We start from the raw sequence: 55,791 nt of genomic DNA on the forward strand, positions 1-55,791 counted from the left end.
AAACCGCAGTTCCGTAGGATTTAGGAGATCGCGTGGCACTCATTACAGGTCTCAAAACGGGTCGCAACAATGTGAGCCGTTTGCGTTACCTTGGCCGCGCGATCAACCCCTAAAAACACTTTCCTATTTCCGAATGCATTGAAATTCAATGCATTACGATCACATCGGGCACAACGCCCAGTAGTCCAGATCCAACAGGACATCGGGCAGATATTTGCCATCCTCGCCGCGCAGGGCAAAGGGGGAGGCTGTCGCCTTTACTGCCACCAGACGCAACCGCAACGCCCCCACTCCGGGTGCGGAAGTTTCAGCCTTATCAATCACTTCCGACCATGCTTTGACAGTATCCCCCGAGAAGCACGGATTGGCATGCGCGCCGCCATTGAGCGCCACGATCATCTGCGCATTGGCCAGCCCGTTAAAAGACAAGGCCCGCGCCATAGAGATGATATGGCCGCCATAGATCAACCTCTGGCCGTCAGGGCGGAAGGTCGCATCGAAATGCACTTTGGCGGTATTTTGCCAAAGGCGGGTCGCCAGCATATGTTCGGCTTCCTCAATCGTGACGCCATCCACATGGTCGATCTTCTCGCCGATCTCGTAATCGCCCCAGCGATGCGGCTCGCCCGCAAGGTCGAAATCATAGCCCGTGAAGTCCAGCCCCTCGGGCAGCACCAGATCTGCCGGATCCACCACCGTCTTCAGATCGGGCAGCACGGTCTCGGGCGCGGGCGCATCGGGATTGCCTTTGCGCACCATCACCCAGCGCACATAGTCCATAACCGTCTCGTCACGCTGGTTCAGACCACGGGTGCGGACATAGACCACACCGGATTTGCCGTTGGAATTCTGCTTGAGCCCGATCACCTCGGATTCAGCGCGCAGCGTATCACCCGGATAGACCGGAAGATGCCAGCGCCCCTCGGCATAGCCCAGATTGGCCACGGCATTCAGCGACACATCCGGCACCGTCTTGCCAAAGACCACATGGAACGTCGCCAGATCATCGATGGGCGAGGCAGGCAGGCCACAGGACCGCGCGAACGCATCGGAGGAATACAGCGCCCCACGCGCCGGATAAAGCGCATGATACAGCGCCCTCTCCCCCCCCGATACGGTGCGGGGCACGGCATGTTTCAGCACCTGCCCCACTGTGTAATCCTCGAAGAACCGGCCCGAATTCGTCTTGGCCATGCCCGCACTCCTCCCGTTTCAGGGGCGCGTTACAGCTGCCCCAGTTTCAGATCGGGCGAATAGTCGCCCTCGACAATTTTCGTCACCGCCTGCCCGCAGCGCATCACGCCCTTGGCCGCATCAAACGCATATTGCGGATCGCCCTGCAGCACCCATCCCTTGGACAGCGCCTCGGTGACCTTGTGGCAGAATTCGCTCGTATCATCTGCCGTGAGAAAACGATAAGCCTTCATGTCCCGCTCCTTTAGCCGAAAACCGGATAGCCAAAGGCATAGTGCACAAGCGCGATTGCGCCATATACAATAACAGTGCCAAGGATCGCGAAGATCTCCATCTTGACACCTTTGCCTTTGGGCCGGACCCACGCCGTGCGGCTGATCAGCACCATCTCGACAAGCGCCCAGATGCCGATGCCGCCAAAGAGCACGAAGCTGGGCGTGTCGCCATTGACCAGCAGGTGGGCCACAGCCCACAGGACCACGCCCAGCAGCATCGGATGGCGGTAGACCTGCGCGATCTTGGTCTTCATCCCCGCCGCCGCAAAGAGATAGACGGCAACCAGCATCAACAGGTTGTTGATCCCCGTCACGGCAGGACTGCGCCCCCAGAAAAATGCCCCGTCGGCGCTGCGATAGCCGATGACCATCAGCACAAGCGACAGGACCAGTAGCCCCGAAACCATCGCCCGCCCCTGCGGACCCATCTTCGCGCGCGCTTCGGGCGCCAGCCGTTTGAACAAATGCGCCAGTGCCCAGATAACGACACCGAGGATAAGAAGGATCATTGGCTTACTCCGCTTGGCTTAAATCCGTGCGGAGATCGCCTCTGCTTTTGCAAGGATCTGCCGCGCTGTCACGATATGCAGATTTTCAACGATCTTACCATCGACAACCGCAACGCCCTGCCCGTTGGCCTGCGCCTCGTCAAAGGCCGCAATCTGGCGTCGGGCGAGATCGATCTCGGCCTCGGAGGGCGCGAAGGCGGCATTGGCAACCGCAAGCTGCGCGGGGTGGATCAGGGTCTTGCCGTCAAAGCCCATATCACGGCCCTGATCACATTCAGCCCGCAGCCCCTCTTCGTCCTTGAAGGCATTATACACCCCGTCGACGATAATCTTGCCATAGGCCTTGGCGGCCAGCAGGCACAGGCCAAGCCCCGGCAGCATCGGCAGACGGTCGGCACGGAAACGCGAACCAAGCTCTTTGGCCAGATCATTGGTGCCCATGACCATGCCCTGCAAGCGCGGATGGGCGGCAATGGCCTGCGCGTTCAGCATCCCAAGCGAGGTTTCCATCATCGCCCAAAGCGGCACTTCCGCCACCAGATCGGCAACCGCGTCCAGATCGGCAGGTGTATTCACTTTGGGGATCAGGATCGCATCGATCTTCGCGCCCTCGCGCAGGGCCCGCGCCATGCTCAGCACGTCTTCACGGCCCCAATCAGTGTCCAGCCCGTTCACCCGGACGATCCGCGCACGATTGCCATAATCGGCTGTTTTCAAAGCCGAAACCAGAATATCCCGCGCATTGACCTTTTCATCAATCGCCACGGCATCCTCGAGATCGAAGATGATCGCGTCACATTCAAGACCCGTCGCTTTTTCAAGCGCCCGCTCTTTCGACCCCGGAATATAAAGCACCGAGCGATAAGGCTGTGCCGACATGATTCTCCTCCCATCCTTCGATGCGGAATAAAAGATCACAAAAAGAAAACAAATTGCAACATAATTTCTGCCGCGACGCAGAATATTCCTTTTATGCGCGGCAGCCCGGTTTCTTTCTGCGCCGTTAACCTTCTTTTCGCGAGTTGAGCGCAGTTTAGTGCACAGGACATATCACAACCAATGGGCGATTCATGCAAAAGAAGCTTTTTGCCCTCTCTCTGGGCTTCCTCGCGCTTATCCTTGCCGCGCAAAACCTGCGGGCCGAGACAAATGCCTGTGGCAAACGGGCCGATATCGTTGTCGAACTTGCCAACCGCTATCAGGAAACACGCCGCAGTACCGGCATTGCCGCCAATAATACATTGATGGAACTCTTCGCGGCAGAGAGCGGATCATGGACGCTGCTTGCGACCACCCCCAATGGAACAAGTTGCCTGATCGCTTCGGGGCTGAACTATAAGTCCGCGCCCCAAAAGGTTGAAACCTCCGACACATACAGACCCAAAAAAGAGATCTAGTGGCCCAGAAAAACGGGTTTTTTGCGCCAAGGGCTACGGCGGCTGTCACGGATAAGTGATTGTAGTCACTCAGGTTCCCTGCTGGCGGGGCCGTACACCACGGCATACATAACACGCTTAAGCTGCAGGAAACCGTGCGCTGCTCTTGCCTAAAGCTTAAAAACCCCCTACCCATCACCCGTCACTTATATCCATCCCACGACGGAGGAATTCATGGCCCGACCCAAGATTGCGCTTATCGGCGCAGGTCAGATCGGTGGTACTCTCGCCCATCTTGCAGCCCTCAAAGAACTTGGCGACGTCGTCCTGTTCGACATTTCCGAAGGCACCCCGCAGGGGAAAGCCTTGGACATCGCCGAATCCGGCCCGTCCGAAGGCTTTGACGCCACGCTGAAAGGCACCACGGACTATGCCGATATCGCAGATGCAGATGTCTGCATCGTGACGGCCGGCGTGCCGCGCAAACCCGGCATGAGCCGCGATGACCTTCTGGGCATCAACCTCAAAGTCATGAAATCGGTCGGCGAAGGCATCAAGCAATATGCCCCGAACGCATTCGTGATCTGCATCACCAACCCGCTCGACGCGATGGTCTGGGCGCTTCAGAAATTCTCCGGCCTGCCCGCCGAGAAAGTCTGCGGCATGGCAGGCGTGCTGGATTCGGCCCGCTTCCGCCACTTCCTCGCGACCGAGTTCAACGTCTCCATGAAAGACGTCACCGCTTTCGTTCTGGGCGGCCACGGCGACACTATGGTGCCGCTGGCACGTTACTCGACCGTTGCCGGCATCCCGCTGCCCGACCTCGTCGAGATGGGCTGGACCACGCAAGAGAAGCTTGACGCGATCATCCAGCGCACCCGTGACGGTGGCGCCGAGATCGTTGGCCTGCTGAAAACCGGTTCGGCCTTCTATGCTCCGGCGACTTCGGCGATCGAGATGGCGGAAGCCTATCTCAAGGACCAGAAGCGCGTTCTGCCCTGTGCGGCCTATGTCAAAGGCGCGCTTGGCCTTGACGGCATGTATGTCGGCGTGCCGACCGTGATCGGTGCTGGCGGCATCGAGCGTGTTGTCGACATCAAGATGAACAAAGACGAGCAAGCCATGTTCGACAAATCGGTTGACGCGGTGAACGGTCTGGTCGAGGCCTGCAAAGGTATCGACAGCTCGCTGGCCTGAGCCATAGCGATGTTTCACGTGAAAGGCGCGGCTTCGGCTGCGCCTTTTGCATTCTGTCTTCGCCCCGACCTTTGCGCTAACCGGTAAAGGCTTCGGCCAGAAAAGCCTGCGCATCAAAGCCCAGCCTCTCTTTTGCCTTGGCCACCAATGCCTCTTCATGCTCCAGCAGCAAACGGTCAAAGCCCGCAGGCGAGAAATCAAGCTCGGGAAACAGGGCCTGCGCATGCGACAGGACAGGGCAGGCAATGCGCTCGGCCAGATCGCGCTGCACCAAAGCCACCTCTTCCGCCTCGGTCATCCCTTGCACCGCAAACCAGTGATCCCACAATGCCTGCGGATCCCGCGCCAGACGCGCCGCCTCCTCGAATTGCGCCACCCTCGGCGCCGCATAGGGCACCGGCGCGCCAGAAACCTGCGTCAGCGCGCGGCGCATCATTTTAAGGATATAATGCAAAGGGGTGAGCCCGTCGAAATGCGTCAGGCGCGCGTTATAGGAAGGCCGGTAAGGCAGGGTGACCGTCCCGCCCGGTGCGTCCCAATGCTCGGTCGGATGGTGCACCCCCAGCACATAGCCCTGCCCCGTGCGCATACAGGCCTTACCCGCGATATGCCCCGAGACGCCACGGTTGAGAAACCGCGCGCGCGGACCGTAGAACGCCGCCCCCTCTTCGGCAAACGCATCCCAGCGCTTGCGGAAGACCCCCTGAAAGATATCGCCCCCCGTGACGCCCGGAACAAAGGTCCGCTCCAGCACTTCCAGCCGTAGCCACGCCTTCTCGCGGGTCTTTTCCAGTTCCCATGACAAGGGGCGTTCAAGATGGACGAATTCATCGGCATCACAATGGATTATCCAGTCCATCGCAGTTTCATTCGCGATCCGTGTCGCATGATATTTCTGCCGCGCCTGATGGCGGTTCGGGCGCCGCGCCTTCCAGTGCAGCGCCCAGCCGTCCTCGCCTGAACGATGGACGAAACACCCCGAGACGCCGCGCAAAAGCGCCTCGGTCGGCGGGTCGGGACGATCGAAGACCACATGCACCTCCCCTGCCCCGATGGCCACGTGATGGGCGACCCAAGCCGCCATCAGGGGGGCGGGCTCGTCCATCAAGCCGACCACAGCCCATTGCGGATGATCCGGCGCGCGGTTCGACATTGTCATTGGCACATCACTTTCCCCTGTTACGATCAGGCTTCGAAGATTCGACCCATTTTGCCCAAGCGAAAGTTGAATCGCTAACAGAATCTTGCTTGTGATCACACCCGATAAGGCTGTGATCACAAAAGACGGATTTCCGCTCACATCTGAGCGCGCAGGGCAATTTGAGCTTGTCAGCCTGCGACAATCTGTACCAGTCTGCCGCAAATCGCACCAGCATGGGACGGAGATCATGAACATTCATGAATATCAGGCGAAGCAGCTCCTCAAGAGCTACGGCTGCCCGGTTTCGGAGGGTCGCGCGGTTCTGAAGGCAGAGGAGGCCAAGACCGCAGCAAGCGAACTCGACGGACCGCTTTGGGTTGTGAAGGCACAAATCCACGCCGGTGGCCGTGGTAAAGGCCATTTCAAAGAGCCGGAAGCCGGCGAAAAGGGCGGCGTGCGCCTGGCCAAATCGGTGGAAGAAGCCGAAGCGATGGCCAAGCAAATGCTGGGCAAGACGCTGGTGACACACCAGACCGGCCCCGCAGGCAAGCAGGTCAACCGCATCTATATCGAAGACGGTTCGGACATTGACCGCGAACTGTATCTGGCGCTTCTGGTAGACCGCCAGTCGAGCCGCGTGTCGATCGTATGCTCGACCGAAGGCGGTATGGATATCGAGGAAGTCGCCGCAGCGACCCCCGAAAAAATCCTGTCGTTCTCGATCGATCCGGCGGCGGGCTACCAAGCCTATCACGGGCGCCGTGTGGCCTTCGCGCTGGGTCTCGAAGGGGGTCAGGTCAAACAGATGGTCGGTCTTCTGGCCAAGCTCTACCAAGCCTTCATCGAGAAGGACATGGAGCAGCTCGAGATCAACCCGCTGATCGTCATGCCCGATGGCAACCTCAAGGTGCTGGACGCCAAAGTCGGCTTTGACGGCAACGCGCTTTACCGTCACCACGACATCCAGGCCCTGCGCGACGAGACCGAGGAAGATTCCAAGGAACTCGAAGCGTCGAAATACGACCTGAACTACATCGCGCTCGACGGCGAAATCGGCTGCATGGTGAATGGCGCGGGTCTGGCGATGGCCACGATGGACATCATCAAGCTCTATGGCGCAGAGCCTGCGAACTTCCTTGATGTGGGCGGCGGCGCGACCAAAGAAAAGGTCACCGAGGCCTTCAAGATCATCACCTCCGACAAGAACGTCAAAGGCATTCTGGTCAACATCTTCGGCGGCATCATGCGCTGCGACATCATCGCGGAAGGCGTTCTGGCCGCCGTGAAAGAAGTCGGCCTGCAGGTTCCGCTGGTTGTCCGCCTTGAAGGCACCAATGTCGAAAAAGGCAAGGAAATCATTGCGACTTCCGGCCTGAACGTGATTGCCGCAGACAACCTGTCGGACGGCGCAGAGAAAATCGTGAAAGCGGTGAAAGGCTAAGATCATGGCAGTTCTCGTCAACGAAAACACCAAAGTCATCTGTCAGGGCTTCACCGGCTCGCAGGGGACCTTCCACTCGGAACAGGCCATCGCTTACGGCACCAAGATGGTTGGCGGCGTGACCCCCGGCAAAGGCGGCCAGAAGCATCTGGACCTGCCGGTGTTCAACTCGGTCCATGAAGCCAAGCATGTCACCGAAGCGAATGCGACCGTGATCTATGTTCCCCCGCCCTTCGCGGCCGACTCGATCCTTGAAGCGATCGACGCGGAAATGGAACTGATCGTCTGCATCACCGAGGGCATTCCGGTGCTCGACATGATGAAGGTCAAGCGCGCGCTGATCGACAGCAAATCGCGCCTGATCGGACCGAACTGCCCGGGCGTCATCACCCCCGACGCCTGCAAAATCGGCATCATGCCCGGCCATATCCACAAGCGTGGCTCGGTCGGCGTTGTGTCGCGTTCGGGCACCCTGACCTACGAGGCCGTCAAACAGACGACCGATATGGGTCTGGGCCAGTCCTCGGCTGTGGGCATCGGCGGCGACCCGATCAAAGGCACCGAGCATATCGATGTGCTCGACATGTTCCTTGACGATCCGGAAACCCAGTCGATCATCATGATCGGGGAAATCGGTGGTTCGGCGGAAGAAGAAGCCGCAGAATTCCTCGCCGAGCAGAAGAAAAAAGGCCGTTGGAAACCGGTTGCGGGCTTCATCGCAGGCCGCACGGCCCCTCCGGGCCGCCGCATGGGCCACGCAGGCGCAATCGTCGCTGGCGGCAAAGGCGATGCGGAATCGAAGATCGAAGCCATGAAATCGGCAGGGATCGTCGTGGCAGACAGCCCCGCAACGCTGGGCGAAGCCGTGATGAAAGCCATCAAAGGCTAAGGACTTGACTACCGGTGCCCGCGCAGGTGATTTGCGCGGGCCCTCGGCGCCGATTGGGTGCCGCTCGGCAGAGCTGAGCAGAGATGGCTTCTCTGTTTTGCCCTTCCGAGGTCGCTTTCGAAAACGTCAGCCCGATAAAAGGTCGGGTAGAGGACGGAATGATGAAAAGACGGATTGCAGACTTGCTTAAAAACACCCGGACCGCGCCTGGTCAGGGTGGCCTTTCTGCTTTGGGCCACGCGATCATTCCGCATGCTTCGGTATCAGGGAGTTTTTCTCTTAACTCTATGCAGTTTTCCGCGCGCGGAGCGACAGCTCTTGATAATGCGGAAACTTTCTCTCCGACTTACTCTGCAAATGGCGTCCGCATGGCACGCGCAAACATGCCGCGAAGAAGGGCTTTCAACATGAACACCACGAAGACAACCAGTTTCTTCCGTCTGGGCAAAGCCGCTTTGCTGGGGGCTTGCGCGGTCGGGCTGACGGCCTGTGGTCCGGGTAACTATTGGGGGAGCGGAAAAATTCACGAGCAGGCCGACACCGCCGGTTCGGAAATTCAAGATCAGATGGTGAAAGCCGCCCCCGGCCCAATCACCACAGGGCCTATTGTCGGTCGCAGCAAGGTTCCGGCGGGCACCACCCCGACCGGTGACACAGGCTATGCGGTGGCCAACAGCGCCCGCACCAACGGGACAATCGTCAACGGACAGGCAGCTCGGTGCACGAGCGCCAATGACTGGTCCAAATACTCTGACGGCTGTGCACATGCCGCGGGCTTGTCTGCGGCGAGCCAGCCCTACATCTCGCCTTACAGCAAGTAAGGCCCAACTTCGTATCACGGTCCGCGACACGCGCGGGCCGCTCCAAACCCATCCACCTGAACAGGTGACCATATGAACGACGAATCTCCAAACAGCCAATTCCAGGCATCCAGCTTCCTTCAGGGGGGCAATGCCGAATATGTCGAGCAGCTCTATGCCCGTTTTGCCAATGATCCGACCTCGGTCGACGCGGCATGGGCAGAGTTCTTCCGCACCCTGCATGACGATGAAACCAGCGTCAAGAAATCGGCCTCCGGTCCCAGCTGGGAACGCCGTGACTGGCCGGCTTCGGCGCCGAGCGAGATCATGGGGGCCCTGACTGGCGAATGGCCCGTGGCCGAAGCCAAGGATGCAGGCAAGAAAATCGGCAAGAAAGCCGAAGAAAAAGGTGTCAAGCTGGACGAGGGCGCGATCCAGCGCGCCGTTCTGGATTCCGTGCGCGCGCTGATGCTGATCCGCGCCTACCGGATCCGTGGCCACCTTGCCGCAGATCTCGACCCGCTGAAAATGCATGACGATGTTCCGCATCCGGAACTCGACCCCAAATCCTACGGCTTCACCGATGCCGATATGGACCGCCCGATCTTCCTTGATAAGGTGCTGGGGCTGGAAATCGCCTCGATGCGCCAGATCATGGAGATCGTGAAGCGCACCTATTGCGGCACCTTCGCGCTGCAATACATGCATATCTCGGACCCCGAGCAATCGGCATGGCTGAAAGAACGTATCGAAGGCTATGACAAAGAGATCACCTTCACCCGTGAAGGCCGCCGCGCGATCCTGAACAAGCTGGTCGAGGCCGAGGGCTTCGAGAAGTTCCTGCATGTGAAATACATGGGGACCAAGCGCTTCGGTCTGGACGGTGGCGAGGCTCTGATCCCCGCGATGGAACAGATCATCAAGCGCGGTGGCAATCTCGGTCTGAAAGAGATCGTCATCGGCATGCCGCACCGCGGCCGCCTGTCGGTGCTGTCGAACGTGATGATGAAGCCCTATCGCGCGATCTTCAACGAATTCCAGGGCGGCTCGTTCAAGCCGGAAGACGTCGATGGCTCGGGCGATGTGAAATATCACCTTGGGGCGTCTTCGGACCGCGAGTTCGATGGCAATAAGGTCCACCTTTCGCTGACCGCGAACCCCTCGCACCTTGAAGCCGTGAACCCCGTTGTTCTGGGCAAGGTCCGTGCGAAACAGGACCAGCTGAACGATAGCGAGCGCCGCGAGGTTCTGTCGATCCTGCTGCACGGCGATGCGGCCTTTGCGGGCCAGGGCGTTGTGGCGGAATGTCTGCAGCTGTCGGGCATCCGTGGTCACCGCACCGGCGGCACGATCCATATCGTGGTGAACAACCAGATCGGCTTCACCACCGCGCCGCATTTCTCGCGCACCTCGCCCTACCCGACCGATATCGCCCTGATGGTGGAAGCGCCGATCTTCCACGTGAATGGCGATGATCCGGAAGCCGTTGTGCATGCCGCGAAAGTGGCGACAGAGTTCCGCCAGAAGTTCCTCAAGGACGTCGTTCTGGACATCTTCTGCTACCGCCGCTTCGGTCACAACGAAGGCGACGAGCCGATGTTCACCAACCCCGCGATGTATACCAACATCAAGGGTCACAAGACGACGCTGCAGCTTTACACCGAGCGTCTGGTGAAAGACGGCCTGATCCCCGAGGGCGAGATCGAGGATATGAAAGCCGCCTTCCAGGCGCATCTGAACGAAGAGTTCGAATCGGGCAAGACCTTCAAGCCGAACAAGGCTGACTGGCTTGATGGCCGCTGGAAGAACATGGAGCGCGAGGGTCAGGTCTATGACGCGGGTTCCACCGCGATCTCGGAAGAGACCTATAACGAAGTCGGCAAGGCGCTGGTAAGCGCGCCCGACGATTTCAACATGCACAAGACCGTGGCGCGTCTGCTGGACAACAAGACCCAGATGTTCGAGACCGGCAAGGGCTTTGACTGGGCAACCGGCGAGGCACTGGCGTTCGGCTCGCTGCTGTCGGAAGGCTATCCGGTGCGTCTGGCCGGTCAGGATTCGACCCGCGGCACCTTCAGCCAACGTCACTCGGCCTTCATCGACCAGAAAACCGAAGAGCGTTACTACCCGCTCAATCACATCAAGGCAGGCCAGTCCCGCTACGAGGTGATCGACTCGGCGCTGTCCGAATATGCGGTTCTGGGCTTTGAATATGGCTACTCGCTGGCAGAGCCGAATGCGCTGACCCTTTGGGAAGCCCAATTCGGTGACTTCGCCAACGGCGCGCAGATCATGTTCGACCAGTTCATCTCCTCGGGCGAACGCAAATGGCTGCGGATGTCCGGTCTGGTGATGCTCTTGCCGCATGGCTTCGAAGGCCAAGGCCCCGAGCACTCCTCGGCGCGTCTGGAACGCTTCCTGCAGATGTGCGCGGAAGACAACTGGATCGTCGCGAACTGCTCCACGCCCGCAAACTACTTCCACATCCTGCGCCGCCAGATCCACCGGAATTTCCGTAAACCGCTGGTTCTGATGACGCCGAAATCGCTGCTTCGCCATCCGAAAGCGATCTCGACCAAGGAAGATTTCATCACCGGTTCCTTCTTCCACCGCGTCCTGTGGGACGATGCGGAAAAAGGCAATTCCGATATGAAGCTCAAACCCGATGCCGATATCAAACGCGTCGTGATGTGTTCGGGCAAGGTCTATTACGACCTGCTGGCCGAACGCGATGCGCGCGGTCTTGATGATGTCTATCTGCTGCGTGTCGAGCAGTTCTACCCGTTCCCCGCGAATTCGCTGACGAACGAGCTGAGCCGCTTCAAAGGCGCAGAGATGGTCTGGTGTCAGGAAGAACCGAAGAACCAGGGCGCCTGGTCCTTCATCGAACCGAACCTGGAATGGGTCTTGTCGAAACTCGACGCCAAACATTCCCGCGCCCGCTATGCAGGCCGTGCCGCTTCCGCTTCGCCCGCAACGGGTCTGGCGAAATCGCACAAGGCCGAGCAGGACGCGCTCGTCAATGATGCACTGGAGGGATAATCCATGAGTACCGAAGTTCGCGTCCCCACGCTGGGCGAATCTGTGACCGAGGCCACTGTCGCCACTTGGTTCAAGAAGCCGGGTGACGCGGTTGCCCAAGACGAAATGCTGTGTGAGCTGGAAACCGACAAAGTGACCGTCGAAGTTCCGGCCCCCGCGGCAGGCACGCTGGGCGAGATCGTGGCCGCAGAAGGCACCACCGTGGGTGTGGATGCGCTTCTGGCCATGATCACCGAGGGCGGCGCAGCCGCAGCCACCGCTCCCAAAGCCGAGGCCCCTGCGGCAGCGGCTCCGGCAGCGGGTGGCTCCGAAGGCAAAGCCGTGGATGTGATGGTTCCGTCGCTGGGCGAGTCGGTATCCGAAGCCACTGTTTCGACCTGGTTCAAGAAACCCGGCGATGTGGTCGCACAGGACGAAATGCTGTGCGAGCTGGAAACCGATAAGGTTTCGGTCGAGGTTCCGGCCCCCGCTGCGGGTGTTCTGTCGGAAATCGTGGCCGCAGAAGGCACCACGGTGGACGCATCGGCCAAGCTGGCCGTGATCATGGCAGGCGCATCGGCAGGCTCCGTTGCAGCGGCTCCGGCCCCCGCAGCCGCACCGGCAGAAGCGGCCTCGGGCGCAGGCGTGAAAAACGCGCCTTCGGCGGAAAAAGCGATGGCGGAAAAGGGCATCAACCCCGCTTCGGTCACCGGCACCGGCCGCGATGGTCGCATCATGAAAGAAGATGTGGCCAAAGCGGGTTCGGCCCCTGCTCCGGCAGTGGCGGCAGCCCCCGTGCAGATGCCGCGCGGCACCGCAAATGCCGATGACGCAGCCCGCGAAGAGCGCGTGAAGATGACCCGTCTGCGGGCCACCATCGCCAAGCGCCTGAAAGACAGCCAGAACACCGCCGCCATGCTGACCACCTATAACGAGGTGGACATGACGGAAGTGATGGCGCTGCGTAACCAGTACAAAGACATGTTCGAGAAGAAACATGGCGTACGTCTGGGCTTCATGTCCTTCTTTACCAAAGCGTGCTGCCACGCTCTGAAAGAAGTGCCGGAAGTGAACGCAGAGATCGACGGCAACGAGATCGTCTACAAGAACTACGTCCATATGGGCGTGGCCGCTGGCACCCCGCAGGGTCTGGTCGTTCCGGTGATCCGTGACGCCGACAGCATGTCCTTTGCCGATATCGAGAAAGCGATCTCGGAAAAAGGCAAGCGCGCGCGTGACGGCAAGCTGTCGATGGCAGAGATGCAGGGCGGTACCTTCACCATCTCGAACGGTGGTGTCTATGGCTCGCTGATGTCCTCGCCGATCCTGAACCCGCCGCAATCGGGTATCCTCGGGATGCACAAGATCCAGGACCGTCCGATGGTCATCAATGGCAAGATCGAGATCCGTCCGATGATGTATCTCGCGCTGTCCTATGACCACCGTATCGTTGACGGCAAAGGGGCTGTGACCTTCCTCGTGCGCGTGAAAGAAGCGCTGGAAGATCCGCGCCGCCTGCTGATGGATCTGTAATCCGATATGTGGCGCCCTGTCACGGGGCGCCACACCCCTGCACCCCCTACAGGTGCGTTTCGAGGCAAGACTGATGCAACTGGCACGATGGATGATCTGGGCGGAGATTGCGCTTCGGGCGTTCTATTTCCCGGCTCTCACCGCGTTCCTTGCGATGGGGCGGGCCGAGGCAACCGATATGATCATTCTGGTTGTCGACCTTGCTCTGCTGCTCTGTCTCCAGTTTTCTCTGCGCGCGCCGCAACGTCCGGTCTGGCTGTTTGCCCTTGCCCTCTGCGCGCTGCATTACCTGCATGCCATTTCGGGCGGGCTGAGCCTTGGAAATTTCTGGCCGCTGCTGGACGGCATTCTGGCCGCAATCGCAGGATTTTCGCTTGCGCTGCGTAAACCGGAAAGGGTTCTGGCATGACCCCCGAACTCTACGCCCTTGCCGCAACCGTGCTGATACATCTGGCGGCCGTGCTGTGGTCACAAAGATCTCTCGAGGCCGATATCGGCAAGGAGGGGAATCTGGGCACCCGTGAGAATCTCGAGGCGCGGCTGTCGGAAAAAACCCTGCGCCTGCGCCGTGCATTGTCGAACCATACCGAGAATATCGGGCCGTTTGTCATTGCGGTGGTCATGGTGCAGTTCACCGGCACGAATGGCTGGCTGAGCGCGCTTTGCGCCTGGGTCTATGTGGCTGCGCGGGCGCTCTATCTTCCGGCCTATGCTTTCGGCTGGGTGCCGTGGCGCTCTGTGATTTTCTTGGCGGGTCTTGCGGCCACGCTTGTTATGATCCTGTCGGCAATCCTCTGAGGCTCCCATGATCGAATTCACCACCCCCGAACTTAGCGCGCTCGGTCTGGCCGTACTGCTGCATATCGCCCTGATGGTGCTGTTTGCGGTGCGCGCCAATCTGGAACTGCCGCGCGGCTATGCGCTCAGCCCGCGTGACACCCCTCCGGCCAAGCCGCTTTCGGTGGTGACCGCCCGCCTCCAGCGCGCGATGAACAACTCCTTTGAAAGCCTCATCCTGTTCACGCCTGCGGTGCTTCTGGTGGTACTGACACGGCAGACGGGCCCCCTGACAACCACGCTTTGCGGCATCTTTCTTGTCGCAAGGTTCGCCTTTATCCCCGCCTATGCACTGGGCTGGACGCCGTGGCGTTCGCTGTTCTGGGGGATCGGGCTTCTTGCAACTCTGGCCGTGCTTTTGATCGGCCTGATCTGAAACGAGGGCGGGGCTATCCCTGCCCGACTGATATAATCCGCACCTGACAGATAGGAGCAAAAAATGGCTGAATTTGATGTGATCGTGATTGGCGGCGGCCCGGGTGGCTATGTCTGCGCTATCCGCTGTGCCCAACTGGGGCTGAAAACCGCCTGTGTCGAAGGCCGCGAGACGCTGGGCGGCACCTGCCTCAATGTGGGCTGCATCCCCTCCAAGGCGCTCTTGCATGCGACCCACGAGCTGCATGAAGCCGAACATAACTTCGCCAAGATGGGGCTGAAGGGCAAAACGCCTTCGGTCGATTGGGACCAGATGAAGGCCTATAAGCAAGAGGTCGTCGACGGCAATACCAAGGGTATCGAGTTCCTGTTCAAGAAGAACAAGGTCACTTGGCTCAAAGGCTGGGGCTCGATCCCTGCCGCCGGTCAGGTCAAGGTCGGTGATGAGGTTCACACCGCCAAAAACATCGTGATCGCTTCGGGGTCGGTGCCGTCCTCGCTGCCGGGGATCGAGATCGACGAAGAGACCGTTGTGTCCTCCACCGGCGCGCTGTCGCTGAAAAAAATCCCGAAATCGCTCGTTGTGATCGGCGCAGGCGTTATCGGTCTGGAAATGGGCTCGGTCTATGCGCGTCTGGGCGCCAAGGTGACCGTGGTCGAATTCCTCGACGTGATCACCCCCACGATGGATGGCGAGGTGTCCAAGCAGTTCCAGAAGATCCTTGCCAAGCAGGGCATGGAGTTCGTCCTCGGCGCGGCTGTGCAATCGGTCGAGACCAAGGGCGGCAAGGCCAAGGTCACCTACAAGCTGCGCAAGGATGACAGCGAGGTCACCATCGACGCGGATACCGTTCTCGTGGCCACCGGCCGCAAGCCCTATACCGATGGTCTGGGTCTGGCGGAAATCGGCGTCGAGATGGAACAGCGCGGCCAGATCAAGACCGATGCCCATTGGCAGACCACTGTCAAAGGCGTCTATGCGATCGGCGATGCGATCATCGGCCCGATGCTGGCCCACAAGGCCGAAGACGAGGGCATGGCCGTTGCCGAGGTCATCGCGGGCAAGCATGGCCATGTCAATTATGGCGTCATCCCCGGTGTGATCTACACCACCCCCGAGGTCGCCTCGGTCGGCAAAACCGAGGAAGAGCTGAAGAAAGACGGCGTGAAATACAAGGTTGGCAAATTCCCCTTCATGGGCAATGCGCGCGCCAAGGCCGTCTTCCAGGCGGATGGTTTCGCCAAGCTGATCGTGGATGAGAACGACCGCATTCTCGGGGCGCATATCATCGGCCCGGGCGCAGGCGACCTGATCCACGAAGTCTGTGTGGCGATGGAATTCGGCGCCTCTGCCGAAGATCTGGCCCTGACCTGCCACGCGCACCCGACCTTCTCGGAAGCGGTCCGTGAGGCGGCTCTGGCCTGTGGTGACGGCGCAATCCACGCCTGATCGGGCTTCGAGCGCAACAGGAAGGGCAGCTTTCGGGCTGCCCTTTTTCATGCCGGACGGGCATGTGAACCGCGCCGGAACACAGGCCGCAGACACAATAAAAAGGGCGCAGCCAATAGCCGCGCCCTTTTATCAGAACAGTCTGGTTACAGACTTAGTTGTCGTCGTCATCCGAGCTGACATCCGCAATATCGTCGAGCGAGACATTATCGTCATCATCCTCGTCGAGCAGATCATCATCCAGATCGACATCACCTGCATCATCATCCAGATCATCATCGCCGAGATCATCGACATCCAGATCGGCTTGTTTGTTACCGGTTTTGTCCGCCACCAGAACGTGACCTCGCCCGCTCGAAACGCTTTCCAGCGTGAAACTGTTCGAGCAGACCGGGCAGATCATCGGGTCGCGGTTCAGATCGTAAAACCGGCTCTGACAATGCGGACAGAGGCGCTTGACGCCCCATTCCTCTTTGGGCATGGAATTCTCCTGGCTACGCTCTGAGAGAAAGAGTCGACGCCAACTGCCACAATGACCGGGGCGTGTCAAAGCTTTTTCGAGTTTTTCGCCGAATGAGATGAAGAGGTTGCATCACAATCATGGCCTTATCGTCGAAAATGCGCTTTGCAGGGAAAGCACCTGCCAAGGCCGAACAGCGCTTCGTCACGCTGCGCGACCTGCCTGATGTGCAGATCAAGCTTCACAACAATGCCCGCGCACGGCGTTACGGGCTGCGCGTGTCGCGCAGCGGTGGTGCCGTGACCCTGACCATTCCCGCGCGTGGCACCGAGAAAGACGCGCTGGAATTCGCGCTCGCCCATCAGGACTGGCTGCGCGAAGCCGTGGCCCGTCTGCCGCCCGTGACGCGCATCCGCTACGGTGCCTCGATCCTTTATGAAGGCACAGAGGTGCAGCTTGTCCCCGGTCAGGGCCGCCTGCCCGTCCAAGAGGGCCAGATGCTGTTTGTTCCCGGCCCCGAAGATCGCATGGCCCGCAAACTTGAGAGCTTCCTCAAGCACCATGCGCGGCGCAGGCTACAGGTGGCCACCGAGCAATATGCCGCACAGATCGGGCAGAGCTTCAGCGCCATCACCCTGCGCGATACCCGCTCGCGCTGGGGGTCGTGCAGTTCCAAAGGCGCACTCAGCTATAGCTGGCGCTTGATCATGGCGCCTCCCGAGGTGCTGGACTATGTCGCCGCGCATGAAGTGGCCCATCTGGTCGAAATGAACCATTCGTCGGCATTCTGGGCCATCGTCGAAAAGCTGCGCCCTGACTGGCGGGCGGAACGGCGCTGGCTCCGCGATGAGGGTGGGCGCCTGCATGCGACCCATTTCCGCGATTGACCTTGCCCGCATTCGTGATCACATAGAGACCATGACAACCATCTCCACACGCCAGATCGACACCGCCGTCCACGATAAACTGTATCGTCGGTTGCGGATGCAGATCATGCATGGGGAAATCCCCCCCGGAACACCGCTGACATTGCGTGGCCTGGCCAAGGAGAACGGCGTGTCGATGACCCCCGTGCGCGAGGCCCTGCGGCGGCTGGTGGCCGAGGGCGCGCTGTTCCTTTCGGCGTCGGGGCGCGTGATTACCCCCTTGCTGTCGAATGACCGGATCGAGGAGCTGGCCGCCTTGCGCGCGCTGATCGAGCCTGAGCTGGCCTCGCGCGCCCTGCCCCGTGCGCATATGGCGCTGATCGACCGACTGACGACGATCAATCACGCCAATGCGGAGGCTGTCGTGAAAATGGATGCGATCGGCTATATCCGGACCAATCTGGAATTCCACCGTACCCTGTATCTGCGCGCACAGGCTCCGGCCATTCTGGCGGTGATCGAAACGGTCTGGCTACAGCTCGGGCCGACCATGCGGGCGGTGTATAACCAGATGCAGCGCAACGAACCTCCGCGCCATCACCGGCTTATTCTGGCCGCGCTACGGGCGGGCGACGAACCCGGTCTCCGGCTGGCAGTGCGCACCGATGTCACCCAAGGGTTGCGGCATCTGGCGCAATAGCCGCGCAGGCACGCGCCGGAAATGCCGCCCAAGCCACAGATCGCTGCGACCTATCCCGCTGATGCAAAGCGCATTTGCATTCCTGAGGGGTTCCCATTTCTATCGCAACATGTCTTAAGGCCCGCAACAAAACGGGACATGACGAGTATGAACAGTAGATTGACCGAAGACGAGCGTAAAACGCTCGAGATGAACGTCTTGATGACGCCGGATATGGCCAATTTCTCGGGCAAGGTGCATGGGGGCGCATTGCTGGCAGAGCTGGACCGTGTCGCATTTACTCTGGCCTCCCGCTATTCGGGGTCCTATGCGGTGACGCTGTCGGTGGATCAGGTGACCTTCAAACAACCCATCCTCGTCGGCGAGCTGGTGCGTTTTCAGGCGGCCGTAAACCATACGGGCCGCTCCTCGATGGAAATCGGGATCCGCGTCGAGGCTGAGAACATCACCGCAGGCCGCCGCCGTCACACCAATAGCTGCTATTTCACGATGGTCGCTGTGGACGAAATCGGCAAGCCCGTCGAGGTGCCGAAACTGACCCCGCAGACGGAAGAAGAGCAGCATCGCTGGGATGCCGCAGAACTGCGCCGCGATCTGCGCAAAGAACATGCCGTGCGCATGGAAGAAGCCTCCGCCAAGGTTAAATAACCCCTTGGTGTCATAGTCGAAAAAGGCGCCCTTTCAGGCGCCTTTTCTGTTAGAAATAGCTGCGGACCAACGCATCCGAGATCAGCACCCATCCATTGGCCACCACAAAGAAGGCCAGCTTGAAGGGTAAGGATACGACCGCAGGCGGGACCATCATCATCCCCATCGACATCAGCACCGCCGATACCACAAGGTCGATCACCAGAAACGGGATATACACCAGAAACCCGATCTGGAAGGCGCGCGCGATCTCCGACAGCATGAAGGAGGGCACCAGCGTCGACAGCGGGACATCCGGCGACAGAACCAGCGTGGCCTCCGGCGAACGCAGCTGGGCCAGCGACGCGAAGGTTTCAGGATTGGTTCGCCCTGCCATGAAAACGCGGAACGGCGCGATGGCTTTTTCCAATGCGGGCATCATATCCAGCTCGCCATTCATCAGCGGCGAAATCCCGTTGGTATAGGACTCCATAAATGTCGGTTCCATGATGAACCACGTCAAAAACAGGGCCAGCGAAATGATCAGCATGTTCGGCGGTGCCTGCTGTAGACCAATGGCCTGACGCAGGATGGAAAGCACCGTCACGATAAAGGGAAAGCAGGTCACCATGATCATGATGCCCGGAGCCAGACTGAGCAGGGTAACGGCTGAAATCAGCAGGACCGAGCTTCCGGTCAGGCTATTCTCGCCACCGAAATCAAGCGTCACTTCCTGCGCCATCGTCGGCAGCGCAGAAAGTATTAACGTTAATGCCCCGTAGAGGGCGAGCCGTGACATCTGCATGTCACAGCCCGTTTTGCAGATCGATCACTTCCGTCAAGCGGACCCCGAGCTGGCCGGCATGCTCCCCCTGCATCTCGGTGAGTTCCCCGCGCGCAATCAGCTTATCTCCCACATACAACTCCACAGGATCATCCACGCGGCTATCCAGCGGCATAACGGAATCGCGCTTCATCCGCAGCAGGTCACGCACCATCGGGCGGGCCTTCCCGACCGAAATCGTGATTTCAATCGGAACTTGGGTAAACGGGTTCGAGGAATGGGTTGCTGCCTCAGTCATTCTTTTGCTCCTTCTGGACCGCGCCAAAATAGCTGGCGATCGCATCTCCGATCAGTGCGATGACACCGTCGAGATCGATATGCGTTTCTTTGCCACCGAAGCGCAGATACACCTGCCCCTCGCCTAGCGTTTCTTCTGCAACAAATGTCAGGGGTAGGCTTTTCTCTTGCGAGAGAAGCTCTTGCACCTGTTCGATGCTGTTTGGATTAACCACGACCGTCAAAGGCGTATCTGCCAGCCCGTCGGCCAAAGGCATGACCTGTTCTGCAATGGTCTGCGCCAGCGTCTGACGCGCGACAACCGGAAGCACCTTTGCCGTCATATCGACAAGCAGCGGCCTCATCGCGTCCAGAACATGCTGCCGCGCCTCGTGAAAGGTGAAAGACAGCGCCTGAAGGTTTTGCCCCAGATCGGCCCGCAAACGCGCCTGTTCGGCATTCTGCGCGGCCACCGCATCTTCCCAACCGGCGGAATAGCCTTTCTCGAAGGCCGCGAGCTTGATTTCCTCCAGCTCGCCATGATCGATCGTGACAGATTGCGGGACACGGGATGTGGTCTCAAACGATTCCAGTTCGAAGCGTTGCATCACGCGCGTTCCTCCTTCTCATCCATCCAGCTGCGCAGGATCTCTACAGTCTCGTCGCGGCGTTCCTCGATCAGGCGCTTCAGGCGATCCACTGGATCCGCATTATTTTCGGCATCATCGAAAGCATTCCCCATCGCGAAAGGCAGATCGAAGCCAAGGTCGTCTCCGCCGCCCAAGCCGGACACCAGCGGCATATCATCGGGAACATCATCCCCATCCGCGATCTCGCCAGTCAGGGCATTCGGATCCCCGACGGAAGACGGCAACTGTTCGACCTGACGGCGCTGGGTCAGGATCGGCTTCATCACGAAGAGACCAAGGATCAATGCGACAACCGCAAGAACGCCCAGCTGGATCAGTTGCATCACATCCAGATTCTGCCCGCCCATAAAGCCGACAGATGTCGCCTCGGTGCCCTGAACCGTCAGCGGCTCGAACTGCATGCTTTGCAGCGTGATCACATCGCCGCGGCTTTCATCGAACCCGACAGCAGAGGCCACCAGCGCCTGCAATTGATCAAGTTCTGCCTGCGGTCGCGGCGTCCAGGTGACCGTGCCATCCGCACCCGTGGTCGGCAGACCATTCACCAGCACCGCGACGGTCAGACGTGTCACCGTCCCGGGTTTGCGCAAGACTTCACGGCGGGTTTCAGACACATCGAAATTCGTCCGCTCTCGGGTTTGCGAGCTGTTACTCTGCGACTGACCACCTGCATTGGCATTTCCGGTCGGGAGGTTCGAGGCCACAGTGACATTGGCAGGATCGGTCGACTGCGAGCTATCGCTTTGTTCCTGCGTATCGGTCGAAATGGCGATGCGGCTTGCAGGATCAATCGTGCGCTCGGTAATCGATTCGCTTTCGAGGGCGGTGCGCAGAGACACCTCGACCACGGCATTGCCCTGACCGACACGGGCCTCCAGCAGACGCTCGACATTTTTCTTCAGTTCCGCCGCGCGATCTTCCGTATTCTGGCTGAGATTCTCGTCATCCCCCGTCGAGATCAGGCCCCCGTTGGCATCGATAACAGACACATCTTCCGGCTTCATCCCGGTCACGGCAGAGGCCACCAGATATTTAAGAGCCCGCGCCTGCTGCTGGCTGATCGAGCCGGAAGTCGCCGTAATAAACACGGAAGCGGTAGGTTCGATACTGCGGCGGAAGGCATTGTCGGTGCCATGCGCAATATGCACACGCGCCGAGCGGATGCCGGGATTTGCAACGATCGTCCGCGCCAGCTCACCCTCTTTGGCGCGCCAATAGGCCGCATCGAACATCTGCGACGTCGTCCCGAAACCCGACATCGAATCAAGCAGCTCGTAGCCCGCGCCCCCCATTGCCGGAAGCCCTTCGGCAGCAAGGGTCATCCGCAGCTCATCGCGTCGTGTCGCGTCGACATAGATCGAATCGCCCCGAATTTCGTAGGCAACGCCGCGCTGCTCCAAAGCCGTCACGACTTCTCCCGAACTTTTTCCTTCCAGCCCTGCATAAAGCAGTGAATAGGATGGCTTCGACGCCATACCAGAAAGAAGCAAGATCGCAGCAAAAACGATTCCGGTTGCTGCGAGCACGATGAAACGCCGCCGCGTATCCATTCCCTGCCAAACGGCCGTTACCTGTTCCAAGACGCACCTCCATGAGCGGACCTTCTGTCCAGTCGTCGCCTCATGTTTCACCGATCGCCCTTAACAATCGGTTAGTGGGTCTGGGTTTATTACGGTTTCAACGAAGTAATCGGAATGATCCCATGGCAGATGCAACAGCAGATCAGGTAGAAGGCTCAGAAGAGCCGAAGAAAAAGTCGAAACTTCCGCTTATTATCGGCCTTGTGCTGATGCTCCTTTTTGGTGGCGGCAGTTTCTTCGCAGTCTATTCAGGCATGATTCTTGGCGCTCCCGAAGCCGAAGACGCCCATGCCGATGAACCCCCTCCACCGGCAGAGCTGCCGGATATTTCCTTTATCAAGCTTGATCCTATGGTCATCTCGCTTAGCGGTTCGAGTTCCCGCCACCTGCGCTTCAGTGCAGAGCTGGAAGTCCCGACGGCCTATCAGGCCGATGTCGAAAAGCTGCGTCCGCGGGTGATGGATGTTCTGAACGGGTATTTGCGCGCGGTCGAGCTGAGCCAGCTTGAAGACCGCACAGCCCTTATCAAGCTGCGCGCCCAGATGCTGCGCCGCATCCAGATCGTCACCGGCGAAGGCCGCGTCAACGATCTGCTCATCATCGAATTCGTGCTGAACTGAGGATTGTGATTATGGAACTTATCTCGAATATCTTGCTCATCGCCGGCGCGTTGGGGGCTGCGGTCTACTGTATCGTCCTGTCGCGCCGTCTCAAGAAATTCAATCAGCTTGAAAGTGGTATGGGCGGCGCGATTGCCGTGCTGTCCGCTCAGGTCGATGAAATGACCAAGGCACTGGAAAAAGCCCAGACCACGGCAAATACCTCCGCAGAACAATTGCGCAACCTGACAAAGCGCGCGGAGATCGGGGCCGAAAAGCTTGAGATCATGCTGGCTTCGCTACACGATCTTCCCGCGCCGCCCCAAGCTGCGCCACGCCCTGCGGCCAGCACCCCGCCCCTTGAGGTCGAGGAAGAGATCCCCACAGCAGCAGATGAAGCCGAATCGCCCAAACGTGCGCGAGTCGTGCGCCGCCGCCAACGCGAAAGCAATATTGAGGCCGCCGAATGAGCAAGACAGATCCGAAAGCGGCTCCTTCCGCCAAACCCGCCGCCCCGAAAGCCGCCAAAGGCCGGAAGGTCCAACGTAAACCCGCACATACCCTTCTGATTATCGCAACGCTTCTGGCCGGATCTGCGGCGGTCCGTATCGCTGCCGGGGCAGATACGGCTTTGGCAAAGGCCGCCGACCTTACCAACACGGTCGCGGCCCAGAACTGCACAACCGAAGAAGGCGTGATGGCACTCCTATCGGAGGTCAATGCCCGCTCGGGCAAGCTGGATGAACGCGAAGCATTGCTTGCAGACCGCGCCACTGCGATCAGCGTCGCGGAAGACAGGCTCAAGCAACGCATTCAAGAAATGAAAACCGCCGAAGAAGAGCTGGCCAAGACAGTCCAGATTGCAGATCGCGGTGCAGAAGACGATGTAACGCGCCTTGTGACTTTGTATGAAAACATGAAGCCAAAACAAGCGGTTCCACTTTTCGAGACAATGGCCCCCGAATTTGCTGCAGGATTTTTGGGGCGCATGCAACCTGCCGCCGCCGCCTCTATCATGGCGGGGCTTTCCCCCGACACAGCCTATACGATCAGCGTTCTTATGGCTGGCCGGAACGCCAACGCGCCAAAAAGGTAAAGCGCGTCAGTAGTTTTTTAAACGTCCTTTGCGATGCTCACATCGTAACAATGGAGACGGACGATGATTGGCATAGTTGGAATCGTGATCATCTTCGCTATGGTATTTGGCGGCTATGTCGCTGCCGGTGGCAAGATGGGCATCATCTTGAAATCGTTGCCATTTGAGATGATCATGATCGGTGGAGCCGCGGTCGGGGCCTTCGTTCTGTCAAACGATATGGCCTCAATCAAACATGCGCTCAAGGACATCGGGAAAGTCTTCAAAGGCCCGAAATGGAAGCCGGATGACTATCGGGATCTCCTGTGTCTGCTGTTTGAACTAATCCGGCTACAGCGGCAAAATCCTGTGGCCATTGAAGAGCATATCGAAGATCCGGAAAACTCATCGATCTTCGGTAAATATCCGAAGATCCTTCATGATCATGAAGCAGTTGAGATGATTTGCGACACATTGCGCTCGGCCTCGATGAACTATGATGACCCCCATCAGGTGGAAGAGGTTCTCGAAAAGCAGCTTGAGGCGAATTACCATCATGCCATGCATTCAAGCCACGCCATCCAGAACGTTGCGGACGCGATGCCGGCACTTGGGATCGTGGCAGCCGTGCTCGGGGTGATCAAGACCATGGGCTCCATCGACCAACCGCCAGAAGTTCTGGGTAAAATGATTGGTGGCGCGCTTGTCGGGACGTTTCTCGGTGTGTTTCTGGCCTATGGCTTCATCGGCCCCTTTGCCTCGCGCATCAAAGCGGTGGTGGATGAAGACTCGCATTTCTATAAATTGATCCGTGAAGTGCTGGTGGCAAACCTGCACAACCACGCAACGAATATCTGTATCGAAGTTGGCCGCCAGAATACGCCCCACCATATCCGCCCGAGCTTTTCTGCTCTGGAAGAGGCGCTTAAATCCGTAAAATCGGAGGCAGCATGAGGCATCTGTTTCTCGGCACACTGCTGACAACCATTGCGTCTGTTGCCGCAGCGCAGACCGTCACTGTACAATCGGGAGAACATCCCGATTTTACGCGGTTGGTCTTCCTGTTTCGCGGAAAAGTTGACTGGTCACTGGAACAAAATGAAAACGGCTACGCGTTTTCGGTCAACAAACCAGATGTAAAATACGATCTTTCCAAGGTTTTCTATTTTATTCCCCGCACGCGGATCAGTGAGCTGTATCCTGTCAATGGATCGTCTGCGCTGGATATTGCGACACCGGAAGGGATCGCGCTTACCGCCTTTGAGCTGGCCTCTGGGGCCGTGGTCGTTGATGCGCGTCTGGCCCCGCAGGAAGCCCCCGCCCGACCGCAGTCCGCCGCTGCGCCACAAATCGAAATCACCACCCCGATCCAAAACCCAAGCATTCCCGCGACACGAATCGCCCTGCCTGATCCCGATATTTACTGGCGTTTGTCCGAAACTCCGGCGGCACAAACACCGGTAACACCGGCACCCGTGAACGTCCGGCCCAGCGTCGAGCCCGCCCCCGCCCGCACGAAACAGGTTCCGCCGGTGCAGGGCGCTTTGGCGCTTGATCAGTTGATGGAAGAAAAAGACAAGCGCGTCTCTGAAGCAGAAACGCAGCTGTTGCATCAATTAAGCCGCGCAGCCTCGCAAGGGCTGATCGAGCTCGAATTGCCGACGATCCCCGACCCGGAACCCACCCCCGCCGCAGTCACTCCGCTCCCGCCGGAACCGACCCGCAAAACCGAGCATATCGCGATCCACTCGGAAACAGTGGTTGATCGGGATGCAGGCTCGTTACAGATGCAGTTCGGCGACATGCTGAATGACAGCCGCTGCGCACCGAATGCCGATTTTGCATTGCGCGAATGGTCCGAAGAAGGGGATCCTTTCGCCCTTATTTCCAGCCTTCGGCGTTCGCTGATCGGAGAGTTCGACAAGCCGAACGAACAAGGGGCATTGCGTTTGGCACAGACCTACCTGGCCTTTGGTTTCGGTGCCGAAGCGCAATCGATTCTGCAAAACTTCCCGATAGATCCGGAAGCGCAGGATGCTGTGAAGCTGATGGCGAATGTCATAGATGGCGAGCCGGTCTCTTCGGCCAACCCCTTGTTGGTGATGAGCGCGTGTGACGGTGCCGTTGCCTTCTGGGCAATGATGGGACAGGAGAAAAGCGACCCTCTCAGCGTCAATCTCAAGGCAGTCCAGCGGACATATTCGGATCTTCCGATCTCGCTGCGTCGAACTTTGGGCGTTCCTCTGGTCAACAAGCTGACAACGCTGGGATATCCGGAAGAGGCTGAAACTGTTCGGTTTTCTCTGGAACGCGGCGAAAATGAGAAAAGCCTGCAAGCCGTTATGCTCGACGCGACAATCGACCACGGACATGCGGATGCGGCGGCAATCGAACAGAGCCTGAAACCGGTTGTCGAACGCGATAACGAAGATGCGGTCGTCGCGACACTCATGATCGCCGAAACCGCGTTCCGCGATCATCATCCGATGGATGAGCTGGTTCTGGAAAATGCGGCCGCGCTGGCAATCGAATTGCAGCCGTCACCCGACGCCGCCAAGCTGCTGCGCGCCGAGGCCTTGGGGCGCGCCAGCCGCTCGGACTGGAACGGCGCCATGACCACTTTGGCGAACTGGCCGAAAACACTGGATGCGCCTCTGCATGACTCGAGCCGCAAAATGATCCTACAACGCGCGATCCGCGATCTCGCGGATCAGGATCTTCTGGTCTTCTATTTCCAGCATAAGGACGTCATCGCCCAAGCAGGGCTGGACACGGCAGATTACCAGCTTATTGCCAAGCGCCTGATTGATCTGGGGCTGCCAAGCAATGTGCAAAGCCTGCTGCAATCGGATCAGCCTCTCTCTCCTGCATCGCGCCTTCTGATGGCGAAGGCAGCACTGCTGGAGCATGACGGCCCGGCGGCAATGACCTATGTCAGCGGGCTGGAAAGTGACGAGGCACAGGCGATCCGCGTGCAGGCGCAAAACTACTTTGCCGGCGGAGATGCCCTGAACCAAGGCGGCGCCGCCCCGCAGCTTTCGGATGAAAGTCCGGATAGCGCCTTGCGTCGTCGGGACTGGGCGGCGCTGGCCCAATCCGGATCTGACTCGGAAAAAGCCTTTGTTCAGGCCTTTGATCTGGCCAATCCCTCGCCCGAGGCCCCCGCTGATGGAGAACTGTCAAATGCGCAGCGCCTTCTTAACCAGAGTGCGGAAGAACGAGACGCGCTCAGCCAGCTTCTTGAGAGCCTAAACTGACCACAATAGGTGCCTGTCTCAAACAGATAGGCGCCTATGCCCTTTCCACTGCAACAAGCTGTGCGGGGATCAAGCCGCGCAGCGCATTGCCAATCCAGAAGCCATCACGCAGGTCGCTCGGGGCAAGATCATCCTCATAAGCGTGGCCCGCTTCCAAAAGACTTTGCCGTAGTACCCCCGGCAGAAGTCCCGCCGCGCAAGGTGGCGTCCGCAGGTTTTGCAGCTCGCCAACAAATATATTGGTGATCGTGCCCTCGCAAAGCCGCCCCTGCTCATTCAGGAAAATCCATTCGTCGATCCCCTGCGGCAAGTTGGCGCGGAACGTGTCATAGAGCCCCCGCTGGGTTGTCTTGACAGATAGCCAAGGATCATCCGAACGCAGCATCTGCGGGGCAATCGCGACGTTCCAGACCGTCTTCGTGGCAGGCAAATCCGCAAAGCCCAATGTCGGCCTGCCGGCCAGATCCACGGTCAGCCGCCCCCTCAACACCCCCTCTTTCGGCAATGCGGCCAAGGCCGCCTGCACAGCCTTGGCATCAAAGGGTATCTCGAGTTTCAGGCAGGTTCGCTGCAATCTGGCCAGATGGAGCGGCCAGAAGGCGATATGCCCCGCATCTACACGGAAGGTTTCGATAACGTTCAGATCGGGCGGACAGGTCCGGCATAGCGACTTTTCCATAGCGCTTCCTCATATTCGGCCTCGGCGCGGCTGTCATAGACGATCCCGCCCCCGACATTTAGCGTGACCTCTTCCGCTTCGCAGCGCAATGTGCGGATCGCCACATTGAAGCGCATCCCTCCATCCGGTGCCATCCAGCCGATAGCCCCGCAATAGGCCCCGCGCGCCCAGGGTTCGAGATCGCGGATAATTTGCATGGCACGGATTTTCGGCGCGCCCGTGATGGAGCCACAGGGAAAGAGCGCCTTGATAATCTCTGCCGCGCCACTCTCGGGCCACAACCGCGCCTCGACCGTTGAAACCATCTGATGGACAGTGGGATAGGTTTCTATCCTGAACAGTTCGGGCACCTTGACGCTGCCCAGCCGCGACACGCGCGACAGGTCATTGCGCAGCAGATCAACGATCATCAGATTCTCGGCGCGATCCTTCTCGGAGGAGTACAAGTCCTCGATCTGCGCCTGATCGGAGAGCGGATCGGCCTCTCGCGGACGGGTTCCTTTCATCGGGCGCGTCCGGATCTTTCCCTCCGGCTCGACCTCGAAAAACAGTTCCGGCGAGCGGGATACATATTGCACATCGCCCAAATCCAGAAAGGCCCCATGCGGCATGGGGGCGTGCTGCGACATACCGGCGTAAAGCGCCTCGGCCTGCCCCGAAAGACGGCCCCGAATGGGAAAGGTCAGATTGACCTGATAGCAATCTCCCGCGCGGATATGTTCGGCCAAACGGTCGAATGCCCGTGCGTGATCGGCCGCCGACCAGAGCGGCACCAGATCGTGCACATGCGCCTCGCCGGTCTGCGGCGCGGCAACCCGCGGCGCGGGATAGGCCGCCATCGCAATCAGCGGATCACGCCGTTCCTCGGGCAGAAGCGCGGCGAGTTTCTCGGAGAAGCAATAGCCCAGCTCGTAGGAAAACAGCCCCGCCAGCCAGAACCCTTCAGCCCGCAACCGCTCGATCCGCGCCAGAACTGCGGGAACCTCTTCGGGACTGTCGGCCCGTAAAATCTCGGCTGGCGCGTCAAAACACGTCTCTTTCCCCAGCGGGCCGCACTCAAATAAAACCTTCATCAGACATCCCTGCCGCGCATTCCCTGCCTAATTCGCAGCTAGGGAAAACCGGTCAAGACCGAAACCGACATTTTAGCGCCAAAAGAGGGATTTCATTCACGTTGCACCCCGTTTCTTGCATGCTATCAAGGCAAGGCGAGAGAAACGGTGCCCCCGATGTCTGACATTATTCGCCTGATCTTACCGATTTACATCCTGATTGTGGTGGGCTTCGTCCTGATCCGCATCCGCTATATCGCGGCGGCAGATCTGCGCGGCGCAGGGCGGCTGGTGATCCGGTTTTTCCTGCCGCTTGTGGTTTTTGCAGCCGTTGCGGCCGGAGATCATGACACGGCGCTGCATCCGGCTATTTTCATTTCCTACACGATCGGGTCACTGCTAAGCTACGGGCTGGGCTATGGCACAGCCTTGCTTGCAGGCAAGCCCCACGGCGTGCGCGCCTTCGAGGCAATGGGGTGTTCGTGCTCGAATTCGGCCTTTTTCGGCCTGCCGATCTCGACCTTCGTTTTCGGCCAGCAGATCGCTTTCGACATTTTCGCGATGGCACTTCTGATCGAAAACCTCATTATCACGCCATTGGCGGTCAGCGTGATCGAGGTGGAAAGCGGCCTGACATGGGCCAAGCTGCGGCGCCTGTTTGCCGGAATCCTGACCAATCCGCTGTTGATCGGTGCCCTGTCGGGACTGGTCTGGAAAGCAACGGGGCTCGGGCTGCCCATGGTGCTTCTGGAGGCGATCCGGCTGATGACCCCCGTGGCCGCGCCGATTGCCTTGCTGGCAGTTGGCGGCGCGGTGGCAGAGCTATCGCTCAAGACGTTCCGTTGGGGCGTGATCCGGATCACCCTTTGCAAACTGCTGGGCCATCCGCTGCTGGTCGGCGCAACCAGCCTGCTGTTTTTAGGCACCCATAGCGATCTGGGCACCTTGCAAGCCGCAGCCATCGTCAATGCCGCCCTGCCCATGATGTCGGTCTATATGCTTTTCGGTATCCGCTTCCACCGCGAGGATGTTGCGGCCACGGCGCTGATTACCGCAACCGCGCTGTCCTTCTTCACGCTTTCGGCGCTCCTTTACCTGCTGCGCTAGCCCATAGCCCAGCCATGCTGTAAAAAACGGCATCCGCCCCCAATTCGTCCGACCCTCTTTATCGGAATGAGCAGGTTTACCGATGCATCATCAGGTCAGCGCATAAAATGACGCCATTTCGCGAAGCGTGGGTTGTCAAACGTTTCAATTCATAGATTTTTTGATAAGGTGGGATTTCAACAAAAGACTCACCTTCCGCCACCGCCCTTATGGTCAACCTTGCGGCTTTTGTCGCTCGGTGGCAGTTTCCGTATCGCTTTTGTCCCGTTGTTCTACCTCATTGCCCGATAGCCAGTGCCCTATTGATCAGACACGTCTTCGGAGTTTCCCTATGACATTGCACCGGCAAGATTTCGGACTGGTCCAATCCTATACGGGCGGTTTGCTTGCCCCCGAGGCCGCCCCAAGAGCACGCAGTTTCCGGACCGAAAGCACAGGCGGCCTCCCGTTCGGGATGGGGGCCATCGGCGCGGATCAAGACGATCATGCCCATCGGCAATGGTGCGGGAATACGCCCCGCTATGTCGGTAGCGGCACGGCCACGGCCCTCATCACATTGCAAGGCTACCGCCTGACGACCGGAACGCCTGTCGATGTCAGCGCATGGGACGTGGCGGGCACCAGCTATGTCTGCTATCCGGACGCTGGTCCCGAAACGCTGCTTGCCGCGCTCCTCGAAGCCGCTTGTACCGATGCGGGTCTATGCGGCCTCGGTATTGCGGCACTCCGACGCCTGATCCTGGCAGACGCGCGGTTGCAATTTACCCTCAGCAACCAGAATGCATTGCGGTTTCCCCTATGTTTCGGGGCGGGCACACTAATCGACACACTCTATGGGCCGCGCCCTGTTGAAACGCTCCAAAAGGGGGATTTCGTGCAGACCGCCGATCACGGGCCGCAACCGATCCTCTGGATCGGGCATCGCCGTGTCGAGGCGAAAGACCGTTTTGCGCCCATCCGTTTTGCCGCAGGGACACTTGGCAACACGCAGCAGCTTGAGGTGTCGCAACAGCACCGGATGCTGATGCGCGGCTGGCAGGCCGAATGTCTGTTTGACGAGGACGAGGTGCTTGTCTGCGCAAGCGATCTCCAGAACGACCGCACGATCTATATCCGGCAAGGCGGGATGGTCGATTATTTCCATCTGCTCTTCGACGCCCACGAAATCATCTCGGCCAATGGCATTCCGTCCGAAAGCTTCCACCCTGGTCAGGCCGGACTGGCCAGTCTGCAACAGCCACAGCGTCGCGCTTTCCTGCAGCTTTTCCCAGAGCTTGCCGCCTCGCCGCCCGCGCTTGCCCGCCCCTGTCTGACCGCGCATGAGGGCCGAATGCTTGCCGATTATCTGGGCCTGTAAAACAAAACCGCCCCCGAGGGGGCGGCGATGTCAATCATCCATTTTGAGCGCGGCGATAAAGGCCGATTGCGGAATTTCGACCTTGCCGAATTGCCGCATCTTCTTCTTACCGGCTTTCTGCTTTTCAAGCAGCTTCTTCTTCCGCGTCGCGTCCCCGCCATAACATTTGGCGGTCACGTCCTTGCGCATGGCCGAAAGGGTCTCGCGCGCGATCACGCGGGCACCGATCGCGGCCTGAATCGGAATCTTGAACATATGCCGCGGGATCAGGTCCTTCAGCTTTTCGCACATGGCACGGCCACGGGCCTCGGCACGGTCGCGATGCACCATGATCGCCAGCGCATCCACCGGCTCGTCATTCACGAGGATCGACATTTTCACAAGGAAATCCTCACGATAGCCGATCAGCTGATAATCGAAGGACGCATAGCCCTTGGTCACCGATTTCAGACGGTCATAAAAGTCGAAGACCACCTCGGACAGCGGCAGGTCATACACCGCCATCGCGCGCGAGCCCGCATAGGTCAGGTCCATCTGGATCCCGCGACGGTCCTGACACAGCTTGAGCACATCGCCCAGATACTCGTCGGGCACCATGATCGTGGCCTTGATACGCGGCTCTTCGATATGGTCGACATAGGTAAGATCCGGCATATCCGCGGGGTTATGCAGGTCGATGACCTCGCCATCCTTCATATGCAGCTTGAACACCACCGAGGGCGCCGTTGTGATCAGGTCCAGATCATATTCGCGTTCCAGACGGTCGCGGATCACCTCGAGGTGCAAAAGACCAAGGAAGCCACACCGGAAGCCGAACCCAAGCGCCGCCGAGGTCTCCATCTCGGCACTGAAGGACGCGTCGTTCAGCTGAAGCTTTTCGATCGCGTCACGCAAGGCCTCGAAATCGGCAGCATCAACGGGGAACAGACCACAAAACACCACCGGAATCGACGGTTTGAAGCCCGGAAGCGGTTGCGCACAGGGCTTTTTGTCATGGGTGATCGTATCGCCCACCTTGGTGTCGCGCACCTGCTTGATCGAGGCGGTAAACACCCCGATCTCGCCCGGACCCAGCTCGGCAATATCGACCATCTGCGGTTTGAGCACGGACAGGCGGTCCAGCTTATAGGTGGCGCCCGTCTTCATCATCTTGATCTGGTCGCCCTTCTTGATCACGCCATCCATGACGCGGATCAGAACGACAACGCCCAGATAGCTGTCATACCAGCTATCGACCAGCATGGCCTTCAGCGGTGCGTCCCGCTCGCCCTTGGGCGCGGGCAGACGGTGGACAATGGCTTCCAGCACATCGGGGATACCAAGGCCGGTCTTGGCCGAGATTTCCACGGCATCCGACGCATCGATGCCGATCACGTCTTCGATGTTTTCCTTCACCCGTTCCGGATCGGCGGCGGGAAGGTCGATCTTGTTGAGGACCGGCACAATTTCATGGTCGGCATCAATGGCCTGATAGACGTTGGCCAGCGTCTGCGCCTCGACGCCCTGCGAGGCATCGACCACCAGAAGCGAGCCCTCAACGGCCTGCATGGAGCGCGAGACCTCATAGGCGAAGTCGACGTGGCCGGGGGTGTCGATCAGGTTCAGGATGTAGGTTTTGCCATCCTTCGCCGGATATTCGATCCGGACAGAGTTCGCCTTGATCGTAATACCGCGCTCGCGCTCGATATCCATCGCATCAAGAAGCTGCGCCTTCATGTCACGTTCGGCCACCGTCCCGGTCATCTGGATGAGCCGGTCGGCGAGAGTGGATTTACCGTGGTCGATATGCGCCACGATGGAGAAATTGCGAATACGGTCGAGATCGGTCATGGCGCGCGATATATATAGGTTTCGACGTTGCGGGAAGAGAAATTCACAGGGCAGGCCCTAAGCTACCCGAGAATGACCCGCTATGGCCTGTGGAAAAGTGTTTGGCAAGCCTTCCGCGCATGTCACGGGGCCAATTCATGCGAATCCATTGACCTTTCGCGAAGGCCGCGCAAGTTAAGGCAGGTATCATCCCAAGGAGACCGCCATGATCCTGTCCGTGCCCACTATGACCTGCAACCATTGCAAAGCGGCTGTCGAAAGCGCCATCGAAGAGGTTGGCGGCAAGGCGGACGTCTTTCTGGAAGACAAAGAGGTCGAAGTCACCGGCCTGCCCCCCGAGACCGTTCTGGCAGCCCTGAAAGGCGCGGGCTATCCGGCAGAAATCGTCGAATAAGACTTCACGTTCCGGCGAGCGGCACATGCGAGCTTTGAGATGTCATTCATATTTTGTTAACTATCTTGGCAAATTAAAGATGTGCGAGCAGCGCCCATAAAATCGACCCAAAAACATCGAGGCAGAGCATGAAAAACGTCATCCGGATCGCAGCCACTGCGTTCACCCTGAGCCTGTGCATGGGCTCCATCGCCAAGGCCGGCCCGCTGGACCGCGCCTGCCAGCAAGGCGGACGCACCTCGAATTCCGAGCTGTGCAGCTGCATCCAGAATGTCGCGGACATCACGCTCAGCAATAGCGACCAACGCCGCGCCGCCAAGTTTTTCACCGACCCCGACAAAGCCCAGGAGGTCCGCACCTCCAGCCGCCCCTCCGATACGGACTTCTGGGCGCGCTACAAGAATTTCGTTTCTGCAGCAGAGGGCTATTGCGGCTAAGCTGCATCGCTCTGCATATGGATCGGGCCGGTTTTCCGGCCCGTTTTCGTCTCAGCCCCGCGCCTGAAGACGCTCTATCACGTGACGGGACCCTGCCTCGATCAGGTGCAGGACCCCGTCGAAATCACGGGTATAATAGGGATCCGGCACCTCGCCCGCGGCCAGATCCTCCGGCAGGAACAGCCGCAGCTCCGCCCCGCCAGAGCGCGGCGCCAAAGCGCGGGCATCCGCCAGATTTTGCCGGTCCATCGCCAGAATCAGATCGAATCGGGTAAAATCCGCAGCCTGCAACTGGCGGGCGCGCAAATCCGACAGATCATAGCCACAGGCCCGTGCCGCAGCTTGCATCGGGCCATAGGGCGGTTCGCCCACATGCCAGCCACCGGTGCCCGCCGAATCGGTGACTACCGCCAGACCCGCCTCCCGCGCCATATCGCGAAACACGCCTTCGGCGGCAGGGGAGCGGCAGATATTGCCTAAGCAGAGAAACAGGATACGCATAGGAGGACCCTAAAGCAGGAGAATACTATGGCCAAGCCCGTACAGAAGATCGTGATTCTCACCGGTGCCGGTATTTCCGCCGAAAGCGGCATCCGCACCTTCCGCGCGTCGGACGGGCTATGGGAAGATCACCGGATCGAGGATGTGGCCACGCCGGAAGGGTTCGAGGCCGACCCGGAGCTGGTGCATGAATTCTATAACATGCGCCGCGCGGCCTCCAGTGCCGCCCAGCCCAATGCCGCCCATATCGCGCTGGCCAGACTTGCGGCCGACCCGCGCTATGAGGTGCTGATTGTCACGCAGAATGTGGATGACCTGCATGAAAGAGGCGGTTCGCAAAATGTCATTCATATGCATGGCAGCCTGTATGGCGCGCTGTGCCATGCCTGCGGCGCACGCTGGCCCGCGCCCGAGGTGATGCAGGCCAGCACCCCCTGCCCCGAATGCGGCCAGCGCGCCACCCGCCCCGATATCGTCTGGTTCGGCGAGATGCCCTACCGCATGGACGAAATCTGGACGGCCCTGCGCGCCGCGGACCTGTTCGTCTCGATCGGGACCTCGGGCAATGTCTATCCGGCGGCGGGGTTCGTACAGGATGCTTCGCGGGCCGGAGTGGCCACGCTGGAACTGAACCTTGACCCCTCTTCGGGGACGTCACGTTTTGACGAATCCCGTCATGGTCCTGCCACAGAACTTGTGCCAGACTGGGTGGACAAGCTGCTGGCATAGGCAAACTGCGCAAAAACCTGCAGGGGAGGCGGCGTATTCAGCGATGAATCGCTTGACCTGAGCCGCATTTACTCGTATTTCCCGCGGACAGAATTCTGGGCGCTGCTCTTGCGGCGCCTTCATATGTTGCGAAAACGGGCGATCTTCGCCCATATGGAAACAAAGGATGATGCCATGTCGCGCGTTTGCGAACTAACCGGCAAAGGCCCGATGACGGGCAACACTGTAAGCCACGCGAACAACAAGTCGCGTCGCCGCTTCCTGCCGAACCTCAATGATGTAAGCCTGATCTCCGAGACCCTCGGTCAGTCGTTCAAGCTGCGCGTCTCGGCTCATGGCCTGCGCTCGGTCGACCACCGTGGCGGTCTGGATGCGTTCCTTGCCAAAGCAAAAGACGCAGACCTGTCGGTCAACGCTCTGAAAATCAAAAAGGCCATCGTCAAGGCACAGGCAGCAGCCTGATCCCTGCGATCCTGACGGATTTCCGAACCCCGTGCCTCAGGCGCGGGGTTTTTCATTACGACGACACGGCCAAGTTGATTGAAATCATTTGGCCGGCAGGATGGCACATCCTATAACCCGTTCCATGAGAATGCTGCGGCAACTGCCCTTTCTGATCCTTTTTCTGGCAGCTGTCTTCGCGCTGACCAGCGTTGAATTCGCGTCAGCACGTGGCCAGACCCGTGCGGCAGGCCAGATCGTGCTCTGTAGCGGTCAGGGGCTGGTCACTGTTACGGTCGACGCCAATGGCACGCCGATTCGCCATGTGAAGATCTGTCCGGATATGGCGTTGGCGCTTCTGGCATCGCTTGTACCGACAGCGCCGGCGCTTATCCGCCCCGAGGGCATGCACCGTTTCGCCCCTGCCCCGATCACGGCGCGCTTGCGCGGCACGCATTCCGTTCCCCCCAAAGCGCGCGATCCTCCTGCCTCGGTCGTCTGACATCCGTTTCTGTTACCGACACCCGACGCGATCTTTCAGGAGAGTTCCATGATCCGCTCTATGCTTCTGGCCGCCACGGCCACCCTTGCCTTTGGCCTGCCCGCTTTTGCTGATGGCATCCTTATCCACGACGCCTATATGCGCGTCTCTTCCCCCGTCGCCAAATCCGGCGCGGCCTTCATGACCATCGAGAACCAGTCCGACACCGCCGACCAGCTTGTTGCGGCGCATTCCGACATTGCCGACCGGACCGAGCTACATACCCATAAGGAAGCCGCCGACGGCATGATGCAGATGCTGGCCGTGCCGGAAGGATTCGCCATTCCGGCGCAGGGCACGCATGCGCTGGCCCGCGGGGGCGACCATATCATGTTCATGGGATTGAAAGCCCCGCTGAAAGAGGGCGATCATGTGCAGGTCGTGCTCGATTTCAAAAACGCCGATCCCGTCACGGTCGATATGCAAGTCACGATGGGCGAAGCCGGTATGGATCATAGCGCTATGCAGGGCCAGAACTCTATGCAGGGAATGTCGCATAGCGGCATGAACCATATGTCTCAAGGCAACTGACCCACCGCAAAGATGCGCCCTTCCGGGGCGCATCTCAGCCCAGCAGGTCCAGCATGCTGGCGGCCGCCACCGCAGGCGCGGTCCGGCCCTGCGCGACCTGATCCCCCAATCCGGCCATCTTCGCACGGATCTCGGGGTCGGTGCGAAGGCGGGCAAGCAGCCCCTCACGCACCTCGGCCTCGAACCAGTGGCGGGCCTGCTCGGCGCGGCGGGTGGCAAAGAACCCCTCCTCCTTGCGCCACTGCGCCAAGGCGCAGATCTCGTCCCATGCTTTTTCCAGCCCCGCCTCTTCCAGCGCGGAAACCGCCATCGCCTTGGGAAAGCCTTCGGGATCTTGCGGGCGCTTGCGCAAAAGCCGCAGCGCACCGGCATAATCGGCCACCGTGCGCATTGCCGTCATCTTCAGGTCCCCGTCGGCCTTATTCACCAGCAGGATGTCGGCCATCTCCATGATGCCGCGTTTGACGCCCTGCAATTCATCGCCCCCCGCAGGGGCCATCAGCAGCACGAAAAGATCGACCATATCGGCCACCAGCGTCTCGGACTGCCCCACCCCGACCGTCTCGATCAGAATCAGGTCGAAACCCGCCGCCTCGCACAGCAAGATCGCCTCGCGGGTGCGCCGCGCCACGCCCCCCAGATGCGCCTGCGACGGCGAGGGGCGGATAAAGGCGTTGGGGTCGCGCGAGAGCTGCTCCATCCGCGTCTTGTCGCCAAGGATCGACCCGCCCGAACGCGCCGAAGACGGGTCCACCGCCAGCACGGCCACCTTCTTGCCCTGCCCTGTCAGCATCAGACCGAAGCTCTCGATAAAGGTCGATTTGCCCACACCGGGCGTGCCCGAAAGCCCGACCCGCAGCGCGGCCCCCTGACCGGCCAGCATATCCAGCAGCCGCAAGGCCTCGGCCCGATGGTCGGCACGGTTCGATTCGATCAAGGTAATGCCACGCGCCAAAGCGCGCCTGTCACCCGCAAGAATTCCCTGAGCCAGATCCTCGGCGGTATTGCGCATAGCTTTCCTCCCATCGGCCAATCGTCGCTACCAAGCGTAAAGATGTGAGCATGTGTGAAACGCTCTCTGTTTCTTGCATCGCGCAAAAGGTATATGTCCAGCCCATAGCCGAAAGGGCTGCAGATTTCGTCACGACGAAAGGACCATCATGAGATCACGGATTGCGCGCAAAATCGGCCTCGCCACAACACTGGCCCTGCTGGCCTTCGGGCAGATGGCACGGGCCGACCAGAGCGACCAGATCGTGTTCGATGTGCAGCTCAAGGGGCTGAAAGCGGGCGAATTGCTGATCAATGGCAAGGTCGAGAATAACGGCTACGGCGCCAATGGCACGCTGCAAACCTCGGGCCTGCTGGGGTTCCTGCGCAAGCTGCGCTATGATGCCACCACCAGCGGACATATCACCGGCAGCCGCTTCACCCCGACCCGCTATGTCGAAAAAGCCGACACCCCCGACCGCGACCGCGTCTCCACGATGGTCTATAACCGCGGCACGCCGATTTCGGTCAGTCAGGAGCCGCCACGCAAGCCCCGCAGCACCGATCTGGACCCGACCCAGCAGCATGGCACGGTTGATCCGCTGACCGCGCTTTATTCGGTGCTGCGCTCGGTGACCCCCGATGAGGCCTGCAACCGCTCCGAACAGATCTTTGATGGCACCCGCCGCAGTCAGGTCACGCTGAATGCGCCGCAAAAGCAGGGCAATACCGTGGTCTGCACCGGCGAATACCGCCGCCTTGCGGGGTTCTCGAAATCGGACATGGCCAAGAAATCCGTCTTCCCCTTCACGCTGACCTATAGCCCGACGGGCAACGGGCGGCTGGAAGTGACCGAGATCACCACCGACACGATCTATGGCGAAGGCCGTCTGAAACGGCGCTGATCCCGTGACCCGCCTGCCGATAGACACCGTCCTGCCCGAGCTGCAACAGGCCATCGCCCGCGAGGGTCGCGCCGTCCTGATGGCGCCGCCCGGGGCGGGCAAAACCACGCGGGTGCCACTGGCGCTGATGGATCAGGTCAAGGGCCGCATCCTGATGCTCGAACCCCGCCGTCTGGCCGCCCGCGCCGCCGCCGAGCGCATGGCCGACACTTTGGGCGAAACGGTGGGCCAGACCGTGGGCTACCGCATCCGTGGCGAGGCGAAGGTGTCGAAGACCACCCGTATCGAGGTGGTCACCGAGGGCATCCTGACCCGCATGATCCAATCCGACCCCGAGCTTTCGGGCGTGGGCTGTGTGATCTTTGACGAATTCCACGAACGCTCGCTGAATGCCGATCTGGGGCTGGCCTTGGTTTGGGAGGTGCGCGGCGCGCTGCGCGATGATCTGGCGGTGGTGGTGATGTCGGCCACGCTGGATGCGGGTCCGGTGGCGGCCATGCTGGAGGATGCGCCGGTAGTGGTGTCGGAAGGCCGCGCCTTTGCGGTAGAAACCCGCTGGCTGGACCGCCCCGTAGACCGGACGATGCGCTTTGAACCTGCGCTTGCGGGGCTGATCGAACAGGCCGCGCGCGAGACCACAGGCAGTATCCTTGCCTTCCTTCCGGGAGAAGGCGAAATCCGCCGTGTCGAGGGTCTGCTGGCAGGCCGTCTGCCCGCCGATGTGACCATCCGCCCGCTGTTTGGCGCGATGGAATTTGCCGCGCAGCGTGCCGCGATCGAGCCTGCGAAAACGGGGCGCAAACTGGTGCTGGCGACCTCGATTGCCGAGACCTCGCTGACCATTCAGGACGTGCGCGTGGTGATCGATGGCGGCCGCGCCCGCCGGATGCGCTTTGACGCGGGTTCGGGCATGGCGCGTCTGGTGACCGAACCCGTCAGCCGCGCCGAGGCCGAACAGCGTCGGGGCCGTGCGGGCCGCGTGGCCGAAGGGATCTGTTACCGCCTCTGGACCAAAGGTGCCGAAGGGGCGCTGCCCGCCTTCCCCCCTGCCGAAATCGAGGTGGCCGATCTGTCGGGCCTTGCGCTGGAGCTGGCGCAATGGGGGTCTGACGGCAGCGATCTGGCCTTTCTGACGCCGCCTCCCGCGCCTGCGCTGGCCGAGGCGCGGAGCCTGCTGGAAGGTCTGGGCGCGCTGGAGGGCATCAGCCTGACGCCCCACGGGCAGGCTTTGGCCCGCCTGCCGCTGCATCCGCGCCTTGGCCATATGCTGCTGAAGGCCGGAAAATCCGCCGCCGATCTGGCCGCGCTTCTGGCCGAACGTGACCCTCTGCGCGGGGCGCCTGCCGATCTGACCCTGCGCCTGAAGGCGGTGCAGAACCCGCGCGGATTTGCCGCCGATCACCCGTGGCAGCCCCATCGCGGCGCGGTGGAACGCATCCGCCAAGAGGCCCGCCGTCTGGCGAAGATGGTCGATCATAGCACCGCGCTTGAGCCCGCCGAAATGGCCGCACTGGCCTATCCCGACCGCGTGGGGCTGCGCCGTTCCGGCGATCAGCCGCGCTATGTGCTGTCGGGGGGCAAAGGGGTGCAGGTGGCGGATGGCGACCCGCTTGGCTCGGCCCGCCTGATTGTCGCCACCGATACCAATGGCGACCCGCGCGAGGCGATGCTGCGCCAAGGCACCCAGATTTCCGAAGCACAGATCCGAGGGCTGTTTAGCGAGCAGATCCAATGGGTTGATCTTTGCGAATGGTCGCGCCGCGAGGGCCGTGTGGTGGCCCGCAAGCAGGAGCGTTTCGGCGCTTTGGTGCTGGATGACCGGATCTGGAAAGACGCCCCGCGCGAGGCGATTGCCCGTGGGGCGCTGGACGGTATCCGCCAGATCGGCCTGCCCTTCACCGATGCCGCGCGGCGCTTTCAGGCGCGTGTGCAACTGCTGCACCAAGAGGGCGCAGAGCTTCCCGCCTTTGACGACGCTTCCCTGATGGAACGCGCCGAGGACTGGCTTCTGCCCTATCTGGGTGGCAAGCGGACCGAAACCGACCTGCGCAAGATGGATATCACCGACGCCCTGCGCGGCCGTCTTGATTGGGAACAGCTACAACTGGTCGACCGCCTTGCGCCTGCGCATTTCGAGACGCCTCTTGGGCGGCGCGTGCCCATCGACTATGGCGGCGAACATCCCGGCATCGAGATCCGCCTGCAGGAGATGTTCGGCGTGACGGCCCATCCCAGCATCGGCCCCAAACGCCTGCCGCTGCGGGTGACGCTGCTATCGCCTGGCCATAAGCCGATACAGGTGACGTTGGATATTCCGGGCTTCTGGGACGGGTCCTATGCGGATGTGCGCAAGGATATGCGCGGGCGCTACCCCAAACACCCTTGGCCCGAAAACCCGCGCGAGGCCGACCCGACGCTACGTGCCAAACCCCGAAACTGAAAAGGCGGCCCCGAGAGGCCGCCCTTTTATTACTTCTTGCCAGGCTTGCCGTATTTGGCTTTCGGCTTGCCCTTATCCTTGGGGTTCGGCTTGTCTTTGAAGGACTTACCGGCGGGCTTGCTGAACTTGCCCGCTTTCCCTTCGCCCGCTTCGTCGCGGCTTTTCCACGACTTGCGCGGCGCGCCATCGTCGGAACCACCCTTGCGATGCGGCTTCTTGAACTCGCGGTCGCCACGATCACCACGATCACCAAAATCACGGCGCGGGCCGCCCGGCTTGCGGTCCCATTTCGCGGGGCGCGGGTTCGGGCGGTCAAGACCCTCGGGGGCTTTGTCCAGCACATCCACACCGCATTTATCCTCTAGCGACCGCTCGGGGCCGACAGATTGCAGGAAGCGGTCAGCCGCATCAGCATGGATCTGCACGAAGGTATGGTCATTCATGATACGGATCGCACCGATGTCACGGCGGGTCAGATCGCCCGCGCGGCAAAGCATCGGCAAGAGCCATTTCGGATCGGTGCCGCTGTCACGGCCCATCGACAGGCGCATCCAAGTCGAGCGCTCGAACTCGACCTTCGCACGCGGCTTCGGCCCGTCAACGCTGATCGGGGTGATGTCTTCGGGCGCGGAACGCCCCGCAATGAAGGCACGCGCCACGGCTGCGGCCAGTTCGGTTGCGTCGAACCGTTTGAGCAGCGCCTGAACCGCCTCTTTCTCGTCGTCCTGAATGGGCTCGACCAGCGACGGCTGTTCCAGCATCCGCACACGATCCCGCTCCAGCACTTCCTCGGCCGAGGGCGCGGGTGCCCAGTCTGCGGTGAGGTTGGCGAATTTCAACAGGCGCTCGGCCTTGGCCTTGATGTTGATCGGCACGACCAGAGCGGACACACCCTTGGAGCCCGCACGCCCCGTCCGGCCAGACCGGTGCAGAAGCGCCTCTTTGTTCTGCGGCAGATCGGCATGGATCACCAGTTCCAGACCCGGAAGGTCGATCCCGCGCGCGGCCACATCGGTGGCGATACAGACGCGGGCACGGCCATCGCGCATCATCTGCAGCGCGCGCGAACGTTCCTCCTGGCTGAGTTCGCCCGACAGTGCCACCACGGCAAAGCCACGGTTCAGCAGCTTGGTCGTCAGGTGGGTCACCATCGCGCGGGTGCCACAGAAGACAATCGCGTTGCGGGCCTCGTAGAAGCGCAGCAGGTTGATGATGGCGTTCTCGCGATCCGAACGGTCCACAACCAGCGCGCGATATTCGATATCGCTATGCTGTGCCTTGCGGTCGATGGTCGAGATCCGCTGCGCATCCTTCTGGAAGGTGCCAGCCAGACGCTCGATCTCGGGCGAAACCGTGGCCGAGAACATCAGCGTGCGACGCTCTTCGGGGGCTTCGTTCAGAATGAATTCCAGATCCTCGCGGAAGCCCAGATCCAGCATCTCGTCGGCCTCGTCCAGAACCGCAACCTGCAGCTCCGACAGGTCCAGCGCACCACGGCGGATGTGGTCGCAGATACGGCCCGGCGTTCCCACGACGATATGCGCCCCGCGTTCCAGCGCACGGCGTTCGTTGCGCGGGTCCATACCGCCAACCGCGCCTGCGATGATCATGCCAGCGGCGCCATAGAGCCATTCGAATTCGCGTTTGACCTGCAGTGCCAGCTCGCGCGTCGGCGCGATCACGATGGCACGCGGCACATCGGCGCGGGTAGGCACACCCTCGGCCAGAAGCTGCGCCGACATCGCCAGACCGAAGGCCACGGTTTTCCCCGAGCCGGTCTGCGCCGATACCAGAAGGTCTTTCTCCGCCAGAGCAGGGTCACCCACAGCAGTTTGCACGGGGGTGAGGGTTTCGTAGCCTTTCTTCTCCAGCGCGGAGGCAAGCGCGGGGTGAATGGCGATATCAATGCTCATGGCGGGGACTTTCGGGTCTGGAATGGAACGGGCGCACTCAACTGCGGCGCAAGGGGCGGCTCATACGCCCTTTGCGGCCTTCTGTATAGGGGGAATCTGCGCCTTTGGTTACGCGCTCACACCCATTTGGCTATCGGCGGAAGGCTCATCAAGACCGCATCGGCATTGTGACCCGTTTCCAGACCGAACTTCGTTCCCCGATCGTAGACCAGATTATATTCGGCATAAAGCCCGCGATAGATAAATTGCGCCTCACGGTCGGCATCGGTCCAAGGCTGGTTGCGGCGTTTCTCGGTCACCGGCAGGAAGGCCTTGAGGAAAGCGCGGCCCACATCCTGCGTGAAGGCGAAATCCTTGGCCCAATCGCCGGTGTTCAAATCGTCATAGAAGATGCCGCCCACACCACGGGCGCGATTACGGTGCGGGATGTAGAAATACTCATCCGCCCACTCCTTGAACCGCGGGTAGTAGCTTGCGTCATGCCCGTCACAGGCCGCCTTGAGTGCCGCGTGGAATTCGGCGGTGTCCTCGTCATATTCGATACAGGGGTTCAGATCCGCCCCACCCCCAAACCACCATGCGCCCGGCGTCCAGAACATGCGGGTATTCATATGCACCGCAGGGGTTTGCGGGTTCTGCATATGCGCCACAAGGCTGATCCCCGAGGCCCAGAAGCGCGGATCATCCGCCATCCCCGGCACGCCACGCGCGGCCATCGCCTTTTGCGCGCGCTCGCCCAATGTGCCCCAGACGGTCGAGATATTGACGCCCACCTTCTCGAAAACACGGCCTCCGCGCATGACGCTCATCTTGCCGCCGCCGTGGTCCTCGCCATCGGGGCCTGTGCGGACGGTGGGCGTGACCTCGAAACGGCCTGCGGGCGCTTCGGCATGGGGGCCCGTGACCTGACTGTCCTCCAGCCCTTCGAAGGCCGCCACGATCTTGTTGCGCAAATCGGAAAACCACTGACTGGCGCGGGCTTTTTCGTCTTCGAACAGGGGCTGGTCGGTCATGGGGTCTCCTTTTCCTGCCCGCAGTCTTAGCGGGCCGCAGCGGCAGGAGCAAATAGCAGTTTGGTACAAAGCCCCCTAGCCGACCGCAGAGGCAGAAGCTAAGCTGATGGCCGGAGGAGTATCCCATGACCCGCATTTTCACTCCCGCCCTGCTTGGCCTGAGCGCCCTTGGCCTGCTGGCCGCCTGCGGCACCCCGCAGGAGCGCTGCATCAACCGCTCCACCAAGGAAATCCGCGTGCTGAACGGGCTTCTGGAAGAGGTGAACGGCAATCTGGCACGCGGCTATGCGTGGGAAAGCTATGAGGTCGAGCGCCAGCATTTCGGGATATGCGGCTATGAAACGCATGAAACGAAAGACGGCAAGAAGATCCGCCGTCCTGTCCATTGCTGGAAAGAGGTCACCGAGACATTGCAACGCCGCGTGCCGATCGATCCGGCCTCCGAGACGCGCAAACGTGACGGGCTGGCGGCCAAGATCCAATCGCTCGAGCCGCAGGCGCGCGCGAATATCGCCGCCTGCAAGGCAACATACCCCGAAGAGTGATCAGAACACCGGAACCTGCACCGCATCCAGCAAGCCGCGCCCGCCGTCGATGCGGATGATCTGGCCGGTGGTGAAGCTGGCCCCCGAGGACGCCAGAAACTGCACCGTCTCGGCCAGTTCATTCGGCGCGGCGATCCGGCCCAAGGGCGTGCCCTCGATGATCTCTTCGCGCCATTCGGCGTTTTCCTTCAGCGCGTCCTGCAAAGAGCGGCTCATGACAGAGGCAAAGCTGACCCCGTTTACCCGAATGCGATGCGGCGCCAAAGCCACGGCCAGCCCGCGCACCGCTTGTTCCTGCGCCGCACAAGCGATGGAATAGGCCAGCGTTTCGGGCTGCGAGCGCGTCGAGGCCAGCGTCGAGATATTGATGATCGACCCGATCTCGCCCTCGGTGCGCCCGTCTTTCTCGGCCTGCGCAATCATACGCTTGGCGGTCAGCTGGGAAATCCGCAGCGAGGATTTCATATTCTGCTGCAGCATGTCATCCAGCACGGTCTGGTCAGGGTCCAGCGGGTCGCAGGGCGTGAAGCAGCGGTTGGTATTGACCAGAATATCCACCCGATCAAAGGCATCGATGGTCGCCGACAGAAGATTCGCCACATTCAGCTTCTGGCACAGATCACCGGCAAAAGTCCGCACCGGCCCCTCGGATGTATCCGTATCGGCAAATTCATCCTTCAGACGGCTTTCGTCGATATCGGCAAACATCACATTGGCCCCGCGATCCACGAAATGGCGCGCAATGGCAAGCCCGATCCCGTGGGCCGCGCCCGTCACAATGGCGGTCTTGCCGGAAATGGAAAGCGACATGCAGTCTCCTGCGGAGTGGTTGAAGCAAAGACGCGGCCGGTTAGCGGCCGCGTTTGGTCTGAGTATCGGCCTTTGCGGCCTGCGATTTCGTCAGCGGCTTTTCGGCATAGAACAGCTTGAACTGCGCATTGCCGCCGATTTCCTCGACATGGTGGAAGACCTGCCGCAGCGTGTCCTCATAGGGAAGATGGCGGTTGGCCACCATCCAGAGCTTGCCCGAAAGCGACAACATAGAGGCCGCTTTGCGGATAAAGGCCTGCCCGAGGTTCGGATCACCCGCATGGCCCACATGGAAGGGCGGGTTCATAATGATACCGGAATAGCGGGCGGCAGGCTCGTAGCCGGTGACATCCTCCCAATGGAAGCTGGCACGCGGGTCGGTGATATTGCGCTTGGCGCAGTCGAGAGCGGCATAATCGGCCTCGACCAGATCCAGCGTCTCGACGCCCTCACGCGCAAGGATCTGCGCCGACAGCCAGCCCCAGCCCGCACCCAGATCGGCCAGACGCGCCGGAAGGCGGCCCGGCAGCGCCTGCGCCAGAAGGGCCGAACCCGCATCGACCTTATCCGCCGAGAACACGCCGGGGGTGGTAACAAAGCCCTCGGTAGGGGTTTGCGCCTGCACGACCCAATCAGCCAGAGCCCCACGGCGCGCGGCAAAGCGGAAGACCTTCCCATGCGCCTTGGCTATCGCCGCCGAGGGCGCCACCAGAGGCTTGAGCGATTTCAGCACCGAATCCACGCCGTCATTCTTGGCGCCATCCACCACGATCATCCCGCCGTCGATCACCAGATCGCATAGGCGTGCCAAAGCGTTGCGGGCCTCCTGCTTGGCGCGGGGCAGAAAGATCACCGCCGCCGCATAGTCAGACGACTGCGGCGCAGGGCTGACGGTATACCCACGCGCGGACAGCCCCGCGTGATCAGGCGCAAAGCCCTGTACCAGCTCCAGCCGGTCCTTCGGCAGATCGGAGAGATCGGTTTCGGCCAGAGCGCCGATCACAAGGATCGTGCCGTCCTCCGGCAGGGGCGCCTGTTCCAGCGCCAGCGAAAGTCTGGGATGTGTCATGGGGTCGCGTCGCGGAGATCCGCGCTCATTCCTTTTCCATCGTGCATTGCAGCGGGTGCTGATGGCGGCGCGCAAAATCCATGACCTGCGCAACCTTGGTCTCGGCGATCTCGAAGGAGAACACGCCAACAACCGCCAGACCCTTTTTATGCACGGTCAACATAATCTCGAAGGCCTGCGCATGATTGAGGCCGAAGAACCGCTCGAGGATATGCACCACGAACTCCATCGGGGTGTAATCATCATTCAGCAGCATCACCTTATACATCGGAGGCTTACGGGTTTTCGGCCGCGTTTTCGTAGCAAGGCCGGCATCGCCGTCATTGCCATTTTCATCATCGGCCATCATGCTGAAGGGCTTGAAGTCGCCTGTCATCATCGCTTTCCCGGGTTCCGAACATCTCAGGTCTCGTGGCGAATATAGGAAGACGGGGGCGGAAGGAAACCCCTTCTGCCTCTGCTCGCAATTCGAACGTTAAACTCTGACCTTACAATAGGGAGTAAATAGTGCCGCTGACAATGCTGGGTTTCGACGCCGATGACACGCTTTGGCAAAATGCGAGGTTCTTCCGGCTCACACAGGAGCGATTTGCCGAATTGATGGGCGAATATGTCGAGAAGCCCCATCTGGACGCGCGGCTTCTGGCGGCAGAGCGCCGTAACATCGGGCGCTATGGCTTTGGCGTCAAAGGGTTTACATTGTCGATGATCGAAACCGCCATCGAGGTTTCCGAGGCCCGCGTCGATGCCACAGTGATCGCCGAATTACTGCAGGCAGGGCGCGAGATGCTGGCCCATCCCATCGAATTGCTGCCCCATGTCGAAGACACGATTGCCACGCTCAGCCAGGATCACAAACTTGTCCTGATCACCAAAGGCGATCTTCTCGATCAGGAACGCAAATTGGCGCAATCGGGGCTGGGCCCCTATTTTCAGGCGGTCGAGGTGGTTTCGGAGAAAACCGCCGCAACCTATACCCGCCTTTTCAACCGTCACGGGCGCGGGGCAACCAACGGCGTGATGGTTGGAAATTCAATGAAATCAGACATCCTGCCGATGCTTCAGGCAGGCGGCCATGCGGTCCACATTCCCGATGGTGCACAGCCCTGGGCGCTGGATCATGCCGAACCGCCCGAGTCCCATCCTCGACTCACCACGCTTGGCTCTATGGCGAATCTGGTGGAGTCGATCCGCATTATCACGCGCCCGTGAATTAATGTGAGTAAAAACCTCTCACAGGCGCGTGAAAAATGATTAACTGCCGTAAGGGAATGGAGTGTTAAGGAAGGGTTAATGGCACAATATAATGCGCATATTGTCACCATGCCACCTACATGATGTGGTGATGCAAGAAAACCGCAGTAAAGGTGACTGAAACTTCCCAATTTTCACAAACGATTCCGCGTGTTATCGTTCTTTCCATAAGCCCCACTTTAAAATCAAACCGGGGCACCGAGGCAGATATAAGGATAAGAACCGTGACCACGCTTTTGCGCTGGATCCGAGCAGGAGTTTGCGCGTTCTTCACATTGTTGCTTTTGCCGTTGGCTGTGTATGCCGCGCCCTATGCAGCCTATGTGATGGACATGCGCTCTGGTGAGGTCCTCTACGAGAAAAACGCCGACACGCGACTCTACCCTGCGTCATTGACCAAAATGATGACGCTCTACATCGCCTTTCAGGCTATCGAAGCCGGTGAGGTCAGTCTGGATTCCGAAATCACCGTGTCGCAAAATGCGGCCTCCCAGCCCCCGTCACGGCTGGGGCTGCGCGCCGGTCAGAAAATCAAGCTGCGCTATCTGATCCGTGCAGCGGCGATCAAATCGGCGAATGACGCGGCCTCGGCCATCGGGGACGCGCTTGGCGGCAACGAGGCCAACTGGGCCGCACGGATGACCGCCACCGCCAAATCGCTTGGCATGAAAAATTCGACCTTTCTCAATGCCAACGGCCTGACCCGCAAGGGGCATATGTCGACCGCCCATGACATGACCATTCTCGGGCGTCATTTGTTTTATGATTTCCCGCAATATTACAACATCTTCTCGCGCCGTTCTGCCGATGCCGGCATGAAGACCGTCTATTCGACCAACCGCCGCTTCCTTGACGCCTATAAAGGCGCGGACGGCATCAAGACCGGTTACACCGTGGCTGCGGGTTTCAACCTCTGTGCTTCGGCGCAGCGCGGCGACGAGCGGATCATCGCAACCATCTTCGGCGGCACCTCGACCGCACAGCGGAACGCGAAAATGGCGGAACTGCTGGATCTGGGCTTCAAACGGGTTCAGGACCACAGCCCCGTCAACAAGCCCAGCGCGCCCGATATGATCGAGCTGAACCAACCCAGTGCCGGTATGCTGGTGGCCAGCGCGCCCATGCAAAGCAGCCCGCGCCCGCAATCGCGTCCCGGTGTGGCAACCCATGATGCGGATGCTATCGCAGCCGCCGTGGCCGTGGCCAATGCCGCCCCTGCGGTGGATACGGAGGCCGTGGAAGACGCCGTGGCAATGGCTTCGACCGATGGTCTGGAAGCCAGCCCGCGTCCGGTCTCGGCCCCCAATCGCAGCTTCGCCACTGCCAAACCCGCCGACGAGAGCGAGGATCTGGCAGGCGAGGAAGTCCAGATGGCCAGCGTTCAGGACAGCGCCGACGAAGAGGACGAGGCGCAGTTTGCAGGCGAGATCGCACAGGGCGACACCGATCCGGGTGGTCCTATCTTCCAGCAGACCAGCAAACCGCAGCCGGAAACTCTGGCGATGATGGGCAAGGGCAAGAAATCCAATACGGTGATTCTGGCCGCTCTGAACCCGCCGCAGGCAAGCGCCTCGGAGACGCCGCGTGTCGTGGCGCGTGCGTCCAGCTCGGGCGGGCGGAACTGGGGCGTGACACTGGGATTGAAGAATTCCGAATTCCACGCCCAGCAGGACATGCTGAAAGTGGCGCTGATGGAAAGCGACACCTTGGGCGATGCCCTACGCAAAGTGGTCAAGCGCAAGCTCGGTTACGAGGCCACCTTTGTCGGCATGAGCCAGCAACAGGCCAGCCTTGCCTGCGCCCGTCTGGCCGCACGCAGCATGGAATGCGGCGTCGTCGGCCCCTGAAGCCACTCTTCTATCTGCCTAATCTCACGGACTGCATCCCTGATGCGGTCCGTTTTTCTTTGGTCCCCTGACGGCGCGTGCCCTTTCACGGCGCAAAGGGGGCTCTGTGCCGGTGGACCTTGGTGAGGACGGTGGGGCGGGCACATTGCGGCGCGCCATTGATCCGCAGCACGCATATGCAAAAACCGCCGACAGAACGGCGGTTTTATCGCGGCAGGCACCCTGCCCTTGGCTGACGGACCGCGCAAGTCCCGAGACTAGCCCTTGGGATGATCATCCCACGCGGTCGACAGGATACGTTCGGCATCGCCTTTCGGGTCTTCGAACTGGCGGCTTTTCAGCGCCCAGAAAAAGGCCAGCAGGCCCACGCCGCCGAGGAAAAGGGAAATCGGAATCAGAAATCCGAGGATCGACATTAAACCCGCCTTTCGAGATTACTTGAGCCGCAAGGAGTTGAGGGACACGGTAATGGAACTGGCCGACATCGCAAGGGCTGCAGCCAGCGGCGTGGCCAACCCCAGAAGCGCGATCGGCACGGCAATCATGTTATAGCCGATGGAAATCGCGAAATTCTGCTTGATCCGCGCACGGGCTTTGCGCGCAATCTGCAGGGCCTCGGCAATCGGCTCCAGATTCTGGCCCAAGAGCACGATATCGGAGGCCGTGCGCGCGGCATCAAGCGCCGAGGCCGGAGAGATCGACACATGGGCCTGCGCCAGTGCAATCGTGTCATTCAACCCGTCCCCCACCATCAGCACATGATGGCCTGCACCGGACAAAGCGGCCAGCGTCGCGGCCTTGTCTTCGGGGCGTGCCTCGGCCCGCCAGTCGGCAATCCCCAGACGCGCGGCCAGTGCCGAGACCGCAGCTGTGGTATCGCCCGACACCAGCCGAACCGAAAGCCCGCGCGCCACACAGGCACGCACGGCTTCAGCCGCTCCGGGGCGCAAACGGTCCTGAAAGCGCAGGCGCGTCAGGTTCCCCTGCCCCGCATCAAGCCATGTGCCCTCGCCCTGTGCGCCCACCCAGTCGGCCCGTCCCAAACGGATCCTCCGCCCCTGATCGCGGGCCTCGACCCCACATCCCGGAACTTCGCAAAGGCCCTCCACCACCTGAGGCTCGACGCCTTCGGCGCGTAGCATTTCAGCCAGCGAAACGGAAAGCGGATGCGACGAGGCCGCCGCAAGAGCAAGGGCAATGCGGCGCGCCTGTGTCTCCATCCCTGCCAGATCCGTCGGTTCGGGCAGGCCCATCGTCAGCGTGCCGGTTTTGTCGAACACCACGCAATCCACTTCGGCCAGCCGCTCGAGCGCGCTGCCATCCTTCACCAGAAGCCCCTGCCGGAACAGCCGTCCCGAGGCCGCCGTCACAACGGCAGGCACCGCCAGCCCCAAGGCGCAGGGACAGGTAATGATCAGCACGGCTGCGGCGATATTCAGCGCCAGACGCAGATCGCCCGAAAGCCACATCCACACCGCAAAGGCTGAAAAGGCCATCAGATGCACCAAGGGCGTGTAGGCACGGGTCGCCCGCTCGGCCAGCGTGGTGTATCGGGTCCGCGCGGTCTCGGCAGCGGCCACCAGCTGGGCCATCCGGTGGAGCGAACTGTCGCGACCGACAGCGGTCAGACGCACCAGCAGCGGCCCCGTCAGATTGACCTCCCCCGCCGAAAGCACAGCCCCCGGCCCGACGCTGACAGGCAGGCTCTCACCGGTCAGCAAGGACCGGTCCGTTTCCGAGCGTCCCTCGAGCACCACCCCATCCGCGGCCAGCCGCCCGCCCGGACGCAGGCGCAGGTGATCGCCCACGCGCAAATCCGCCACCGGCACTTCGGTTTCGCCCGCATCGGTCACACGCCATGCACGCGGCACCTCCAGCGCGGCCAGCTCCTCTGCGGCAGAACGCGCCGCCGAGCGCGAGCGGTAATCCAGATAGCGCCCGACCAGCAGGAAAAAGATCAGCATTACGGCTGCGTCGTAATAGGCATGCCGCCCTGAATGGATGGTTTCAAACAGCGACATCCCCGTCGAGAGCAAGATCGCCAGCGAAATCGGTACATCCATTCCCAATCTGCGCGCCCGCAGCGCCCGATAGGCCGAAGCGAAAAAGGGCTGGCCCGCAAAGATCACCGTCGGAAAGGCGATCGCTGCCGAAATCCAGTGGAACATATCGCGCGTGGCATCGCCCGCCCCCGACCAGACCGCGACCGAAAGCAGCATGATATTCATCATGGCAAAGCCCGCGACCCCGATCCGCATCAGATAATCGCGGCCCTGCCTGTCTGTCTCGGTGGCGCGCAGCACATCAGGGTCCAGCTCATGCGCCTCATAGCCGATGCCCTCCAGCGCGCCGATCAGCTGCGCGGCGGTGATCTCCGGCCCCGCCTGCACCGCAACACGCTTCAGCGTCAGGTTGACCCGTGCATCGCGCACCCCGTCAATCGCGCCCAGACAGGCCTCGACATCGGTGATACAGGCCGCGCAATGGATCGAGGGCAAAGACAACGACAGGCTGGGGGCCGCGATGGCACGCCGCGCCAGATCCTGCGCCGCAGGGGCTGCGATACAGGCCGGACAGGCCGAAACAGCGGTTTCGATATCTGGCGCAGCGCTCACCGCTCAGTTCCTGACAAACAGATCGATCCGCTGCCGGAAGGCCGTGCCATCCGCCGCCACCGCATCAAGATGCACAAGCCACGCCCCCGGTGCCAGAGTGAGATCGGCCAGATAGGCCCCGTTCACCCGACGGAATTGCGGGGTGACATCCTCGCGCGACATGGTTGTGCGCCCGACAAGCGCGGAAAACCGCGAAACCGGCGCGGGCAGGCCCTCCTTATCCGTCAGCCGGAAGCTGAGCTGGCCATTCTCGTAAAGCGGCTCGACCGTCCAGCCAAGCGCCTGTTGCGCCGCCCGCAATGTGTCGAATTGCTGGCTTGCCACATAGGAATTGGTCACCTCCAGCCCCGGAAAGCTGGAGATCGCATTATAGGCCATAAAGATATTGACCCCGATAATCACCGAAAAGGCCCCGACCACGGTCACCAGAACATGTTTACCGGTCAGCTCACGCGTCATCATCTCAGTTCCGCCCCTTGCCGTTAAAGACCGTTTTTTCGGTTACAGACCGGTCGCCATCCTTCTGGCTGACCCGTAGAACCAGATCGCTGCGTGTCGCATCGGCCAGCGCCGAACCGCGCACCGCTTCCAGATAGAGCCGTGCCGACAAGGTCGTATCGGCAGGCACGATCACCGACGCCCCGTCCCGTCCCTCGACCTTGACCCTCAGACCATCCACAGGCTGGCCATCCATGCCGGTCACCGAAATGACATAGGCGGTCGGGTCATGCTCCTTGTTGCGCAGACGAAGCGCATAGATATTGCGGATCGTCCCGTCGGGCTGCGTGACATAAAGCGGCGAACGGTTCGGCGTAACGTTGAACTCGATCGGCGAGCGCACCAGCAATGCCACGATCAACCCGACACCAATCCCTCCCCAGAGCACGAAGTAGATGATCGTGCGCAGCCGGAAGATATGCCGCCAAGGGCTGACACGGGCCTCGCCATTCTTCTCGCGTTCCTCGTCGCGCAGCGCCATATAGCCGATCAGCCCGTGCGGCTGGTTGGTTTTGTCCATGATCTCGTTGCAGGCATCGATACACAGGCCGCAGGTGATGCATTCCATCTGCTGGCCGTCGCGGATGTCGATCCCCATAGGGCACACATTCACACAGGCATTGCAGTCGATACAATCCCCCTGCGCCGCATCGGCTTTCACGCCCTTTTTCAGCTTGCCGCGCGGTTCGCCGCGCCAGTTGCGATACCCGATGGTCAGGGTATCCTCGTCCATCATCGCGGCCTGAATGCGCGGCCACGGGCAGGCATAGATACAGATCTGCTCGCGGGCGAAACCGCCGAAGAAGAAGGTCGTCGCGGTCAGCACCAGCAGCGTAAGATAGGCCACCATCGCCGCCTGTCCGGTCACCAGCTGGCGCAACAAGGTCGGTGCATCGGCAAAATAGAACACCCACGCCCCGCCCGTGCCGACGGCGATCACCAGCCACAAGGCCCATTTCAACGCGCGCTTACGGATCTTTTCTCCCGTCCAGCGCGAACGCAGAAGGCGGATCTGCGCGTTCCGGTCCCCCTCGATCCAACGTTCGACATGCATGAAAAGATCGGTCCAGACCGTTTGCGGACAGGCATAGCCACACCACACCCGCCCCATCGCAGCGGTAAACAGAAACAGCCCGAGCCCCGCCATGATCAGCAGGCCCGCCACGAAATAGAATTCATGCGGCCAGATCTCGATCATGAAGAAGAAAAACCGACGATTTGCCAGATCGACCAGCACCGCCTGATCGGGCAATGCCGGACCACGGTCCCAACGCACCCAAGGCAGGATGTAGTAGATGCCCAGCATCATCCCCATCAACCACCATTTCAGGCTGCGGAACTTACCACGGACATGGCGCGGAAAAATCGGCTCGCGGCTGGCATAGAGCGGCGGCGGGGCGACAGGATCTGGGGCGCTCACGGTGCAATCTCCTTGGGATCGTCGTCAGGTCGGAGTTCTGAATGCGCTTTCCAACCTCACCTTTCCTTGACTTGCGTCAAAATTCCACTTTGGCATGCATTTTTTCGAATACAATTGACCAAAGGTGCTACCCCCGCAGACGCCATAAAAAAGCGGCCCAAGCAAAGGCTTGGACCGGCAGTCATGGTGGATTTATAAAAAAGCACCGGCACCCCCATGGAAACGCGCGAACAGGACAAGGTGCCGGTGCACTCCGCGCCAAGCTTTAGGGCATGGCGCGGAGATCTCGTTTACTGGCCGCCGCCCAGACCGTGGACATAAGAGGCCACAGCGCGGATCTCGGCTTCGCTCAGGCGGGTGTTCCAGTTGGGCATCACACCGAAACGGGCGTCATGCACGGTCTTGGTGAGGGTGGCGACATCGCCGCCGTAAAGCCAGATCGCATCGGTCAGGTTCGGCGCGCCTTGGGACTTGTCACCGGTGCCATCTTCCATGTGGCAGCTCGTGCAGTTCTCTTCGAAGACCGCCGCCCCTTCTTTGGCCAGATCCGCATCGAAGTCCTGACCGGAGATCTGGCGCACATGCTGCACGACCTGTGCAATCTGCTCTTCATCCAGAATACCGTCGGTGCCGAAGGCAGGCATCTGGCTATAGCGCGCCTCGCCATCGGGATCGGTTTCGTTACGGATACCGTGGGTGACGGTGAAGTAGATATCGTCGATCGTGCCACCCCAGAGCCAATCGCTATCCAGAAGGCTGGGATAGCCCAGACCCTGCTGGCCACCGGCCCCTGCCCCGTGACATTGCGCACACCATGTCTGGAACACCGCAGCCCCCGCATTCTGGGTATAGTTCACCAGTTCGGGGTCCTGAGCGATGGCCGCGAGGTCGGTATTCACCAGTTTTTCCTCGACGGGCGCATTCATCGCATCGAAGCGCTCCAGATCGGCTTCAAGATCGGCGCGGGTCGATTTGTACAACAGCCCCGGCGTTGCCCCGTTCAACAGCGGCCATGCGGGCATCGCAACCGAATAGCCCAGAGCGAAGATGATGCAGGCATAGAACGTCCACAGCCACCAGCGCGGCAGGGGGTTGTTGAACTCTTCGATACCATCCCAGCTATGGCCCGTGGTCGAAGGATCATTCGGCAGTTTCTTGGGTGTCTTGCTCATTTGCCCACCTCCTTGTCGGCTGCGGTTGCGGGACGGTCCTCGTGACGGAACGGGATGGAGGCGCTGTCGCGCTGTGCTTTGCGGGCACCGGGCCGGAAGGCCCATAAGATCGCGCCCACAAACATCACCACCATGAACAGCAGCATCCAGCTATCGGCAAATTCACGGAAGATATGATAGTCCATCATGCCCTCCTTACCGGCTTGCATCGCGTTCGAAGGTCGAGAAATCGACCATCGTGCCCAGAACCTGCAGATAGGCGACCAGCGCATCCATCTCGGTCACGGCGGGCTGACCATCAAAATTGCGCACATTGACACGGTCGTCATAGCGCTCGAACAGGCCATCGGTATCGGCATAAGGATCCAGCTGGGCCGCGAAATCGGCCTTGGCCGCCTCGATCATATCGGAGCTATAGGGCACCCCGACCGCCGCATCGGTTGTCAGACGTTCTTCCAGATGGGCCGTATCGATCAGACGGTTCTTCAGGAAGCCGTATTTCGGCATCACCGATTCCGGCACGACCGATTGCGGGTTGGTCAGGTGATCGACATGCCACGCATCCGAGTAACGTCCGCCCACACGCGCCAGATCCGGCCCCGTGCGTTTGGACCCCCATTGGAACGGGTGGTCATACATCGATTCCGCCGCCAGCGAGTAATGACCGTAGCGTTCATACTCGTCCCGCATCGGGCGGATCATCTGGCTATGGCAGACATAGCAGCCCTCGCGGACATAGATATCGCGGCCGGTCAGTTCGAGGGGGGTGTAGGGGCGAACCCCTTCCAC

Annotated in this window: 60 protein-coding genes (2 of these 60 running past the window's edge); 32 read left to right on the top strand and 28 right to left on the bottom strand. The window is 60.5% G+C overall.

Going from position 1 to position 55,791, the window contains the following annotated elements:
* The 5 genes from WDB86_RS07830 to WDB86_RS07850 form a co-directional block, all read right to left on the bottom strand.
* On the bottom strand, positions 1-43 hold the 5' end (the start) of the coding sequence (locus tag WDB86_RS07830; protein ID WP_339109035.1) for an NINE protein. The gene continues 245 nt to the left of window position 1, outside the view; 43 of the gene's 288 nt are visible here — the first part of the coding sequence; the start codon lies at positions 41-43; its stop codon lies off the left edge, out of view.
* Between the two features lie 116 nt (positions 44-159).
* The gene (locus tag WDB86_RS07835) at positions 160-1,194 is read right to left on the bottom strand and encodes a MaoC family dehydratase (protein WP_339109034.1); all 1,035 of its coding nucleotides are present in this window, start codon (positions 1,192-1,194) and stop codon (positions 160-162) included.
* A 29-nt stretch (positions 1,195-1,223) separates the two neighbouring features.
* Complete coding sequence (locus WDB86_RS07840) at positions 1,224-1,427, bottom strand: DUF1737 domain-containing protein (protein ID WP_339109033.1); 204 nt, start codon at positions 1,425-1,427, stop codon at positions 1,224-1,226.
* An 11-nt stretch (positions 1,428-1,438) separates the two neighbouring features.
* Entirely contained in the window at positions 1,439-1,978 is a 540-nt protein-coding gene (locus tag WDB86_RS07845) for an NnrU family protein (protein WP_406735635.1), read from the bottom strand.
* A gap of 18 nt (positions 1,979-1,996) precedes the next feature.
* Complete coding sequence (locus tag WDB86_RS07850; RefSeq protein WP_339109031.1) at positions 1,997-2,857, bottom strand: CoA ester lyase; 861 nt, start codon at positions 2,855-2,857, stop codon at positions 1,997-1,999.
* Positions 2,858-3,048: 191 nt separating this feature from the next.
* Here WDB86_RS07850 and WDB86_RS07855 point away from each other — a divergent pair, with 191 nt between their 5' ends.
* Both WDB86_RS07855 and mdh read left to right on the top strand, forming a co-directional pair.
* Positions 3,049-3,375: a hypothetical protein gene (locus tag WDB86_RS07855; protein WP_339109030.1), complete on the top strand. Its 327-nt coding sequence runs from the start codon at positions 3,049-3,051 to the stop codon at positions 3,373-3,375.
* A gap of 213 nt (positions 3,376-3,588) precedes the next feature.
* A complete protein-coding gene (mdh, locus tag WDB86_RS07860; RefSeq protein ID WP_406735636.1) occupies positions 3,589-4,551 on the top strand; it encodes a malate dehydrogenase in 963 nt (320 codons plus the stop codon).
* A gap of 76 nt (positions 4,552-4,627) precedes the next feature.
* On the opposite strand, the gene WDB86_RS07865 is transcribed toward mdh, so the two are convergent.
* A complete protein-coding gene (locus WDB86_RS07865) occupies positions 4,628-5,710 on the bottom strand; it encodes a glycosyltransferase family 2 protein (RefSeq protein ID WP_406735637.1) in 1,083 nt (360 codons plus the stop codon).
* A 229-nt stretch (positions 5,711-5,939) separates the two neighbouring features.
* Between WDB86_RS07865 and sucC the strand changes: the two genes are divergently transcribed.
* The 9 genes from sucC (at position 5,940) to lpdA (ending at position 16,038) form a co-directional block, all read left to right on the top strand.
* Positions 5,940-7,133 carry an ADP-forming succinate--CoA ligase subunit beta gene (sucC, locus tag WDB86_RS07870; RefSeq protein WP_339109027.1) on the top strand — a complete coding sequence of 398 codons (1,194 nt, stop codon included), beginning with the start codon at positions 5,940-5,942 and terminating at the stop codon, positions 7,131-7,133.
* A 4-nt stretch (positions 7,134-7,137) separates the two neighbouring features.
* Entirely contained in the window at positions 7,138-8,022 is an 885-nt protein-coding gene (gene sucD / locus WDB86_RS07875; RefSeq protein ID WP_339109026.1) for a succinate--CoA ligase subunit alpha, read from the top strand.
* An 83-nt stretch (positions 8,023-8,105) separates the two neighbouring features.
* Positions 8,106-8,843, top strand: coding sequence for a hypothetical protein (locus WDB86_RS07880; RefSeq protein WP_406735638.1), 738 nt, complete (start codon positions 8,106-8,108; stop codon positions 8,841-8,843).
* Positions 8,844-8,915: 72 nt separating this feature from the next.
* Complete coding sequence (locus WDB86_RS07885) at positions 8,916-11,864, top strand: 2-oxoglutarate dehydrogenase E1 component (protein ID WP_339109024.1); 2,949 nt, start codon at positions 8,916-8,918, stop codon at positions 11,862-11,864.
* A 3-nt stretch (positions 11,865-11,867) separates the two neighbouring features.
* Positions 11,868-13,376, top strand: coding sequence for a 2-oxoglutarate dehydrogenase complex dihydrolipoyllysine-residue succinyltransferase (odhB, locus tag WDB86_RS07890; protein ID WP_339109023.1), 1,509 nt, complete (start codon positions 11,868-11,870; stop codon positions 13,374-13,376).
* A 73-nt stretch (positions 13,377-13,449) separates the two neighbouring features.
* The gene (locus WDB86_RS07895; RefSeq protein WP_339109022.1) at positions 13,450-13,785 is read left to right on the top strand and encodes a hypothetical protein; all 336 of its coding nucleotides are present in this window, start codon (positions 13,450-13,452) and stop codon (positions 13,783-13,785) included.
* Positions 13,782-14,174: an MAPEG family protein gene (locus tag WDB86_RS07900; RefSeq protein ID WP_339109021.1), complete on the top strand. Its 393-nt coding sequence runs from the start codon at positions 13,782-13,784 to the stop codon at positions 14,172-14,174. The genes WDB86_RS07895 and WDB86_RS07900 overlap by 4 nt, the downstream gene beginning before the upstream one ends.
* 7 nt (positions 14,175-14,181) lie before the next feature.
* Positions 14,182-14,589 carry an MAPEG family protein gene (locus tag WDB86_RS07905; RefSeq protein WP_339109020.1) on the top strand — a complete coding sequence of 136 codons (408 nt, stop codon included), beginning with the start codon at positions 14,182-14,184 and terminating at the stop codon, positions 14,587-14,589.
* Positions 14,590-14,652: 63 nt separating this feature from the next.
* Positions 14,653-16,038 carry a dihydrolipoyl dehydrogenase gene (gene lpdA, locus WDB86_RS07910; protein WP_406720267.1) on the top strand — a complete coding sequence of 462 codons (1,386 nt, stop codon included), beginning with the start codon at positions 14,653-14,655 and terminating at the stop codon, positions 16,036-16,038.
* A gap of 154 nt (positions 16,039-16,192) precedes the next feature.
* Here lpdA and WDB86_RS07915 read toward each other — a convergent pair whose 3' ends face one another.
* Entirely contained in the window at positions 16,193-16,519 is a 327-nt protein-coding gene (locus WDB86_RS07915) for an FYDLN acid domain-containing protein (protein ID WP_339109018.1), read from the bottom strand.
* Positions 16,520-16,638: 119 nt separating this feature from the next.
* On the opposite strand from WDB86_RS07915, the gene WDB86_RS07920 reads away from it, so the two are divergent.
* The 3 genes from WDB86_RS07920 (at position 16,639) to WDB86_RS07930 (ending at position 18,712) form a co-directional block, all read left to right on the top strand.
* Positions 16,639-17,385 (top strand): M48 family metallopeptidase, encoded by a 747-nt coding sequence (locus tag WDB86_RS07920; RefSeq protein WP_406735639.1) that lies wholly within the window; start codon positions 16,639-16,641, stop codon positions 17,383-17,385.
* 31 nt (positions 17,386-17,416) lie between these two features.
* Positions 17,417-18,064, top strand: coding sequence for a GntR family transcriptional regulator (locus tag WDB86_RS07925; RefSeq protein WP_339109016.1), 648 nt, complete (start codon positions 17,417-17,419; stop codon positions 18,062-18,064).
* A gap of 147 nt (positions 18,065-18,211) precedes the next feature.
* A complete protein-coding gene (locus WDB86_RS07930) occupies positions 18,212-18,712 on the top strand; it encodes an acyl-CoA thioesterase (protein ID WP_339109015.1) in 501 nt (166 codons plus the stop codon).
* Between the two features lie 49 nt (positions 18,713-18,761).
* On the opposite strand, the gene fliP is transcribed toward WDB86_RS07930, so the two are convergent.
* From fliP to fliF, 4 genes are read right to left on the bottom strand one after another with little or no spacing between them, the layout of a single operon-like run.
* Entirely contained in the window at positions 18,762-19,490 is a 729-nt protein-coding gene (gene fliP / locus WDB86_RS07935) for a flagellar type III secretion system pore protein FliP (protein ID WP_339109014.1), read from the bottom strand.
* A 7-nt stretch (positions 19,491-19,497) separates the two neighbouring features.
* Complete coding sequence (locus WDB86_RS07940; RefSeq protein ID WP_339109013.1) at positions 19,498-19,773, bottom strand: FliM/FliN family flagellar motor C-terminal domain-containing protein; 276 nt, start codon at positions 19,771-19,773, stop codon at positions 19,498-19,500.
* A complete protein-coding gene (locus WDB86_RS07945) occupies positions 19,766-20,359 on the bottom strand; it encodes a flagellar biosynthesis protein (protein WP_339109012.1) in 594 nt (197 codons plus the stop codon). Before WDB86_RS07945 ends, WDB86_RS07940 begins: the two co-directional genes overlap by 8 nt.
* On the bottom strand, positions 20,359-21,981 hold the full coding sequence (fliF, locus tag WDB86_RS07950; protein WP_339109011.1) for a flagellar basal-body MS-ring/collar protein FliF: 1,623 nt from the start codon (positions 21,979-21,981) through the stop codon (positions 20,359-20,361). The genes WDB86_RS07945 and fliF overlap by 1 nt, the downstream gene beginning before the upstream one ends.
* A gap of 122 nt (positions 21,982-22,103) precedes the next feature.
* On the opposite strand from fliF, the gene fliL reads away from it, so the two are divergent.
* The 5 genes from fliL to WDB86_RS07975 all read left to right on the top strand — a co-directional run bounded on the left by fliL (position 22,104) and on the right by WDB86_RS07975 (position 26,912).
* On the top strand, positions 22,104-22,601 hold the full coding sequence (fliL, locus tag WDB86_RS07955) for a flagellar basal body-associated FliL family protein (protein WP_339109470.1): 498 nt from the start codon (positions 22,104-22,106) through the stop codon (positions 22,599-22,601).
* A gap of 11 nt (positions 22,602-22,612) precedes the next feature.
* A complete protein-coding gene (locus WDB86_RS07960) occupies positions 22,613-23,050 on the top strand; it encodes a hypothetical protein (RefSeq protein WP_339109010.1) in 438 nt (145 codons plus the stop codon).
* 161 nt (positions 23,051-23,211) lie between these two features.
* Positions 23,212-23,676, top strand: coding sequence for a hypothetical protein (locus tag WDB86_RS07965; RefSeq protein WP_339109009.1), 465 nt, complete (start codon positions 23,212-23,214; stop codon positions 23,674-23,676).
* 63 nt (positions 23,677-23,739) lie between these two features.
* Positions 23,740-24,609, top strand: a complete 870-nt coding sequence (gene motA, locus WDB86_RS07970) for a flagellar motor stator protein MotA (RefSeq protein ID WP_339109008.1) — start codon at positions 23,740-23,742, stop codon at positions 24,607-24,609.
* Entirely contained in the window at positions 24,606-26,912 is a 2,307-nt protein-coding gene (locus WDB86_RS07975) for a hypothetical protein (RefSeq protein WP_406735640.1), read from the top strand. Before motA ends, WDB86_RS07975 begins: the two co-directional genes overlap by 4 nt.
* Positions 26,913-26,946: 34 nt before the next feature.
* Here WDB86_RS07975 and WDB86_RS07980 read toward each other — a convergent pair whose 3' ends face one another.
* Positions 26,947-27,591 (bottom strand): aminotransferase class IV, encoded by a 645-nt coding sequence (locus WDB86_RS07980; protein ID WP_339109006.1) that lies wholly within the window; start codon positions 27,589-27,591, stop codon positions 26,947-26,949.
* Positions 27,552-28,664 (bottom strand): aminodeoxychorismate synthase component I, encoded by a 1,113-nt coding sequence (locus tag WDB86_RS07985; RefSeq protein ID WP_406735641.1) that lies wholly within the window; start codon positions 28,662-28,664, stop codon positions 27,552-27,554. Before WDB86_RS07985 ends, WDB86_RS07980 begins: the two co-directional genes overlap by 40 nt.
* Before the next feature lie 156 nt (positions 28,665-28,820).
* Between WDB86_RS07985 and WDB86_RS07990 the strand changes: the two genes are divergently transcribed.
* Positions 28,821-29,750 (top strand): AEC family transporter, encoded by a 930-nt coding sequence (locus WDB86_RS07990; RefSeq protein WP_406735642.1) that lies wholly within the window; start codon positions 28,821-28,823, stop codon positions 29,748-29,750.
* A 331-nt stretch (positions 29,751-30,081) separates the two neighbouring features.
* Positions 30,082-31,107: a Hint domain-containing protein gene (locus tag WDB86_RS07995; protein WP_406735643.1), complete on the top strand. Its 1,026-nt coding sequence runs from the start codon at positions 30,082-30,084 to the stop codon at positions 31,105-31,107.
* A gap of 30 nt (positions 31,108-31,137) precedes the next feature.
* Here the strand turns inward: WDB86_RS07995 and lepA are convergent, their stop codons facing one another.
* On the bottom strand, positions 31,138-32,937 hold the full coding sequence (gene lepA, locus WDB86_RS08000; RefSeq protein WP_339109002.1) for a translation elongation factor 4: 1,800 nt from the start codon (positions 32,935-32,937) through the stop codon (positions 31,138-31,140).
* A gap of 205 nt (positions 32,938-33,142) precedes the next feature.
* On the opposite strand from lepA, the gene WDB86_RS08005 reads away from it, so the two are divergent.
* Both WDB86_RS08005 and WDB86_RS08010 read left to right on the top strand, forming a co-directional pair.
* Complete coding sequence (locus tag WDB86_RS08005) at positions 33,143-33,331, top strand: heavy-metal-associated domain-containing protein (protein ID WP_406720260.1); 189 nt, start codon at positions 33,143-33,145, stop codon at positions 33,329-33,331.
* Positions 33,332-33,459: 128 nt separating this feature from the next.
* On the top strand, positions 33,460-33,768 hold the full coding sequence (locus WDB86_RS08010) for a hypothetical protein (RefSeq protein ID WP_339109000.1): 309 nt from the start codon (positions 33,460-33,462) through the stop codon (positions 33,766-33,768).
* A gap of 51 nt (positions 33,769-33,819) precedes the next feature.
* Here the strand turns inward: WDB86_RS08010 and WDB86_RS08015 are convergent, their stop codons facing one another.
* Positions 33,820-34,269, bottom strand: a complete 450-nt coding sequence (locus tag WDB86_RS08015; protein ID WP_339108999.1) for a low molecular weight protein-tyrosine-phosphatase — start codon at positions 34,267-34,269, stop codon at positions 33,820-33,822.
* 27 nt (positions 34,270-34,296) lie between these two features.
* On the opposite strand from WDB86_RS08015, the gene WDB86_RS08020 reads away from it, so the two are divergent.
* The 4 genes from WDB86_RS08020 (at position 34,297) to WDB86_RS08035 (ending at position 36,511) form a co-directional block, all read left to right on the top strand.
* On the top strand, positions 34,297-34,998 hold the full coding sequence (locus tag WDB86_RS08020) for an NAD-dependent deacylase (RefSeq protein ID WP_339108998.1): 702 nt from the start codon (positions 34,297-34,299) through the stop codon (positions 34,996-34,998).
* A 174-nt stretch (positions 34,999-35,172) separates the two neighbouring features.
* On the top strand, positions 35,173-35,460 hold the full coding sequence (rpmB, locus tag WDB86_RS08025; protein ID WP_339108997.1) for a 50S ribosomal protein L28: 288 nt from the start codon (positions 35,173-35,175) through the stop codon (positions 35,458-35,460).
* A gap of 130 nt (positions 35,461-35,590) precedes the next feature.
* Complete coding sequence (locus WDB86_RS08030) at positions 35,591-35,941, top strand: hypothetical protein (protein WP_339108996.1); 351 nt, start codon at positions 35,591-35,593, stop codon at positions 35,939-35,941.
* A gap of 48 nt (positions 35,942-35,989) precedes the next feature.
* On the top strand, positions 35,990-36,511 hold the full coding sequence (locus WDB86_RS08035; protein WP_406735644.1) for a copper chaperone PCu(A)C: 522 nt from the start codon (positions 35,990-35,992) through the stop codon (positions 36,509-36,511).
* A gap of 34 nt (positions 36,512-36,545) precedes the next feature.
* Here WDB86_RS08035 and meaB read toward each other — a convergent pair whose 3' ends face one another.
* Positions 36,546-37,523, bottom strand: coding sequence for a methylmalonyl Co-A mutase-associated GTPase MeaB (gene meaB / locus WDB86_RS08040; protein WP_406735645.1), 978 nt, complete (start codon positions 37,521-37,523; stop codon positions 36,546-36,548).
* A gap of 148 nt (positions 37,524-37,671) precedes the next feature.
* On the opposite strand from meaB, the gene WDB86_RS08045 reads away from it, so the two are divergent.
* The gene (locus WDB86_RS08045; RefSeq protein WP_406720257.1) at positions 37,672-38,406 is read left to right on the top strand and encodes a DUF3108 domain-containing protein; all 735 of its coding nucleotides are present in this window, start codon (positions 37,672-37,674) and stop codon (positions 38,404-38,406) included.
* Positions 38,407-38,410: 4 nt separating this feature from the next.
* Positions 38,411-40,846 carry an ATP-dependent helicase HrpB gene (gene hrpB / locus WDB86_RS08050; RefSeq protein WP_406735646.1) on the top strand — a complete coding sequence of 812 codons (2,436 nt, stop codon included), beginning with the start codon at positions 38,411-38,413 and terminating at the stop codon, positions 40,844-40,846.
* A gap of 29 nt (positions 40,847-40,875) precedes the next feature.
* Here the strand turns inward: hrpB and WDB86_RS08055 are convergent, their stop codons facing one another.
* Positions 40,876-42,759: a DEAD/DEAH box helicase gene (locus tag WDB86_RS08055; protein ID WP_339108991.1), complete on the bottom strand. Its 1,884-nt coding sequence runs from the start codon at positions 42,757-42,759 to the stop codon at positions 40,876-40,878.
* Positions 42,760-42,875: 116 nt separating this feature from the next.
* Complete coding sequence (gene hemF, locus WDB86_RS08060; protein WP_406735647.1) at positions 42,876-43,772, bottom strand: oxygen-dependent coproporphyrinogen oxidase; 897 nt, start codon at positions 43,770-43,772, stop codon at positions 42,876-42,878.
* 125 nt (positions 43,773-43,897) lie between these two features.
* Here hemF and WDB86_RS08065 point away from each other — a divergent pair, with 125 nt between their 5' ends.
* Positions 43,898-44,317, top strand: a complete 420-nt coding sequence (locus tag WDB86_RS08065) for a hypothetical protein (protein ID WP_406735648.1) — start codon at positions 43,898-43,900, stop codon at positions 44,315-44,317.
* On the opposite strand, the gene WDB86_RS08070 is transcribed toward WDB86_RS08065, so the two are convergent.
* From WDB86_RS08070 to clpS, 3 genes are read right to left on the bottom strand one after another with little or no spacing between them, the layout of a single operon-like run.
* Positions 44,318-45,127 (bottom strand): SDR family NAD(P)-dependent oxidoreductase, encoded by an 810-nt coding sequence (locus tag WDB86_RS08070; protein ID WP_406720253.1) that lies wholly within the window; start codon positions 45,125-45,127, stop codon positions 44,318-44,320.
* 40 nt (positions 45,128-45,167) lie between these two features.
* Complete coding sequence (locus WDB86_RS08075; protein WP_406735649.1) at positions 45,168-46,196, bottom strand: methyltransferase; 1,029 nt, start codon at positions 46,194-46,196, stop codon at positions 45,168-45,170.
* A gap of 25 nt (positions 46,197-46,221) precedes the next feature.
* Complete coding sequence (gene clpS / locus WDB86_RS08080; protein WP_406721637.1) at positions 46,222-46,572, bottom strand: ATP-dependent Clp protease adapter ClpS; 351 nt, start codon at positions 46,570-46,572, stop codon at positions 46,222-46,224.
* A 143-nt stretch (positions 46,573-46,715) separates the two neighbouring features.
* On the opposite strand from clpS, the gene WDB86_RS08085 reads away from it, so the two are divergent.
* A complete protein-coding gene (locus WDB86_RS08085) occupies positions 46,716-47,408 on the top strand; it encodes an HAD family hydrolase (RefSeq protein WP_406721636.1) in 693 nt (230 codons plus the stop codon).
* A 368-nt stretch (positions 47,409-47,776) separates the two neighbouring features.
* Positions 47,777-49,297: a D-alanyl-D-alanine carboxypeptidase family protein gene (locus tag WDB86_RS08090; RefSeq protein WP_406737031.1), complete on the top strand. Its 1,521-nt coding sequence runs from the start codon at positions 47,777-47,779 to the stop codon at positions 49,295-49,297.
* Between the two features lie 257 nt (positions 49,298-49,554).
* Here the strand turns inward: WDB86_RS08090 and ccoS are convergent, their stop codons facing one another.
* The 7 genes from ccoS to ccoO all read right to left on the bottom strand — a co-directional run.
* On the bottom strand, positions 49,555-49,713 hold the full coding sequence (gene ccoS / locus WDB86_RS08095; RefSeq protein WP_339108985.1) for a cbb3-type cytochrome oxidase assembly protein CcoS: 159 nt from the start codon (positions 49,711-49,713) through the stop codon (positions 49,555-49,557).
* Positions 49,714-49,731: 18 nt separating this feature from the next.
* Positions 49,732-51,912: a heavy metal translocating P-type ATPase gene (locus WDB86_RS08100; protein WP_406735650.1), complete on the bottom strand. Its 2,181-nt coding sequence runs from the start codon at positions 51,910-51,912 to the stop codon at positions 49,732-49,734.
* 3 nt (positions 51,913-51,915) lie between these two features.
* Positions 51,916-52,374 (bottom strand): FixH family protein, encoded by a 459-nt coding sequence (locus WDB86_RS08105; RefSeq protein WP_339108983.1) that lies wholly within the window; start codon positions 52,372-52,374, stop codon positions 51,916-51,918.
* Between the two features lies 1 nt (position 52,375).
* Positions 52,376-53,830 (bottom strand): cytochrome c oxidase accessory protein CcoG, encoded by a 1,455-nt coding sequence (ccoG, locus tag WDB86_RS08110; protein ID WP_406735651.1) that lies wholly within the window; start codon positions 53,828-53,830, stop codon positions 52,376-52,378.
* A gap of 290 nt (positions 53,831-54,120) precedes the next feature.
* Positions 54,121-55,002 carry a cytochrome-c oxidase, cbb3-type subunit III gene (ccoP, locus tag WDB86_RS08115; RefSeq protein WP_406735652.1) on the bottom strand — a complete coding sequence of 294 codons (882 nt, stop codon included), beginning with the start codon at positions 55,000-55,002 and terminating at the stop codon, positions 54,121-54,123.
* The gene (locus WDB86_RS08120) at positions 54,999-55,190 is read right to left on the bottom strand and encodes a cbb3-type cytochrome c oxidase subunit 3 (protein WP_339108980.1); all 192 of its coding nucleotides are present in this window, start codon (positions 55,188-55,190) and stop codon (positions 54,999-55,001) included. Before WDB86_RS08120 ends, ccoP begins: the two co-directional genes overlap by 4 nt.
* A gap of 7 nt (positions 55,191-55,197) precedes the next feature.
* On the bottom strand, positions 55,198-55,791 hold the 3' portion of the coding sequence (ccoO, locus tag WDB86_RS08125; RefSeq protein ID WP_339108979.1) for a cytochrome-c oxidase, cbb3-type subunit II. The gene runs 135 nt beyond the window's last position; 594 of the gene's 729 nt are visible here — the last part of the coding sequence; its start codon lies beyond the right edge, outside the window; the stop codon is at positions 55,198-55,200.

It is taken from the genome of Thioclava sp. GXIMD4215 (assembly GCF_045291555.1).
Classification (GTDB): Bacteria; Pseudomonadota; Alphaproteobacteria; order Rhodobacterales; family Rhodobacteraceae; genus Thioclava; species Thioclava litoralis.

Coding starts and splice junctions, on each gene's coding strand:
- WDB86_RS07835 (WP_339109034.1), bottom strand. CDS start 1,194: ATGGCCAAGACGAATTCGGGCCGGTTCTTCGAGGATTACACAGTGGGG.
- WDB86_RS07840 (WP_339109033.1), bottom strand. CDS start 1,427: ATGAAGGCTTATCGTTTTCTCACGGCAGATGATACGAGCGAATTCTGC.
- WDB86_RS07845 (WP_406735635.1), bottom strand. CDS start 1,978: ATGATCCTTCTTATCCTCGGTGTCGTTATCTGGGCACTGGCGCATTTG.
- WDB86_RS07850 (WP_339109031.1), bottom strand. CDS start 2,857: ATGTCGGCACAGCCTTATCGCTCGGTGCTTTATATTCCGGGGTCGAAA.
- WDB86_RS07855 (WP_339109030.1), top strand. CDS start 3,049: ATGCAAAAGAAGCTTTTTGCCCTCTCTCTGGGCTTCCTCGCGCTTATC.
- mdh (WP_406735636.1), top strand. CDS start 3,589: ATGGCCCGACCCAAGATTGCGCTTATCGGCGCAGGTCAGATCGGTGGT.
- WDB86_RS07865 (WP_406735637.1), bottom strand. CDS start 5,710: ATGACAATGTCGAACCGCGCGCCGGATCATCCGCAATGGGCTGTGGTC.
- sucC (WP_339109027.1), top strand. CDS start 5,940: ATGAACATTCATGAATATCAGGCGAAGCAGCTCCTCAAGAGCTACGGC.
- sucD (WP_339109026.1), top strand. CDS start 7,138: ATGGCAGTTCTCGTCAACGAAAACACCAAAGTCATCTGTCAGGGCTTC.
- WDB86_RS07880 (WP_406735638.1), top strand. CDS start 8,106: ATGGCTTCTCTGTTTTGCCCTTCCGAGGTCGCTTTCGAAAACGTCAGC.
- WDB86_RS07885 (WP_339109024.1), top strand. CDS start 8,916: ATGAACGACGAATCTCCAAACAGCCAATTCCAGGCATCCAGCTTCCTT.
- odhB (WP_339109023.1), top strand. CDS start 11,868: ATGAGTACCGAAGTTCGCGTCCCCACGCTGGGCGAATCTGTGACCGAG.
- WDB86_RS07895 (WP_339109022.1), top strand. CDS start 13,450: ATGCAACTGGCACGATGGATGATCTGGGCGGAGATTGCGCTTCGGGCG.
- WDB86_RS07900 (WP_339109021.1), top strand. CDS start 13,782: ATGACCCCCGAACTCTACGCCCTTGCCGCAACCGTGCTGATACATCTG.
- WDB86_RS07905 (WP_339109020.1), top strand. CDS start 14,182: ATGATCGAATTCACCACCCCCGAACTTAGCGCGCTCGGTCTGGCCGTA.
- lpdA (WP_406720267.1), top strand. CDS start 14,653: ATGGCTGAATTTGATGTGATCGTGATTGGCGGCGGCCCGGGTGGCTAT.
- WDB86_RS07915 (WP_339109018.1), bottom strand. CDS start 16,519: ATGCCCAAAGAGGAATGGGGCGTCAAGCGCCTCTGTCCGCATTGTCAG.
- WDB86_RS07920 (WP_406735639.1), top strand. CDS start 16,639: ATGGCCTTATCGTCGAAAATGCGCTTTGCAGGGAAAGCACCTGCCAAG.
- WDB86_RS07925 (WP_339109016.1), top strand. CDS start 17,417: ATGACAACCATCTCCACACGCCAGATCGACACCGCCGTCCACGATAAA.
- WDB86_RS07930 (WP_339109015.1), top strand. CDS start 18,212: ATGAACAGTAGATTGACCGAAGACGAGCGTAAAACGCTCGAGATGAAC.
- fliP (WP_339109014.1), bottom strand. CDS start 19,490: ATGTCACGGCTCGCCCTCTACGGGGCATTAACGTTAATACTTTCTGCG.
- WDB86_RS07940 (WP_339109013.1), bottom strand. CDS start 19,773: ATGACTGAGGCAGCAACCCATTCCTCGAACCCGTTTACCCAAGTTCCG.
- WDB86_RS07945 (WP_339109012.1), bottom strand. CDS start 20,359: ATGCAACGCTTCGAACTGGAATCGTTTGAGACCACATCCCGTGTCCCG.
- fliL (WP_339109470.1), top strand. CDS start 22,104: ATGGCAGATGCAACAGCAGATCAGGTAGAAGGCTCAGAAGAGCCGAAG.
- WDB86_RS07960 (WP_339109010.1), top strand. CDS start 22,613: ATGGAACTTATCTCGAATATCTTGCTCATCGCCGGCGCGTTGGGGGCT.
- motA (WP_339109008.1), top strand. CDS start 23,740: ATGATTGGCATAGTTGGAATCGTGATCATCTTCGCTATGGTATTTGGC.
- WDB86_RS07975 (WP_406735640.1), top strand. CDS start 24,606: ATGAGGCATCTGTTTCTCGGCACACTGCTGACAACCATTGCGTCTGTT.
- WDB86_RS07980 (WP_339109006.1), bottom strand. CDS start 27,591: ATGGAAAAGTCGCTATGCCGGACCTGTCCGCCCGATCTGAACGTTATC.
- WDB86_RS07985 (WP_406735641.1), bottom strand. CDS start 28,664: ATGAAGGTTTTATTTGAGTGCGGCCCGCTGGGGAAAGAGACGTGTTTT.
- WDB86_RS07990 (WP_406735642.1), top strand. CDS start 28,821: ATGTCTGACATTATTCGCCTGATCTTACCGATTTACATCCTGATTGTG.
- WDB86_RS07995 (WP_406735643.1), top strand. CDS start 30,082: ATGACATTGCACCGGCAAGATTTCGGACTGGTCCAATCCTATACGGGC.
- lepA (WP_339109002.1), bottom strand. CDS start 32,937: ATGACCGATCTCGACCGTATTCGCAATTTCTCCATCGTGGCGCATATC.
- WDB86_RS08005 (WP_406720260.1), top strand. CDS start 33,143: ATGATCCTGTCCGTGCCCACTATGACCTGCAACCATTGCAAAGCGGCT.
- WDB86_RS08010 (WP_339109000.1), top strand. CDS start 33,460: ATGAAAAACGTCATCCGGATCGCAGCCACTGCGTTCACCCTGAGCCTG.
- WDB86_RS08015 (WP_339108999.1), bottom strand. CDS start 34,269: ATGCGTATCCTGTTTCTCTGCTTAGGCAATATCTGCCGCTCCCCTGCC.
- WDB86_RS08020 (WP_339108998.1), top strand. CDS start 34,297: ATGGCCAAGCCCGTACAGAAGATCGTGATTCTCACCGGTGCCGGTATT.
- rpmB (WP_339108997.1), top strand. CDS start 35,173: ATGTCGCGCGTTTGCGAACTAACCGGCAAAGGCCCGATGACGGGCAAC.
- WDB86_RS08030 (WP_339108996.1), top strand. CDS start 35,591: ATGCTGCGGCAACTGCCCTTTCTGATCCTTTTTCTGGCAGCTGTCTTC.
- WDB86_RS08035 (WP_406735644.1), top strand. CDS start 35,990: ATGATCCGCTCTATGCTTCTGGCCGCCACGGCCACCCTTGCCTTTGGC.
- meaB (WP_406735645.1), bottom strand. CDS start 37,523: ATGCGCAATACCGCCGAGGATCTGGCTCAGGGAATTCTTGCGGGTGAC.
- WDB86_RS08045 (WP_406720257.1), top strand. CDS start 37,672: ATGAGATCACGGATTGCGCGCAAAATCGGCCTCGCCACAACACTGGCC.
- WDB86_RS08055 (WP_339108991.1), bottom strand. CDS start 42,759: ATGAGCATTGATATCGCCATTCACCCCGCGCTTGCCTCCGCGCTGGAG.
- hemF (WP_406735647.1), bottom strand. CDS start 43,772: ATGACCGACCAGCCCCTGTTCGAAGACGAAAAAGCCCGCGCCAGTCAG.
- WDB86_RS08065 (WP_406735648.1), top strand. CDS start 43,898: ATGACCCGCATTTTCACTCCCGCCCTGCTTGGCCTGAGCGCCCTTGGC.
- WDB86_RS08070 (WP_406720253.1), bottom strand. CDS start 45,127: ATGTCGCTTTCCATTTCCGGCAAGACCGCCATTGTGACGGGCGCGGCC.
- WDB86_RS08075 (WP_406735649.1), bottom strand. CDS start 46,196: ATGACACATCCCAGACTTTCGCTGGCGCTGGAACAGGCGCCCCTGCCG.
- clpS (WP_406721637.1), bottom strand. CDS start 46,572: ATGACAGGCGACTTCAAGCCCTTCAGCATGATGGCCGATGATGAAAAT.
- WDB86_RS08085 (WP_406721636.1), top strand. CDS start 46,716: ATGCTGGGTTTCGACGCCGATGACACGCTTTGGCAAAATGCGAGGTTC.
- WDB86_RS08090 (WP_406737031.1), top strand. CDS start 47,777: ATGGACATGCGCTCTGGTGAGGTCCTCTACGAGAAAAACGCCGACACG.
- ccoS (WP_339108985.1), bottom strand. CDS start 49,713: ATGTCGATCCTCGGATTTCTGATTCCGATTTCCCTTTTCCTCGGCGGC.
- WDB86_RS08105 (WP_339108983.1), bottom strand. CDS start 52,374: ATGATGACGCGTGAGCTGACCGGTAAACATGTTCTGGTGACCGTGGTC.
- ccoP (WP_406735652.1), bottom strand. CDS start 55,002: ATGAGCAAGACACCCAAGAAACTGCCGAATGATCCTTCGACCACGGGC.
- WDB86_RS08120 (WP_339108980.1), bottom strand. CDS start 55,190: ATGATGGACTATCATATCTTCCGTGAATTTGCCGATAGCTGGATGCTG.